The 57,671-nt window shown below is 43.1% G+C and carries 57 protein-coding genes and 1 pseudogene (2 of these 58 cut by a window edge); 36 read left to right on the top strand and 22 right to left on the bottom strand.

Annotation, left to right across the window (positions count from 1 at the left end; translation table 11 throughout):
• Positions 1-374: the 5' portion of a TetR/AcrR family transcriptional regulator gene (locus B3V56_RS01245; protein ID WP_289282220.1), read on the bottom strand. It extends 238 nt beyond the left edge of the window; the window shows 374 of its 612 coding nt (coding positions 1-374); its start codon is at positions 372-374; its stop codon lies off the left edge, out of view.
• 213 nt (positions 375-587) lie between these two features.
• On the opposite strand from B3V56_RS01245, the gene doeB2 reads away from it, so the two are divergent.
• From doeB2 to B3V56_RS01225, 4 genes are read left to right on the top strand one after another with little or no spacing between them, the layout of a single operon-like run.
• Positions 588-1,751 carry a N(2)-acetyl-L-2,4-diaminobutanoate deacetylase DoeB2 gene (gene doeB2, locus B3V56_RS01240; protein ID WP_289282219.1) on the top strand — a complete coding sequence of 388 codons (1,164 nt, stop codon included), beginning with the start codon at positions 588-590 and terminating at the stop codon, positions 1,749-1,751.
• Positions 1,752-1,805: 54 nt separating this feature from the next.
• Positions 1,806-3,080 (top strand): aspartate aminotransferase family protein, encoded by a 1,275-nt coding sequence (locus B3V56_RS01235; RefSeq protein WP_289244839.1) that lies wholly within the window; start codon positions 1,806-1,808, stop codon positions 3,078-3,080.
• A complete protein-coding gene (gene doeA / locus B3V56_RS01230) occupies positions 3,077-4,330 on the top strand; it encodes an ectoine hydrolase (RefSeq protein WP_286304871.1) in 1,254 nt (417 codons plus the stop codon). Before B3V56_RS01235 ends, doeA begins: the two co-directional genes overlap by 4 nt.
• A 7-nt stretch (positions 4,331-4,337) precedes the next feature.
• On the top strand, positions 4,338-5,699 hold the full coding sequence (locus tag B3V56_RS01225) for an NAD-dependent succinate-semialdehyde dehydrogenase (RefSeq protein WP_289283891.1): 1,362 nt from the start codon (positions 4,338-4,340) through the stop codon (positions 5,697-5,699).
• Here B3V56_RS01225 and B3V56_RS01220 read toward each other — a convergent pair.
• The 5 genes from B3V56_RS01220 to B3V56_RS01200 form a co-directional block, all read right to left on the bottom strand.
• Positions 5,692-6,801, bottom strand: coding sequence for a PepSY-associated TM helix domain-containing protein (locus B3V56_RS01220; RefSeq protein WP_289282212.1), 1,110 nt, complete (start codon positions 6,799-6,801; stop codon positions 5,692-5,694). The genes B3V56_RS01225 and B3V56_RS01220 overlap by 8 nt on opposite strands.
• 149 nt (positions 6,802-6,950) lie before the next feature.
• On the bottom strand, positions 6,951-7,142 hold the full coding sequence (locus B3V56_RS01215) for a CPXCG motif-containing cysteine-rich protein (protein ID WP_286304869.1): 192 nt from the start codon (positions 7,140-7,142) through the stop codon (positions 6,951-6,953).
• Positions 7,143-7,194: 52 nt separating this feature from the next.
• The gene (locus tag B3V56_RS01210; RefSeq protein ID WP_289283890.1) at positions 7,195-7,698 is read right to left on the bottom strand and encodes a GNAT family N-acetyltransferase; all 504 of its coding nucleotides are present in this window, start codon (positions 7,696-7,698) and stop codon (positions 7,195-7,197) included.
• Positions 7,695-8,873, bottom strand: a complete 1,179-nt coding sequence (gene chrA, locus B3V56_RS01205; RefSeq protein ID WP_289282210.1) for a chromate efflux transporter — start codon at positions 8,871-8,873, stop codon at positions 7,695-7,697. Before chrA ends, B3V56_RS01210 begins: the two co-directional genes overlap by 4 nt.
• A gap of 10 nt (positions 8,874-8,883) precedes the next feature.
• Entirely contained in the window at positions 8,884-9,126 is a 243-nt protein-coding gene (locus B3V56_RS01200; protein ID WP_289244843.1) for a DUF2061 domain-containing protein, read from the bottom strand.
• Between the two features lie 244 nt (positions 9,127-9,370).
• Here B3V56_RS01200 and B3V56_RS01195 point away from each other — a divergent pair, with 244 nt between their 5' ends.
• A complete protein-coding gene (locus B3V56_RS01195) occupies positions 9,371-9,841 on the top strand; it encodes a Dps family protein (RefSeq protein ID WP_286304865.1) in 471 nt (156 codons plus the stop codon).
• A gap of 41 nt (positions 9,842-9,882) precedes the next feature.
• Here B3V56_RS01195 and B3V56_RS01190 read toward each other — a convergent pair whose 3' ends face one another.
• On the bottom strand, positions 9,883-10,695 hold the full coding sequence (locus B3V56_RS01190; protein WP_289281718.1) for an ion transporter: 813 nt from the start codon (positions 10,693-10,695) through the stop codon (positions 9,883-9,885).
• A gap of 132 nt (positions 10,696-10,827) precedes the next feature.
• On the opposite strand from B3V56_RS01190, the gene B3V56_RS01185 reads away from it, so the two are divergent.
• Positions 10,828-11,433, top strand: a complete 606-nt coding sequence (locus B3V56_RS01185; RefSeq protein ID WP_289281719.1) for a cysteine hydrolase family protein — start codon at positions 10,828-10,830, stop codon at positions 11,431-11,433.
• Positions 11,434-11,436: 3 nt separating this feature from the next.
• Here B3V56_RS01185 and B3V56_RS01180 read toward each other — a convergent pair whose 3' ends face one another.
• Entirely contained in the window at positions 11,437-11,982 is a 546-nt protein-coding gene (locus B3V56_RS01180; protein ID WP_289283889.1) for a lipocalin family protein, read from the bottom strand.
• A 314-nt stretch (positions 11,983-12,296) separates the two neighbouring features.
• Here B3V56_RS01180 and B3V56_RS01175 point away from each other — a divergent pair, with 314 nt between their 5' ends.
• From B3V56_RS01175 to B3V56_RS01160, 4 genes are all read left to right on the top strand, one after another.
• Positions 12,297-12,737, top strand: coding sequence for an RrF2 family transcriptional regulator (locus B3V56_RS01175; protein ID WP_289244847.1), 441 nt, complete (start codon positions 12,297-12,299; stop codon positions 12,735-12,737).
• Positions 12,738-12,824: 87 nt separating this feature from the next.
• Positions 12,825-13,139: a hypothetical protein gene (locus tag B3V56_RS01170; RefSeq protein ID WP_289281722.1), complete on the top strand. Its 315-nt coding sequence runs from the start codon at positions 12,825-12,827 to the stop codon at positions 13,137-13,139.
• 61 nt (positions 13,140-13,200) lie between these two features.
• Positions 13,201-14,634: a sensor domain-containing diguanylate cyclase gene (locus B3V56_RS01165; RefSeq protein ID WP_289281723.1), complete on the top strand. Its 1,434-nt coding sequence runs from the start codon at positions 13,201-13,203 to the stop codon at positions 14,632-14,634.
• A 14-nt stretch (positions 14,635-14,648) separates the two neighbouring features.
• A complete protein-coding gene (locus B3V56_RS01160; RefSeq protein WP_289281724.1) occupies positions 14,649-15,440 on the top strand; it encodes a hypothetical protein in 792 nt (263 codons plus the stop codon).
• Here B3V56_RS01160 and B3V56_RS01155 read toward each other — a convergent pair.
• The 3 genes from B3V56_RS01155 to B3V56_RS01145 all read right to left on the bottom strand — a co-directional run bounded on the left by B3V56_RS01155 (position 15,437) and on the right by B3V56_RS01145 (position 17,903).
• Positions 15,437-15,898, bottom strand: a complete 462-nt coding sequence (locus tag B3V56_RS01155) for a MarR family winged helix-turn-helix transcriptional regulator (RefSeq protein ID WP_286304857.1) — start codon at positions 15,896-15,898, stop codon at positions 15,437-15,439. The genes B3V56_RS01160 and B3V56_RS01155 overlap by 4 nt on opposite strands.
• A gap of 208 nt (positions 15,899-16,106) precedes the next feature.
• On the bottom strand, positions 16,107-16,499 hold the full coding sequence (locus B3V56_RS01150) for a hypothetical protein (protein WP_289281725.1): 393 nt from the start codon (positions 16,497-16,499) through the stop codon (positions 16,107-16,109).
• Between the two features lie 105 nt (positions 16,500-16,604).
• Entirely contained in the window at positions 16,605-17,903 is a 1,299-nt protein-coding gene (locus B3V56_RS01145; protein ID WP_286304855.1) for a mechanosensitive ion channel family protein, read from the bottom strand.
• A 125-nt stretch (positions 17,904-18,028) separates the two neighbouring features.
• Between B3V56_RS01145 and B3V56_RS01140 the strand changes: the two genes are divergently transcribed.
• A complete protein-coding gene (locus tag B3V56_RS01140; protein WP_289283888.1) occupies positions 18,029-18,757 on the top strand; it encodes an SDR family oxidoreductase in 729 nt (242 codons plus the stop codon).
• Positions 18,758-18,819: 62 nt separating this feature from the next.
• Here B3V56_RS01140 and B3V56_RS01135 read toward each other — a convergent pair whose 3' ends face one another.
• Positions 18,820-19,026 carry a cold-shock protein gene (locus tag B3V56_RS01135; protein ID WP_007145321.1) on the bottom strand — a complete coding sequence of 69 codons (207 nt, stop codon included), beginning with the start codon at positions 19,024-19,026 and terminating at the stop codon, positions 18,820-18,822.
• A 461-nt stretch (positions 19,027-19,487) separates the two neighbouring features.
• On the opposite strand from B3V56_RS01135, the gene B3V56_RS01130 reads away from it, so the two are divergent.
• On the top strand, positions 19,488-21,305 hold the full coding sequence (locus B3V56_RS01130; RefSeq protein ID WP_289283887.1) for a CHASE domain-containing protein: 1,818 nt from the start codon (positions 19,488-19,490) through the stop codon (positions 21,303-21,305).
• A gap of 78 nt (positions 21,306-21,383) precedes the next feature.
• Positions 21,384-22,436: a DUF3080 domain-containing protein gene (locus B3V56_RS01125; RefSeq protein WP_289281902.1), complete on the top strand. Its 1,053-nt coding sequence runs from the start codon at positions 21,384-21,386 to the stop codon at positions 22,434-22,436.
• On the opposite strand, the gene B3V56_RS01120 is transcribed toward B3V56_RS01125, so the two are convergent.
• The gene (locus B3V56_RS01120) at positions 22,428-23,432 is read right to left on the bottom strand and encodes a sensor domain-containing diguanylate cyclase (protein WP_289281903.1); all 1,005 of its coding nucleotides are present in this window, start codon (positions 23,430-23,432) and stop codon (positions 22,428-22,430) included. The two genes, B3V56_RS01125 and B3V56_RS01120, sit on opposite strands and share 9 nt — an antisense overlap.
• A gap of 163 nt (positions 23,433-23,595) precedes the next feature.
• Between B3V56_RS01120 and B3V56_RS01115 the strand changes: the two genes are divergently transcribed.
• The 3 genes from B3V56_RS01115 (at position 23,596) to B3V56_RS01105 (ending at position 29,651) form a co-directional block, all read left to right on the top strand.
• Positions 23,596-25,809, top strand: coding sequence for a TonB-dependent receptor (locus B3V56_RS01115; protein ID WP_289281904.1), 2,214 nt, complete (start codon positions 23,596-23,598; stop codon positions 25,807-25,809).
• 217 nt (positions 25,810-26,026) lie between these two features.
• On the top strand, positions 26,027-28,423 hold the full coding sequence (locus B3V56_RS01110; protein ID WP_289281905.1) for a phosphoketolase family protein: 2,397 nt from the start codon (positions 26,027-26,029) through the stop codon (positions 28,421-28,423).
• Positions 28,424-28,427: 4 nt separating this feature from the next.
• Positions 28,428-29,651 carry an acetate/propionate family kinase gene (locus B3V56_RS01105; RefSeq protein WP_289281906.1) on the top strand — a complete coding sequence of 408 codons (1,224 nt, stop codon included), beginning with the start codon at positions 28,428-28,430 and terminating at the stop codon, positions 29,649-29,651.
• Positions 29,652-29,684: 33 nt separating this feature from the next.
• Here the strand turns inward: B3V56_RS01105 and B3V56_RS01100 are convergent, their stop codons facing one another.
• Positions 29,685-29,960 (bottom strand): cupin domain-containing protein, encoded by a 276-nt coding sequence (locus B3V56_RS01100; protein ID WP_007145314.1) that lies wholly within the window; start codon positions 29,958-29,960, stop codon positions 29,685-29,687.
• 177 nt (positions 29,961-30,137) lie between these two features.
• Between B3V56_RS01100 and B3V56_RS01095 the strand changes: the two genes are divergently transcribed.
• A complete protein-coding gene (locus B3V56_RS01095) occupies positions 30,138-31,259 on the top strand; it encodes an HD-GYP domain-containing protein (protein ID WP_289283886.1) in 1,122 nt (373 codons plus the stop codon).
• Between the two features lie 39 nt (positions 31,260-31,298).
• On the opposite strand, the gene B3V56_RS01090 is transcribed toward B3V56_RS01095, so the two are convergent.
• Together B3V56_RS01090 and B3V56_RS01085 are read right to left on the bottom strand one after the other, a co-directional pair.
• Positions 31,299-31,622 (bottom strand): hypothetical protein, encoded by a 324-nt coding sequence (locus B3V56_RS01090; protein ID WP_289281908.1) that lies wholly within the window; start codon positions 31,620-31,622, stop codon positions 31,299-31,301.
• Positions 31,623-31,689: 67 nt separating this feature from the next.
• Entirely contained in the window at positions 31,690-32,658 is a 969-nt protein-coding gene (locus B3V56_RS01085) for an AEC family transporter (protein WP_289283885.1), read from the bottom strand.
• 69 nt (positions 32,659-32,727) lie between these two features.
• On the opposite strand from B3V56_RS01085, the gene mtgA reads away from it, so the two are divergent.
• Positions 32,728-33,426 carry a monofunctional biosynthetic peptidoglycan transglycosylase gene (gene mtgA, locus B3V56_RS01080; protein ID WP_289281911.1) on the top strand — a complete coding sequence of 233 codons (699 nt, stop codon included), beginning with the start codon at positions 32,728-32,730 and terminating at the stop codon, positions 33,424-33,426.
• A 51-nt stretch (positions 33,427-33,477) separates the two neighbouring features.
• Here mtgA and B3V56_RS01075 read toward each other — a convergent pair whose 3' ends face one another.
• Entirely contained in the window at positions 33,478-34,029 is a 552-nt protein-coding gene (locus tag B3V56_RS01075; RefSeq protein WP_289283884.1) for a hypothetical protein, read from the bottom strand.
• A 175-nt stretch (positions 34,030-34,204) separates the two neighbouring features.
• On the opposite strand from B3V56_RS01075, the gene B3V56_RS01070 reads away from it, so the two are divergent.
• The 3 genes from B3V56_RS01070 (at position 34,205) to B3V56_RS01060 (ending at position 37,339) form a co-directional block, all read left to right on the top strand.
• Complete coding sequence (locus B3V56_RS01070; RefSeq protein ID WP_289281913.1) at positions 34,205-35,092, top strand: porin; 888 nt, start codon at positions 34,205-34,207, stop codon at positions 35,090-35,092.
• A gap of 305 nt (positions 35,093-35,397) precedes the next feature.
• Positions 35,398-36,474, top strand: coding sequence for an NAD(P)-dependent alcohol dehydrogenase (locus B3V56_RS01065; protein ID WP_289283883.1), 1,077 nt, complete (start codon positions 35,398-35,400; stop codon positions 36,472-36,474).
• An 85-nt stretch (positions 36,475-36,559) separates the two neighbouring features.
• Positions 36,560-37,339 (top strand): RMD1 family protein, encoded by a 780-nt coding sequence (locus B3V56_RS01060; RefSeq protein WP_289283882.1) that lies wholly within the window; start codon positions 36,560-36,562, stop codon positions 37,337-37,339.
• A 38-nt stretch (positions 37,340-37,377) separates the two neighbouring features.
• On the opposite strand, the gene B3V56_RS01055 is transcribed toward B3V56_RS01060, so the two are convergent.
• Positions 37,378-38,994 carry a methyl-accepting chemotaxis protein gene (locus B3V56_RS01055; protein ID WP_289283881.1) on the bottom strand — a complete coding sequence of 539 codons (1,617 nt, stop codon included), beginning with the start codon at positions 38,992-38,994 and terminating at the stop codon, positions 37,378-37,380.
• Between the two features lie 181 nt (positions 38,995-39,175).
• Here B3V56_RS01055 and ahr point away from each other — a divergent pair, with 181 nt between their 5' ends.
• The 3 genes and pseudogenes from ahr (at position 39,176) to fae (ending at position 40,883) form a co-directional block, all read left to right on the top strand.
• Positions 39,176-40,174 (top strand): NADPH-dependent aldehyde reductase Ahr, encoded by a 999-nt coding sequence (gene ahr, locus B3V56_RS01050; RefSeq protein WP_289281920.1) that lies wholly within the window; start codon positions 39,176-39,178, stop codon positions 40,172-40,174.
• A 71-nt stretch (positions 40,175-40,245) separates the two neighbouring features.
• Positions 40,246-40,299, top strand: a pseudogene (locus B3V56_RS14710) (AgrD family cyclic lactone autoinducer peptide); the annotation flags it as partial.
• Between the two features lie 32 nt (positions 40,300-40,331).
• A complete protein-coding gene (fae, locus tag B3V56_RS01045) occupies positions 40,332-40,883 on the top strand; it encodes a formaldehyde-activating enzyme (RefSeq protein ID WP_091714631.1) in 552 nt (183 codons plus the stop codon).
• A gap of 66 nt (positions 40,884-40,949) precedes the next feature.
• Here the strand turns inward: fae and B3V56_RS01040 are convergent, their stop codons facing one another.
• Positions 40,950-41,963, bottom strand: a complete 1,014-nt coding sequence (locus B3V56_RS01040) for a catalase family peroxidase (RefSeq protein ID WP_289281921.1) — start codon at positions 41,961-41,963, stop codon at positions 40,950-40,952.
• A gap of 146 nt (positions 41,964-42,109) precedes the next feature.
• Between B3V56_RS01040 and B3V56_RS01035 the strand changes: the two genes are divergently transcribed.
• Together B3V56_RS01035 and B3V56_RS01030 are read left to right on the top strand one after the other, a co-directional pair.
• Complete coding sequence (locus tag B3V56_RS01035) at positions 42,110-43,423, top strand: PAS domain S-box protein (RefSeq protein ID WP_289283880.1); 1,314 nt, start codon at positions 42,110-42,112, stop codon at positions 43,421-43,423.
• Positions 43,424-43,562: 139 nt separating this feature from the next.
• Positions 43,563-44,525, top strand: coding sequence for a hypothetical protein (locus B3V56_RS01030; RefSeq protein ID WP_289281925.1), 963 nt, complete (start codon positions 43,563-43,565; stop codon positions 44,523-44,525).
• A gap of 31 nt (positions 44,526-44,556) precedes the next feature.
• On the opposite strand, the gene B3V56_RS01025 is transcribed toward B3V56_RS01030, so the two are convergent.
• Positions 44,557-45,435, bottom strand: coding sequence for an alpha/beta hydrolase (locus tag B3V56_RS01025; RefSeq protein WP_289283879.1), 879 nt, complete (start codon positions 45,433-45,435; stop codon positions 44,557-44,559).
• A 70-nt stretch (positions 45,436-45,505) separates the two neighbouring features.
• Between B3V56_RS01025 and B3V56_RS01020 the strand changes: the two genes are divergently transcribed.
• From B3V56_RS01020 to B3V56_RS00980, 9 genes are all read left to right on the top strand, one after another.
• Positions 45,506-45,832, top strand: a complete 327-nt coding sequence (locus B3V56_RS01020) for a hypothetical protein (RefSeq protein ID WP_289281927.1) — start codon at positions 45,506-45,508, stop codon at positions 45,830-45,832.
• A 67-nt stretch (positions 45,833-45,899) separates the two neighbouring features.
• Positions 45,900-46,508: a TolC family protein gene (locus B3V56_RS01015; protein ID WP_289281928.1), complete on the top strand. Its 609-nt coding sequence runs from the start codon at positions 45,900-45,902 to the stop codon at positions 46,506-46,508.
• Positions 46,509-46,523: 15 nt separating this feature from the next.
• On the top strand, positions 46,524-47,207 hold the full coding sequence (locus tag B3V56_RS01010) for a TolC family protein (RefSeq protein WP_289283878.1): 684 nt from the start codon (positions 46,524-46,526) through the stop codon (positions 47,205-47,207).
• On the top strand, positions 47,200-48,138 hold the full coding sequence (locus B3V56_RS01005) for an efflux RND transporter periplasmic adaptor subunit (RefSeq protein ID WP_289283877.1): 939 nt from the start codon (positions 47,200-47,202) through the stop codon (positions 48,136-48,138). The genes B3V56_RS01010 and B3V56_RS01005 overlap by 8 nt, the downstream gene beginning before the upstream one ends.
• 15 nt (positions 48,139-48,153) lie before the next feature.
• Positions 48,154-51,261 carry an efflux RND transporter permease subunit gene (locus B3V56_RS01000; RefSeq protein WP_289283876.1) on the top strand — a complete coding sequence of 1,036 codons (3,108 nt, stop codon included), beginning with the start codon at positions 48,154-48,156 and terminating at the stop codon, positions 51,259-51,261.
• Between the two features lie 151 nt (positions 51,262-51,412).
• A complete protein-coding gene (locus B3V56_RS00995) occupies positions 51,413-51,859 on the top strand; it encodes a cupin domain-containing protein (protein ID WP_289283875.1) in 447 nt (148 codons plus the stop codon).
• A gap of 105 nt (positions 51,860-51,964) precedes the next feature.
• Positions 51,965-52,747: a hypothetical protein gene (locus B3V56_RS00990; RefSeq protein WP_289281697.1), complete on the top strand. Its 783-nt coding sequence runs from the start codon at positions 51,965-51,967 to the stop codon at positions 52,745-52,747.
• 104 nt (positions 52,748-52,851) lie between these two features.
• Positions 52,852-53,367: a flavodoxin FldB gene (gene fldB / locus B3V56_RS00985; protein ID WP_286304807.1), complete on the top strand. Its 516-nt coding sequence runs from the start codon at positions 52,852-52,854 to the stop codon at positions 53,365-53,367.
• 336 nt (positions 53,368-53,703) lie between these two features.
• The gene (locus B3V56_RS00980; RefSeq protein WP_289281699.1) at positions 53,704-54,075 is read left to right on the top strand and encodes a hypothetical protein; all 372 of its coding nucleotides are present in this window, start codon (positions 53,704-53,706) and stop codon (positions 54,073-54,075) included.
• A 1-nt stretch (position 54,076) separates the two neighbouring features.
• Here B3V56_RS00980 and B3V56_RS00975 read toward each other — a convergent pair whose 3' ends face one another.
• On the bottom strand, positions 54,077-54,352 hold the full coding sequence (locus B3V56_RS00975; RefSeq protein ID WP_289281700.1) for an Lrp/AsnC family transcriptional regulator: 276 nt from the start codon (positions 54,350-54,352) through the stop codon (positions 54,077-54,079).
• A gap of 33 nt (positions 54,353-54,385) precedes the next feature.
• Positions 54,386-55,795, bottom strand: a complete 1,410-nt coding sequence (locus B3V56_RS00970; RefSeq protein WP_286304803.1) for a phospholipase D-like domain-containing protein — start codon at positions 55,793-55,795, stop codon at positions 54,386-54,388.
• 207 nt (positions 55,796-56,002) lie between these two features.
• Here B3V56_RS00970 and B3V56_RS00965 point away from each other — a divergent pair, with 207 nt between their 5' ends.
• Positions 56,003-57,671, top strand: the 5' portion of a protein-coding gene (locus B3V56_RS00965; RefSeq protein WP_289283874.1) for a GAF domain-containing hybrid sensor histidine kinase/response regulator. 14 nt of this gene lie beyond the right edge of the window; only the first 1,669 of its 1,683 coding nucleotides appear in the window; the start codon lies at positions 56,003-56,005; its stop codon lies off the right edge, out of view.

Genomic DNA, 57,671 nt, shown 5'->3' with positions numbered 1-57,671 from the left:
ATACTCTCAGATAAGTCAGTTACCTCCCCACTTAATTTCACTACAAGGCATCTGTCCATGCTGGTGTCATCACATTGATTGGATTTCCACTGCTCGAAGTAGGCAATGAGACGTTCAACAGCAGGGCGTTTATCAGCCTTTAATTGGCTATCCAGTCCAGCGATGTATTGTTCAAAATAATGCTCAAGTAAGGCCGTTCCAAAGTGTTCCTTTGACTCAAAGTAGTGATAAAAAGACCCCTTGGGCACATTGGCTGCTTTTAATATTTCATTCAAGCCTACAGCAGCAAAGCCTTTACCAAGAATGATTTGCTGAGCAGTACTTAAGATCTGATGTCTGGTATCCGTTGAGCGTGATTTGTTTATCTGTGTCATATGGTTATCATTTCATAGATTAGACCAGTCGTCTAGTTTTTGTTTTGTCTGCTACATGGACTGGAAAATAAATAATGGAACAAGCCTTGCTTTAGCTTTGTCAGAGTTGAAAGTGGTCATGTTTAACACGTAAATTACCTAATCAGGTGCTTAACCACTCTCGTTTCATCAAAGCATGCACTGTTTTGAGTCAACAAAACGCAAAGGAGCAAGATGGTGTCCATCTGGCAACAAGCGATCATTCATGCGCAGCAATTGCGCCGACAAATACACAGCCAACCTGAGCTAGGTTGGCATGAGGTAGAAACAGCACGCTTAATTAGGGAGCAGCTGGATTTGCTTCGTATACCCTGGGAACCTTGTGCAGAATTTGGCACCTTGGCCAGACTGAACCCACATAGCAAAAATAAACCACATATCGCTCTTCGCGCGGACATGGATGCACTTCCCATTGTTGAGAGAACGCAACATGCCTGGGTTTCCCAACATGAAGGTTTTATGCATGCATGTGGGCATGATGGTCATACTGCGACGCTATTGGCGAGTGCGGCTTGGTTAAAGTCAGTTGAAGATCAACTTCCAGCTCCAGTCACCCTTTTGTTTCAACCTGCGGAAGAGGGTGGTCATGGTGCCAAGAGGATGATTGAAGATGGCGCCTTAAATGGCATAGATGAAATATATGGCTGGCATAATTGGCCAGCAATGCCTTTTGGTAAGCTCATTTGTCCAGACGGTATCGTGATGTGTGGTAATGGAACGTTTGACATTACTCTGACTGGTCAGGGAGGACATGCGAGTCAGCCAGAATTATGTTGTGATCCAGTGCTGGCTGCCAGTGCCGTTACCATGGCGTTACAACAAATTGTTAGCCGTCATTTATCTCCACAAAAAGCTGCTGTGGTGAACGTTTCCTCTATAGAAGCACCCAGTGCAGCAACGGTGATACCCGACAAAGCTGTATTAGGTGGAAGTATCCGTGTACCTGATCAAAAAACTCGCGATGTCATCAATCGTTTAATTGTCGAGATAAGTCAACAAACTGCTGCCAGTTATGGTGTGAGTTGTGAGGTGAATATTTATCCCCGTTATGAAGCGACTATCAATCATGGCTTGCAAGCTCAGAATGTGCGAGAGCACTGGCTGGCTGAATACGGCCAGGCCGGAATGGAAACGGAGACACTTGTGCCCATCATGGCGTCTGAAGACTTCAGTTATTACTTAAACGAAATCCCCGGTGCCTTTGCTCTTGTGGGGGCGGATGATGGTCCAGCACATCAATCAGTCTGTCATAGCCCTTTTTATGATTTCAATGACCAGCTCATTCCTTTGGTCACTCGTCTGTATGCGCGTTTGGTCGGTGCGCCCTTGCCAGAATAACTGACTACATCGTTCGCTGATTATCAGTGGATATCACAAACCAGGAGGTAGTAAATGAGTATATTTGAACAACGTGAGTCCAATATCCGTGCATATTGTCGTGTCTATCCTGTTGTTTTTGATAAAGCCAGTAATGCAAGGCAAATCGATGAAGAGGGTAAGGAATACATTGATTTTTTTGCTGGTGCCGGTGTACTGAATTTTGGCCATAACAATGAGCGTATGACCTCTGCCGTGGTGGACTATATTCAGTCTGGTGGTGTGACTCACGCACTAGATATGCAGACCACCGCGAAGCGAGAGTTCATGGAAAAGTTTGAAGACACGATTCTCAAACCGAGAGGCATGACGCACAAAATGCAGTTTGTGGGTCCCACGGGAACAAATGCGGTTGAAGCGGCTATGAAGCTCGCTAGACGCGTGACCTCAAGACAGGAAATAGTGGCCTTCACCCGTGGATTTCATGGTATGACTCTCGGTTCTTTAGCGGCTACCGCGAACCGTTATTTTCGCGGTGCTGCGGGTGTGCCCTTAAATCACGTTTCCCACTATCCATTTGGCTGTGAAAAAACATGTCAGGGTTGTGAGTCAGGTTGCGGTATGTCGGTCTTGGATCATTTACGTTCGCTGTATCTCGATACTTCGAGTGGTGTGACGCCACCGGCAGCATTTTTACTTGAAACGATTCAGGCTGAAGGTGGTGTTAATGTGGCCTCGGAAGAGTGGCTACTGGCATTAGCTAAACTGGCGCGAGAAGTCGGATCGTTACTCATTATTGATGACATACAGGTAGGTATGGGCCGAACTGGCTCCTTTTTCAGTTTTGATGGTATCGATATTGACCCCGATATTATCTGTATGGCGAAAGGGCTCGGTGGGATGGGAACACCGATGGCAATGAATCTGATTAAGCCAGAAGTCGATGAGTACTGGGCGCCGGGTGAACATACTGGGACATTCCGTGGACAGAGTTTGTCTTTTGTAGCCGGTAAAGAAGCTCTGACCTATTTTGATAACGATGATCTGATGCAGCAAGTCAGGCAAAAAGCCGAAACAATGTATCAGACACTGGCACCGTTAGAAGAGAGGTTTGAACAGATACAGGTTCGCGGTAAAGGCATGATTATCGGTTTAGATGTGACAACTGGTGAGCGTGCAAAAGCGATTGTAGATGAATGCTTTAAAGCTGGTTTGCTGATTGCCAGTTGTGGTACAGGTGGACGTGTGGTTAAGCTGATTCCACCCTTGACGATTCCTGAAGATGATCTTCAAGCCGGATTAGAAGTGCTGGTGAATACGACACAAAAAGTCATGGAGGAGGCAGCATGAGACAACGCGATGATATGACCTTTCCCTTTGAGGAATATGAACGCCGTCTGAGTGAGCTACGGGTCAGAATTGCTCAACGTCATTTAGATGCAGTGGTGATTACCGATCCGGAAAACATCATGTACATGACGGATTATCAGACCACAGGGTACTCTTTCTTTCAAGCTCTGGTCGTTCCTTTAGAGCAGGAGCCCTTCATGATCACCCGGGCGATGGAGGAGTCGAATATTATTGCCAGAACCTGGGTGGAACGAACACGACCTTACCCTGATACGGGTGATGCCATTCAGATGCTGGTGGATGCCTTACGCGAATTTGGGTTATCAGATAAACGCATTGGATATGAGCGTAATAGTTACTTTTTCCCTGCTTATCAACAAGACTTTATTCACACCACGCTGACCGAAGGCAAACTACTGGATTGTTTTGGCATTGTGGAGCAAGGTCGCATTCGAAAATCAGCCGCTGAAATTGAATTGATGCATCGTGCCGCCAAAGCGACAGAAGCAGGTATGAAAGCTGGTCTTGAAGCTGCCCGGGCTGGTGTCACTGAAAATGACATTGGTGCTGCCATTAGTTCTGCCATGTTCAAAGCAGGTGGAGAACCACCGGCAGTGATGCCCTACGTCACATCAGGGCCTAGGACCATGATAGGACATGCAACCTGGGAGGGGAGAACGGTCAAACCTGGAGAGCATGTGTTTCTGGAAGTCGGCGGCTGTTACCGCCGTTATCATACGGCCATGATGCGCACCGCGGTATTGGGCGAGTTATCTGACTCTATGTACAAAGCTCAGGAAACCATGAAAAAAGCCTTGAGTGCAGTACATGAAACGGTTCAGCCGGGGATGACCGTGTCGGATGTCGACAATATGGTCCGTAATATTATTTCTGATAATGATATTGGTGCTCGTCTAGTGACACGTTCAGGTTATTCGATTGGTATTGCTTTTCCTCCTAGCTGGGATGAAGGCTATATCTGTAGTCTGAAACAAGGTGAGTCAGCCATTTTGGAAGAAGGAATGACTTTCCATATCATCCCCTGGATGTGGGGTGTCGATGGCGATAAAACCTGCGGTATTTCAGACACCATTTATGTGACTGAAGATGGCTGTAAATCCTTTTTTACCATGGATCGTGATTTCACGGTAAAGCCTGATCAAGCAGATAAAAAGTTAGTAGATATCAATGAGGCCCGTCAGACTGAGTCTGATGACAAGTCAAAACCGAAAGCTAAACAATCGAAATGAGGTGGAGATGTTAACAGCAACGAATCCATACACTGGACAAGACATTCATAACTACGATTCGCTGAATGAAGAAGGCGTCAATATCGCCATTGCTAAAGCCGTCAATGCATTTGATTCGTGGCGAACCATGCCTATCAAACAACGAGCAGAAGTATTGAGATCGGTCGCCGCATCACTGAGACAAAATAAGCCATTACTCAGTAAACTCATGGCGGAAGAAATGGGTAAGCCTGTCAAAGAAGGCGGTCCAGAAGTAGAAAAAGCCGCATGGTGTGCAGAATTTTATGCAGAGCATGCAGAAGCCTACCTGAGTGATGAAGTGTTACCCTCTGATGCGACTGAGAGTTATGTCTGTTACCAGCCGCTAGGTACCTTGCTGGGTATCCTGCCGTGGAACGCACCACTTTGGTTGGCCTTTCGTTATCTCGCCCCGGCTTTAATGGCGGGTAATACCTGTGTCATGAAACATGACCCGAATGTACCTGGCTGTGCTCAGGCGATCGAGCAGGTATTTAAAGAAGCCGGTGCGCCTGTAGGGATTATGGTCAACTTACCGGTGGAGACAGCATTGGTCGAAAAAGCGATTCGTCACCCAGATATTGCGGCGGTTTCGTTTACCGGATCAGCTGGAGCTGGTGCCAAGGTCGCCTCCATGGCAGCATCAGAAATCAAACCTTCAGTGCTCGAGTTGGGGGGGAGCGATCCGCTGATCGTGCTGGCGGATGCGAACCTGGATGAGGCTGCCGACGTGGCAACGCTTTCTCGTATTATTAACGCTGGGCAGTCATGTATTGCAGCAAAGCGCATTATTATTGAAGCCCCTGTTTACGACGACTTTATTGATAAATTAAAAACACGTCTGGAAAAATTAAGTATGGGCGACCCATTGGAAGAAACTACCGATATTGGGCCGATAGCACGTGCTGATTTAAGGGATAACCTGCATCGCCAGGTCACTGAGACTATTCAGGCGGGGGCGCGTTGTCTATTAGGAGGTGAGCTGCCCGAAGGCAAAGGTTTCGCATATCCGGTGACTTTTTTAGCTGATGTCACGGCAGATATGACCGCATTTAAGGAGGAGACATTTGGCCCCGTGATGTGTGCCATTAAGGCTGAATCAGCTGAACAAGCGCTTGTCTTAGCAAATGATACTGAGTTTGGACTGGGGGCGGGTGTCTGGACCAATAATGCTGAAATGGCGAAGGACTTTGCGATGAAAATCAATGCCGGTCAAGTGGCTATCAATGGGATTGTGAAGACAGATCCTCGCTTGCCTAGTGGTGGTATTAAAAAGTCAGGTTATGGTCGCGAGTTAGGACCGCATGGCATAAAAGAGTTCGTGAATGCTAAACAAGTGTGGATTAAGTAGTTCGTTTTTGGTGCTGACGCTTGAATTTGCGTCGGTACCATAACCACCCTCCTGCAATACTCAAAATAGCCGTAAATAAGCCACTAGCAAACACCAAAATTCGTCCAGTGAGCCCGAAGGCCTCACCACTGTGTAAAGGGAATAACCAAAAAGCGCTTTTCTGTCTGACCGTCATGTCATTATAGTTTTGTTCTGCTAACACTTCATTGGTTTGTGGATTCAGCCATAACACAAAACTACCAGATGTTTGGCGAGGGTCATTCTCTGCGTTTAAGCGGATTTCAACGCTTGGATTCTGCTCCGTTGGCGGAATAATCCGTTGCCATTGTTTATCAGGCCAGTGTTGTTTTGCACTGATCAGCCACTTTTCAGCTTGGACAGGTTCATCTGCGAGCCAGGCTACATTTGGTGATGCTTTGTCAGGACGGTTTAAAAGCCACTTTGTTTGATCAGGAAATATCAGGCTGAAACCGCTCACGATGAGGGTAATAAAAATCGGTAGAGACATTAGCCCTAGCGCAATATGAGTTCGTCGAAAGCGCCCAACAGTTGAGGTGGCCTTTTGGGTGCGGGCCAGCAACCAGTTCCAGGCTTTTTTACTACGAGGCCAGCCATAATAAACACCAACAATGACGTTGATTAACATCAATATGGCTAAAAAGCCCAGCACCAGCTCCATCGATTCACCCAATAAAAAGGTGAAGTGGAAAAGGTAAATCATTGATGTGAAATAACTGCCCCATTCACGCACTGATACCACATCTGCTGTGTAGGGATGAATCATCACTTCGATAGTTTTGCCATGCAGTGGTGACTGCGATTTCATTTCCACAAAGGCGGTATACATGGCCTTATCGCTACGTGGTGCTCGCAGTGAGTTGATATGCGCGATATCGGGCACGGCATGGAGGGCTGCATACAAAATGTCTGAGAGTGGTGCAGGAGGAGCATTGAGCTGGCCGGAAAGGACGAGTTGCGGATTTAACCATTCATCAATAGCATGATCGAAAACAATGATAGACCCACTAATACTCTGTAGTAAAAGTGGAATAATAAGAATTAAACCACTGATTCGGTGAAACTCGATCCAGAATTTTCGCATGGAGAGGTTGAGGTCTTTGGTTTGTTATCGGCTAGGTATAAAAAGAATGGATGCGTGATTGCCATCAAGAGCGAATCAGCATGTTAGTGTAATTGATATTGAATATCAAATAGGATTTATTATTGTCTATTGTGGGCTAAAGTCACATCTTAGTCATTTTCATGTGATGTCTGGACATGAATGCCTTCATGATCAACTTCCACGCTAAAAGTGATAGGGCGACAACATACCTCACAGTCTTCGATATATTCCTGTGAGTCGACAGAGCCATCGATGATGACTGAAATCATTTCACCACAGTAAGGGCATGACACAGTGTGTTCTTGTAACGCGTAAACCATATTTATCTCCATCATCATTTAAATGAGTGACTGAGATTTCGACTGGGAGTTCCTAATCAGGAAATGCGTTAATTGGGTAGGCAAACAAGTGACGTTTATCACCTAAACCTATTCCTGTTGCAATAATACGAAACCCCAGATCCTTATAAAACTTAAGTAAAGCCGGGTAATGATCGACGGCATCTAATTGCACCGAATTATCACCGGCTTTATCGAGACAAAATTGCATGAGTTGCTTGCCATAGCCAGACCCTTGAACCAAAGGAGAAACAGCTAATTGCGTGATATAAATATCTGCCGCAGGGGCTTTGGGCCAACATGCATCATAGTAACTGGCTTTTTCTGTGCCCATCGCGATACAACCAACAATCTGTTCATCTTTTTCCAATACATAGACCTGCTTGGTCATCATATTCTCTTTGACTGAATCTGCATCGTAGACACCAAGCCAGTGTGCCATACCCTGTTGATGCATATGTTCAGCACAGCGATTTAATAAATCGGTGATGCTAATGATGTCTGCTTGTTGTGCTTGCCTGATACATGCGGAATTCATAAAAAACTCGTGAGAATGCTGCCAGCGAGACACCATACAACAATAACAACAGGTGATAAACGATAGATATGTAACAAGATAAAGCCAGTTGCCGCAATCATGATGTCTGCAAAAGAGAGAACAACATGTTGCCAGATTGGCTGATAGAGCGCAGCCGCTAATAACCCGACCATCGCCGCGTTTATCCCGGCCAGTGCTTTTTGTATCACGCTATTATTTTGCAATGACTGCCATAAGGGTAGAAGTGCTAACAGCAATAAAAAGCCTGGCAGAAATAAGGCACATAAAGACAGCAGAGCGCCAAATATTCCACCACTCCCACCTGGTAACAGTGCCCCCAAGTAAGCGGAAAGTGTGAATAATGGGCCCGGTATGGCCTGAGCAGCACCGTATCCAGATAAAAATTGTTCAGAAGTTATTAAGTTGGTATCGACAATTCTGTTTTCCAGTAGCGGAAGCACAACATGTCCTCCACCAAAAACAGTGGCACCCGTCTGGTAAAAAATCGTCATGACGTGAAACAAGGGATTATCGATAGCAAGAACGGGCGCTAAAAAGAGTAGAGCAAAAACGACTAACATTACGACAGACGTTGTTTTGCCATAAGACAAATTGAATGAAAATGTCTGCTTATGTTCAGTCGAAGAAAGGAGAAAAATACCAGCTATGCCACCAATTAGCATCACAAAAAACTGACTGTAGCTAGAGGGTAGGGTCAATAAAAAGATCAGACTGAGTAGGGCGATGAGTTTGGTGTTAAGGTCAGGGCAGAGCTGGCGAGTCATTTTCCATACCGCATCAGCCACAACCGGCAATGCAACGAGCTGCAAGCCATGTAGTGCCGCTTCTCTATACGGAAATGATGCTGATGATATCGACAAAGCAAACAGCACAAGAAGCAGGGCTGATGGCAAAGTGAAAGCAATAAATGCAATCACCGCGCCCAACATACCACCACGATATAAACCAATAGCAAATCCCAGCTGGCTACTTGCCGGGCCAGGCAAAGCCTGGCTTATGGCGAGCAACTGTGAGAACTCTGGGTCAGATAACCACTGTCTTTTCTCGACAAACTGTGTTCTGAAATAGGCAATATGAGCAACAGGACCGCCAAATGCAGTCAAACCCAATATAAAAAAAGCCTTAAAAATAGTTAACTGGTTGGCTAGCTGCACTACTGTTATCTCATACTTCCATTGGGCCAGACTTTACCAAATTTTTTGTACTAAAATCCGCTGATGATTTGTTATCAGAGTGTGAGCGTGTCATTTTAGTCCATACTTTCTCATGGGCGTAGAAGGCAAACGTATTGATAGCCGGTTCAATTAAGGCCATCGTGCCTCCGACCAAGACACTACCTGTCATCACGTAACCAACAGTAAATGCCACAGTGAAATGTACAACAGCAAAACTCATTGTTTTTTTCATCACTACTCTCCTTTGTTGAGAATAATTATTATTTACGTTTTGACGAATGTACAATGATTTAAATCAATCAAGTGAATAGATAAAATCGATGATTAACTCATCGGTATTTCCGATTATTTATATGGAAATAAACTGTTTCACATTTTCTATACAGTCATTATGATGTAGTTATATGTAATTCATATGAACGAATCAGCGTTCGTAGTGACTATATATGTCCATTTAATAATAAGGAGGCTCATTAATGAGTAAAATTGATATCGGTATCAATAAGCAGGATAGACAAGATATTGCCGATGGCTTAAAAAGCTTACTGGCAGACTCTTACACTCTTTATTTACAAACCCACAACTTTCATTGGAATGTAACCGGTCCTCAATTCCGGGAATTACATTTGATGTTTGAAGAACACTACATCGAACTGGCGGCAGCGGTGGATGACATTGCTGAACGCATTCGTACATTAGATGTGGCAGCGCCTGGTACATACAAATCATTTGCTGAACTAAGCTCGATCAAAGAAGTTGAAGGTGTACCAGAAGCAAAAGAAATGGTTAATATACTGACCCATGGTCATGAACAAGTGGTTAAAACTTGTCGTAAAGCACTTAAACTTGCGCAAGAAGCGGATGACGAGTCCTCTGCAGCATTAGTCTCTGATCGTATGCGAGTCCATGAAAAAACGGCTTGGATGTTACGTGCGTTAGGTCAATAAATAGCCTCAAGATGAAGAAAAGGGAGCCTAGGCTCCCTTTTTTATTGCTTACTTTTGATGAGTTGTTTCAACTCATCTAACTGTCTAGATAAATCCTGAATAGTGGGTTCACCAGCATGCTCTTGTTGCCATTGTTCAGCATTTTCTTTCTCCATCACATTCACAACAATGCCAATTAACATGTTCAAAAAAGCAAAAGCATTTAAAAAGATAAAGCTGATATAGAAGGCCCAGCTAAATGGATAGAACTCCATTGTTTCATACATGACATCTGTCCAGTCTTCAAAGGTCATCACTCGAAATAATGTCAGCATCGAAACAGCAATATCCCCCCATAAGGTTTCATTCACACTGGCAAAGAAAGTAGTGCCAACTGCAGCGTAGATATATACGATAATAAACATCAGCAGCGCGACATAACCAAGCTGAGGCAAGGCCCTCAGTAATGAGTTTAAGAGAGTTCGCAACTCTGGAATGACCGAGACCATCCGCAAAACACGGAAGATCCTTACCAAACGGCCCACCAGAGCCAGTTCACTATCCTCTATGGGAATTAAGCTGACTACAACAATAATGGTGTCGAATATATTCCAGCCACTTTTGAAAAAATTCAGCTTGTTGGTTTCAGCAAAAAAGCGAATGCTGATTTCAATAAGAAAGAAGATGGTAATGCCATAATCCAGCCAGACAATGACGGTGAGCAGTTGACTGGGGATATTATAAGTTTTTGCCCCTATCATTAATGCTGAAAAAAGAATGACAGCAACAACAATCGTTTCAAATATCTTGTTCTGTTTAATGTTAAGAAAAATAGCCGCAAAACGATGGGTTCTTTGGGTAAGGGCTGAGGCCATTTTTACTCCTGTTTAAATATAAATCTTGGCTAGCTGCGGAATAATAGCGATTGGAAAAATTTATGCAAGTTAGCATGTTATGTGTGCGGTAGATATGCTATGTTCAGTTGACGCTATCCATGGAGAATGCATATGAAGACTTTACGAGATATCATTGGGATAAGCCATGAACCTTCAGCATTAAGTGAGTCTGCGCTCATACTGATTGATTGTCAGAATACCTACAGGGAAGGGGTATTGAAGTTGGATAATGTTGAACCAGCGCTTCAGCAAGTAAAAAAATTACTCGAGCTTGCACGTGAACATGGTGTTCCTGTTTTTCATATCCAGCATGATGGTGGAAAAGGTTCACCGTATGATTTGAATAGCCGCTTGGGTGCTATTGCCGATGAAGTGGCGCCGATTGATGGCGAATATGTCATTGAAAAAAGTTTTCCCAATGCATTTATTCAGACATCATTGGATGAAGCACTCAGAAAACGAAGCATAGAAAAAATTATCCTTGCTGGCTTCATGACACATATGTGTGTGAACTCGACTGCTCATGGCGGTTTTAATCGTGGTTACAATGTGACGATTGTGGCAGATGCCACAGCCACGCGTCCTCTATGTTTAAACAATGGAAAGCAGCTTTCTGCTGAGCAGGTCCAGGAAGTCACTATTGCTGCTACTCGTGATTTATATGCAGCAATTGTCGATACGGTTGACGATTTGGCCATTGAAGCTCGGCCCGACTAAGATTTACTTGTCACCCGGATTCTCTGACCACTGCTGTGGAACGCGTTGGATTTGACTAATATCGTAACCGACGTTCTCGATCAGTTTTAGCATGTGCTGATAATCTGCCTCTGGGATGGTCGGCGTTCTGGCCATAATCCAAACATAATCACGCTTATTGCGTGCGACGATAGTCTGAGAGTAATCTTCGGTCAGGTACATGATTCGGTAATCTGCTTTTATAGGCCAGATAAACTGCATTCCCCAGATAGCGTTAGTTTGTTCATCCGTGATGAATCCTTTGGGGTGATAGGTTTTTAATTCACCGTCAAAACTGTCTTCGTGAAACGTGAATGTGGTCTGAATTGTGCCGTCATCATTCAACTCATAAGATTCGATGGCATTATGTGCCCCTTTTTCAATAAAGGTGGGGATATTGGCGATTACGTACCAATCACCCATAAACCGGTCTATGTCGACATAAGAGACGGGTTCGATAGGTGGATGACTTTTTTGGCAACCGCTCAATAACATCATCATGACAATAATTCCTGTAATACTTAGACGCATATTTTCACCTTTTTTAGCGAACATCATTGATTGTGTATCGTGAATTTGCCGTGAAGCACGTATTTGATTCAAATGCACTTTTTAAGTGCGTATTTGTGAACCAAAAGTTTGGTGAATGGCAAACCGATGCTGGTACAAACACTAACTACTTAACCTGCTAAGCTCGGTATAATGGAATGGTATGAGAAGATCACTTGCAATGTTTTACGATTAATGCGCCGATGGCTGAAAAATTGCTTATGTCTGTGATTTACTGATGACTTCTACAGAAGGAAGAACGGAATGACACATAAAATAACTCAAGGTACGGTTCTGTGCAGCTAACTTCTCATTCAGATTATGCGCTGAGACTTTTGATGTATTTAGCGATTCACAGTCAGGAAAAACCGGCTACGGTCAAAGATGCATCTGAACGGTATGGTATTTCTACAAATCATCTGGCAAAAGTGGCGCAACGATTGGTGCAAGAAAAACTTATTATCAGCCAGCGTGGCAGGGGCGGTGGTCTGAAATTAGCTTTGCCAGCAGAAGAAATAAATATTGGATTGCTTCTGCGAAAGATTGAAAATCCGGAATTATTGGAATGCTTTGGTACCAACTGTCAGTGTCCAATTGAGTCGGTTTGTGTACTTTTTAGTGCGCTAAGAAAAGCTCAAAAAGCATTTTTTGCAGTTTTGGATGAGTATACACTGGCCGATGTGGTAAAGAATAAACATAAACTGCAACAAAGCCTATCATTGCCAACGGCAGTGTAAACGCACCACTAATGCGTATATAGTGAGAGAGTCATAGGGAGTGGTTTACTCAGTTCCTTTGTCGTTTCAATAGTCAGCAGGTAGTGTATGTCGCATGTAAATACTATTGGTATGGTGCTTTATCTTTTTTTGGCAATCTTTGGCGGTTTTTTATCCGGGCTTTTCAGCCGTTATGTATACCTTGCTGCACGTAGGGATTTACCTATGTGGGCTGCTGTTCTCTCCAGCGTTGTTTTTTATATTCCTGTTTTCTGGGCCATCATCAGTTTATTCAAACAAGATGACCTAGACGTCTTTTATATTCTTTTGCTAATCAGTTTTGCTCTGGGTGTCAGACATCATAGAAAAATGAGTACTGCGAATGACAAGGATGAACGTGATTATCCTTTCGACCTAGACTAAAAAATTGGAAATAATGTGAAAGCTTGAATACTATTGACCATTTATTTTTGGTGTCTTCTCTTTGAAAAATCGTAAGCGTCTTTACACACTCATTATAAGCATCATCGTTTTAATGGGCTTTTTAGCAACAAGTTTAATTGGTTACTTTGTTGCCAGAAGTTCGATCTCACAACGCCTGCAACAAGAGATGCTTCCGCTGACCAGTGATAATATCTATTCAGAAATTCAGCGAGATCTGCTTCATCCACTGGTGATTTCTTCTTTGATGGCCAATGATGTTTTTGTATTCGATTGGGTCAATGAAGGTGAGCTTGAACCAGAAAAAATGCAAAGTTACCTTAGCCAGATTCAAGAGAAATACAACACTATTACGGCATTTTTTGTGTCCAGTAAAACGCAGAATTATTACCATCCAACTGGCATCTTGAAGAAAGTATCTGAAGACGTTGAGGCTGATGCCTGGTATTACAAAGCAAAAAACGCCAATCAACCTTACCTCATCAATATTGACCGAGATACGGCTGAGCCAAACCGTCTGAGTATCTTTGTCAATTATCGCGTTCTTGATAAGAAAGGAAAGTTTATTGGGGTGATAGGTGTTGGATTATCTTTACTGGTTGTAGAAGAGCTGATTGAAAATTATCAACAGCGTTACGGTCGAGAAATCTATTTTATAGACCGACAAGGTCAAGTTATGCTGCAAAGCAGCAAGTACAGTAAGGAACTTCATATTCAGAATAAAGAAGGTCTGGATAAGGTATTTACACGTATTCTCACGACGCCCAGTTCATCATTTTCTTTTAACACGGTCAATGGCAGTACCATTTATCTCAATAGCCGTTTAGTGCCCGAATTTGACTGGTATCTGATTGTCGAGCAGGTTAACGACCCGAGTACAGAAAAAGTCGAAAACGCCTTGATTCTAAACCTTATGGTGTCATTTGCCATAAGTCTTATTGTGCTTTTTATTTTGCATTTAGCGTCAAGAGGATATCAGGGTCGTCTTGAAACCATGGCCACCAAGGATAAGCTTACAGGTGCAATCAATAGGCAAGTATTTGATTCATTCTTTACACAGGCTGTTGCCAGGGGTAAAAGACACCAGGAAGCTTTATCACTCGTACTGATTGACATTGACCACTTCAAACAAGTTAATGACAATCATGGTCACCAGTATGGTGACTATGTACTTACCACAGTGGCTGGCATTATGCGCCAACAGGTTCGTGAAGAAGATGTGGTATGTCGTTGGGGTGGCGAAGAATTCGTTTTAATGTTGCAAGATTGTAATCAAAATCAAGCCATTAAACTCGCAAACAACATTCGCGAAGCGATTGCCCAGCATGTATTTGAATACAATGGTAAAAAACGTCAAATTACAGTGAGTGCTGGGGTGGCTGAGTATCAACAGCAAGAAACAATGAGTCAGTTAATTGCTCGGGCTGATGTTTCACTTTACCAAGCGAAAAATAATGGTCGAAATTGTGTTCGCTGAGAGATGAGTTGAATATGTTAAACAAACATCGATTGTCATTATCAGTGCTTTGTGTTTGTTTAATTTTGGCTTGCTTTCCTGTTGCAACGTCGACTGATCATCAGCTTAAACAAATGATGACGGTCACCTTGTCAGTCTATGCTTTGGCGAGAGGCTTAAATGGTGTCATCTCTGTTGCTCAGGGAACTGAAGTTTCTATAGAACCCATGGGCGTCGGGCTGACATTAGCACCGGGACAAATACTCGATCCTTTAAATGACCTAATAGAACAATTCTCAAGTGTGTTATTAGCTGCCTCAGCTTCACTCGGCATTCAGCAAATTATCTTATTTTTATCTGATCAAGCATTTTTGAGAATAGCGATTGCAACATTAGCACTGATAGCGGCGGCGAGTTATTTTTTAGCTAAAACATCACAGCAACTCACACCTGTTTTTCTTAAAACAGTATTGTTTTTATCTATTCTAAGGTTATTGATACCTGTATCAGTGATGGCTAGTGCAACGGTGCATGAGTTATTGGCATCTCAGAGGGAAGAAGCTGTTATTGTCTTGGAACAGACCCAGAATGAAGTGGAAACATTGAGTGAGCAACAACAGAAAAAATCAAAAGGCTGGTTTAACAGTCTGAAAGGCCAGTTAGATATAGAAGCAAAACTTCAGCAAGTCAGGGAGCAGGCAGATCGTGCAGTTAAAGCAGCTGTCTATCTACTTGCTGAGTTTGTTTTATTAATGTTATTTATTCCTTTATTAACGCTGTGGCTTTTATTCAAATTCACTGTCCATGTATATCAAATAAAGCTTTAGGTCATTTTCTCAGTAGTTTCTTCACGTTGGTTGAGATCATTGGTGAGTTGATTCAGGGTGCTTAATAAGTCAAAAAACTCTGTTGATGACAAATTAGTTTTACATGCCACTTTATTTTGAACTTCAGCGATATGGGGCTCCAATTGTCTCGCTTTGTTCGTTAGGAAAAGGCGAACAACCCTTTCATCTTCATCTGTGCGAACTTTCTCAACCAGCTCAGCAGCCTGAAGCCGTTTAATGATGGGAGATAATGTACCTGAGTCTAACTTCAGTTGTTTCATCACATCTTTAATGGCGACACCATCTTTTTCCCACAAAACAACTAAAACCAGATATTGGGGGTAGGTGAGATCATATTCATTTAACAGACTGCGATAAAATCGTGTGATGCTGTTCGTAGCACTATATAAAGCAAAGCACAGTTGATTATCGAGTCTCAAGTTATCAAAGTTTGACATGCGTTGATTCCTTAAAAAATTTGCTTATTAACATTGCCACGATGCAATAAGGCTTAGTCGCCGTTGATTGATTCGCTTAAGTCTATAACAACTCAAGATTGCTCATTATAGAGAGTAATCAAAGCAACGCAAATCGGATTTATTCTCAGTTATTTATATGAAATGACAATTTTCTGGATAAAAAAAGATATACCATATCTCAGACTCATTATATCAGTCTGAGTTTCGGTAAATTGAGACGAATTTGTGATTTTATTGCATCGACATTTGGACGAAAAACCAGTTGAAAGACTTCTTGCTGTGAATCAGCTGCGATAAAGGGCTTTATTTCATACCCCTCAAAGAAGAGTTCAGCCCTAGCCTGACAGATATTTCTCACACCCTCATTAAAAGCGAGATTGTCTCTTGCTAGCATTTCTGCATTTGCCAGTGTCCAGTCGAGAGTTAACCATTGTCGATAGCAACTTTCTGCCAGTCTTTGAGCAGGGGACGATGTTTTTGTATTACTTTTACAGGATAACTGGCTATCACAAGCGAAAGTCTGATTTAGAGCGATAACGGCGGTGACAAGAATGGGAGCAATGAACGGTGTATATTTCATAAAAAACTCCCAATAATAAAGTGAGACTGGTATTGACCAAGTGACTAAATAATAACATTAAAATGCTTGCGCACAAGCATTTTAATGTTAAGGATATCCTGGCAATTATTGATTAATAATTTTAACTTCTCGTTGTGGGAAGGGAATTTCGATATCGTTTTGTTTCAGAATATCCCAAATCATCAACAGTAGGTCAGCACCAACCCTGTTGGGACCATCATCAATGCCTTGCATCCAGAATTCGACCAGAATATCTATGCCAGAGTCAGCAAAGCCTTTTATTTCGGCGTCTGGTCTTTCTTCAATAGGTATATCCTCACCACTCATCACTTGTGGATGACTTCCCACTGTTTCTCGAACCAGTTCAAAGAGCTGGTGTAAATCTGTTTTATAGGCAACCTGAAACTCCAATGAGTAGCGTTGTTTGGTATTTTTGTGTGTCCAATTGGTGAAGCTGGTCGTAATAAATTGTTCGTTGGGCACCATGATGTCTTTGCCGTCATAGGTTTCTAAGGTCGTTGAACGCATATTGAGTTCACGTATGGTGCCACAGCGACCATCTTCCATCTCAACAAAGTCACCCACGCTCAGGGAGCGGTCCAATAGAAGAATGATACCGGAGATAAAATTGGATGCGATGGCCTGAAGTCCAAACCCTAGACCAACACCAAGCGCACCGCCGAACACGGCCAATGCGGTCAAATTAATGCCCATGATTTGAAGTAACAGTAAAAAGACGACAAAGAAGAGTCCTACTTGAAATAACTTTGCAAACACCTCCCTTGTACCAATATCCAAATCATGCTGATTGCGAATGATTTGCTGACCGGCACTGTTGGAAAGTCGACCTAACCAAAATAAAACCGAACCAAAGATGAGAACTCTGGCTACGCCATAAGCAGAGATTTTAAAGTTGCCGATCTGCAGTGAGATTGTTTCAAGGTAAGCGACAACTTCATCCAGCCAGCCAAATACGTGCAAAACAGCAATAGGCAAAATGAACCATAAAGCGAGTTTTCTAAAAAGCTGTTTCTCAACGAACCGGGTGATAATGGTGTAAAGCATAAAAATGACGGCAAGGCTCAAGCTGAGTTTAACCAGCCAGGCTTGACCAATCACAGCTTGACTGATGTCAGCGGCTACAGACATTGATAACACCAGCATAAGTGGCAGAATGAGTTCTCTCAGTCTGAATATACCTTGACGAATTTGAAGAATAGGCCCTTCCGTTGGCCTTTCTCTGAGAAGAGGGGACAGATTGCGAAGGAAACGATTCACTGACAAGCCAATGAGCAGAGCCAGTATGATTAATCCAATTTGTGAATAAAATTTTGGACTACTTAACCAATGCATTAATTGACTCAGAAATTGTTCGATCAGACTTTGGTAGTGTTCGATATCCATGGTGTACCTTTCTATTTATCTCGGACACAATGTATTTGACTGATTTTCATATGGCAACTATTTAGACCCTGAACTTTATTGGATTCCGTCAGTCAGCAAGTGGAAACCATCAACAGGGATAAAATATGAACGCAGGATTTGGTTTAAAACATCGGGTTGTGTTTATCACTGGCGCTAATAGAGGAATAGGTAGAGTTATCGCAGAGACGCTACTCGATTATGGTGTTGAAAAAGTCTACCTTGCGGTAAGAGATTTGAGTTCGGTAGATGATTTTGAAATGCGTTATGCTGATCGCGTCACACCTATATTTCTCGATCTTAATCAACCTAATTCAATTTATGCTGCAGCAGCAAACGCACAGGATGTGGATGTTGTTATCAATAATGCAGGTATTTTAAATAAAGCCGCTATTTTAGACCCAGCCGCCATTGAGTCCTTACAGAATGAATTTGATATCAATGTATTTGGCTTGTTGAGAATGGCACAAGCATTTGCTCCGTTATTAAAGAACAACGGTGGTGGTGCATTTGTTCAACTCAACTCAATTGCATCACTAAGAAGTGTGCCAGCTTTTGCGACATACGCGGCATCTAAAGCCGCCGCATACTCTCTAACTCAAGCCATCAGGCACGAGCTGGGTCAGCAAGGAACGGTTGTTTTGAGTGTTCATCCGGGACCTGTCGATACGGATATGGCGAAATCGATAGGGGTGAGTGACGCAGACCCCCCCAGTGTTGTCGCACAGGCGATTATTAAGGCATTAGAGCTGGGCGAGCCCCATGTATTTCCTGATAGCCGAGCCCAACAGATTGGTCGTGAATATAAACATTTTGCCAAACAGGTTGTGGAGTAGAACAGCAGGCAAAAAAAAGCCCCGAATAACGGGGCTTTTTTTCTTTTCTGTAAACAAATGTCTTACAGAGCAGTAATGTTTTCTGCTTGAGGGCCTTTAGCACCTTGAGTTACTGTGAACTCAACACGTTGACCTTCATTCAGGGTTCTGAAACCGTCACCTTTGATTTGGCTGAAGTGAGCAAAAACGTCTGGGCCAGACTCTTGTTCAATAAAACCAAAACCTTTAGCTTCGTTAAACCATTTAACAGTACCAGTAGTTGTAGACATAAATAATCCTAATTTCTTAATAAATAATTGAAGTCCCAAATTGAGACTTTTTGGTATAGCTGGAAGTGTGCAGAGTACTTATTAACAAACAGGACGAGCTACTGATGGTAATGCTTCGAAATGAAAAATAAATATTCAGATCAACTTTCAAGCTATGTTCAATGTATAGACAATACAGAGCCGTGTCAAAAATATTTTTGCCTGTCAAGATAAGAAGCCTCAACAACTGATCTCGACCTATCTCAGAAAACACGAATCCCTGCTGGTCACTGATAGTTTATGCCGTTTTATTGTGACAAAATGATGAAATGATCGATGTCATTTTTGCAGAAGGATTTTTCTGTAAAAAAAAGTGCTCTTAGTTTGGGTAGCTAGCTTCATCATCAACTCATCGTCATACTGAGTAAAACGGCTATTTGTAGATATGACTTATCTCTTTATTGGGTGGTAACTCAAAAGTAATGGAAACGTTTTTTTCCAGGCACATCAAAAAGCATCCACCATCAGCATGGCTGGCACTATCACTATGGCTGTTGATCAGTACATGGCTGTGTTATCTGTTATTCACTACTGTTCATAACAAGGTGAATCAGCGGTTTAATTATGAAGCTAGTTACGTTGCTCAGGCCATATCAGAACGGATGCGTGATTATGAGTTGGCACTTCGCAGTGGCAAAGGATTATTTGATGCCAGTACTCAAGTGACCCGCACAGATTGGCGTCATTTTGTCGATACGATTCAATTGCAGAGAGACTTTCCTGGCATACAGGCGATTGGTTACGCCGAGATGATTCCTTCTCAATCCCTTACTCAACATATCCAATCCATCCGGGAAGAAGGGTTTCCTGATTACACTCTCGAGCCCACAGGTAAACGCGAACAGTATAGTTCGATTGTGTTCATAGAACCTTTTGATTGGCGTAACCAACGTGCTTTTGGGGTTGATATGTTTTCAGAGCCTGTTCGAAGGCAGGCGATGATTTTAGCCAGAGATACTAAACAAGCAGTAGCGACTGGCCCGGTTATCCTTGAACAGGAGACAAATGAAGAAAAGCAGCATGGGTTCTTAATGTATGTGCCTGTGTATCAACATAATAAGGCCACCGGTTCTGTTGTTGAACGTAGAGATGCAATCCAGGGCTTTGTTTATGCCGCGTTCAGGATGAAGGATTTCATGCAGGGTATTTTAGGCCGAGGACAACAAACGTTAAATTTTGAGATTTATGATTTCAGTGATGACGCATACACGTTGTTATACAAAAATGCTGACACTGAACACGCTTTTTATCATGTAAAAGAAAATGAAAAAGCGTTCTCACACATGTTTGAGCTGAATGTTGGAGAGAGAAACTGGCGCTTGTTCGTTTATAGTCATGATGAGCTCATGACCTTATCAGAACGCTATCAACCTATATTGATAGCGATCATCTGTACGCTTGTTGGTGTAGCTATATTTAGTTTCATTTCATTTTTGGCAAGGCAAGGGGCTGGGGCGACAAAACAAGCCTCAGAAGCTCATGCCAGCCGTAACCTATCAGAACAGCGGCTACTCATGGCCACACGTATCGCCAAGATAGGCGTCATGGAGTGGGACCTTTATTCAGACAAAGTTTATATGGATCAGCAGCTACTCTCCATTTATAAAATCAAAAACAACACATTTGATGGCTCATACAAGCAATGGTTGCTAATGGTTCATGAATTGGATCGTGACCGCATATCTATGGACTTGGAACAAGCATCCCAATTTGAGGAGCGTTTTGAGCTGACATTTCGCATTTTTACTCAGCATGGCATACGTTATCTGCACGGCAGTTTTTATGTGGAGCGTGACGCGATTGATAATCCATCAAAAATCATTGGTTTTATAGTCGATAAGACCGTTGGACAAGAGGCACATACACAGTTACGTCAAGAAGCCGAACGATTGGAAACAGTGCTATCGAGTGCGAAATTGGGGAGCTGGCAGTGGAATATCGAAACGGGAGAGGCCGTCTATAACCAGAATTGGGCAGAAATGATAGGCTATGATTTAACTGAGCTATTGCCGATGACAATGGACACCTGGAAGGAGCATTGTCATCCTGATGATGTACTCAACGTCGAAAAACAATTAGAAAGGCATTTGAAAGGTGAGACAGACTTTTTTGAATGTACGATAAGGATGTTGCATCGAAACGGAAAAGTAGTACATGTGCTGACTAAAGGTCGGAGCATCACCCACACCCAAGCAGGGCAGCCATTGCTGATGTTTGGCATACATCAGCAAATTTCCTGACCTGTCCGATAACATGATTTTAGTTCATTACAAGCTATATCTAACCTGCTTAAGCCCAACTTTGTCATAGTGAACCTATTGAATAAAAAGGTCATTTCTCTTCTTAGCCTGGTTTTGTTGATGACGGCATGTGATAAGTTCAACGAGCCAGATTCTATGATGGATGAATACTTAGTCCGTCTGGCCAGAGTGTTAGATCAACCTGTCTCAACTTCTAAGTTACCTGCCTTAACAAAACTGCCTGATAAAAAGCAACGAATGCTCGACGTGCCCCAGATAGACGTGAATATGCTGGAGTTTTTATCTTTATATGGTTGTGAATTACAGGTTGTGGTTGCTGAGCGAAATTCTATTTTGGGGCGTGTCATGCTACCCATAAATCGACTTCGCTATGAAATGAAGTTTATTCATTCGGCCAAGCTTTGTTTAAATACACTTGATGATGAGCAAACTCGAGATATTCTCAAACAGGCCATAGCACAGAAAAGTGTAACGCTTCCTCTGGTTTTTTGGAACGCAGTTTGGTCGACAGAAGAAATAACGGAATTGATGACATATTCAAAAGGATATTTACCGACTGACACTAGCTCAAACCACTCAACGACAACAGGGTTACAAAAACTTCTGAAGATAAAACAACAGATAGATAATCAGCATCTCGATACAGATTTACAACAATTAGGCAAAATACAGCAACAATGGCTATACAGCCATCATGCTGGCAAATTGTTAAAAAGTGCTCAGTTGTTAACAGCGAGATTAAATGATGCAACTCAGATCATAGAAGCAAGACTTGCCGGGAAAGCGCTGTGCTATCAACAGCGCGTGACACCTCAAGCTGAAATCGTGCGTCATTTTTTCTTCAATATTTATATCGGGAAAGTACAACCTTATATGGCGGCAGTCACTCAGCAGAGCGATGAGATTTTTCCGCTATTGAACAGACTTGCACAGGTAAAAGGGCACAACACAGTATCGGATGAGTTCAATGCTTACCGACAAAAAAATTTACATACTGATTCAGCTACCGGCATCTGGCAGCAGTTACATCAAGCCGTAGAGCGTCACACTCAGTCTTGGCAACGTTTGTTAGAGCAATGTGGAATGCGACCTGGGGTTGAGTCAAAGTGACGTTGCCATCACAGTATTTTTTCCTGAATGTTTAGCGGCGTAGAGTAGTTTATCCGCTTGATTCAATGCCACCAGAATATTTGTTTCTTTATCATCAACTTGATGAACACCAATACTGACAGTGATCTTTATGGACTGGCCTTGGGTGAAATAAAAAATCTCTGACACTTTTTTGCGAATGCGTTCTGCTAGATGAGTCGCCTGTTTTAAGCCCGTTTCAGGAAGCAATATGGCAAATTCTTCTCCACCAATACGACCAAAAATGTCATAGGGGCGTTTCGTTGCCTGAATGCAATGGCTGAATAGTTTGAGTACCTCATCGCCCACTTCATGACCGAAAGCATCATTGATGTCTTTAAAATCATCAATGTCCATCATAAGCAGACAAACAATGTGACCGCTTCTGTGACTGCGTTTCAGTTCTTTATTACTCTCATTGATGAAGGCGCGACGATTCCAGCTCTCTGTTAAATCGTCAGTATAGGCGAGATATTGAAGGTTATTTGATTGGGCTTGTAATTGTTGATTTTGCCAAACCAGTTCAAGGTGGGACTCAACAATTTTTTTGATTTGTAATATGACTTGCTTTTGCTTTGTTGTATAGGCTTCAGCATCTGTTTTCATTACGCAGATGATTCCGAATTTGGCACCATCAGGCCAGTGTAGTGGGAAACCCAGATAGTTGATGAGACCGTACTGAAGTTCATTCGATTTGGCCCATTCTTTACTTTGGCTGGCATCCAGCACGCTAAGTTGCTGATTTGTTTCAATGACTTTTTTATGAAATAGACTCGAGCCCGAAGGTAGATTTTGCTTTAGTCTGAATGGGTTACGTTTACTTTGATTTCTCGCATAGACATTAACTTGCTGGTTATCAGCTTGGAGGATCAGTGCAACAGGCACCTGCATAAATTCTGCAAGAATGTCGAGAATGGCTTGCCAGTCTTCTGTTAAGTCCTTTTCAAGCCTAGTGTGCAGCGCTAGTTTATCTGTCACGGTAAGTCCCTGAGTTGATATATAAATACTACAACAGTCTTTAGCCTTTCGGAAATAAAATCATGACTTAGCTTGAATATTTTTAAATATAAATGACAATCAATATCGTTTACAGTTTAGTTGTGTAAGAGTAATATGCCGTCATTATTTATGAGGATGGGGCATGAAACTTAAATTAATTTGTACATCAATGTTAATGGCGATCGGAAGTATGAACGCTGCTTACTCAGCAGACTCAACAGAAAATTCCGATATTCCGATTGAACTGGATACACTCTCAGTGACAGCAAGTGCAGATGCCAGTGCCGAAGGGCTTGCACCAGCTTTTGCTGGAGGCCAGGTGGCTGAAGGAGGACGAGCCGGCATTTTGGGTACAAAAGATAACTTAGATACCCCATTCAGTATTACCAGTTACACCAATGAATTTATACAGGACAGGCAAGCGCAGAGTGTTGGGGATGTATTACGAAATGATCCGACGGTCAGAGTTGCAAGAGGGTTCGGAAACTTTCAGGAATCTTATTTCATACGCGGATTCATTTTAAACTCCGATGATGTGGCATATAACGGTTTATATTCATTATTACCACGTCAGTATATTGCTACAGAGCTATTTGAGCGCGTAGAAGTTCTTCGTGGCGCAACAGCTTTCCTAACTGGCGCTAATCCAAACGGAGGTGGCATAGGGGGAGCGATTAACCTTTTGCCTAAACGAGCTCCAAACTATGACTTAAATCGAATCACGCTGGGCGCATCAGTAAATGATGAGCGTAATGGAGCAGCTGATATTGCTCGTCGTTTTGGTGAAAATGATGAGTTTGGGATCAGGGTCAATGCTGCACATCATAATGGCGGTACATCTATTGATGACGAACAAGCTGAACTGAACTTATTTAATATCGGTTTGGATTACCAAGGTGAGCGATTAAGACTCTCTGCTGATATGGGGTATCAAAATCATCAGTTGGCACAAACAAGAACAAATTTACGTTTGATGAACGCAGTTAGTAACGTTCCATCGACGCCCAATGCAAGTGAGAATTGGGCTCAACCATGGTCTTACTCAAATGAAAAAGATTACTTTGGTACATTCAGAGGTGAATATGATTTTACTGAAAATATAACTGCTTGGGCTGCTTATGGGATGAGACATGGGGAAGAAGAAAATTCTCTCAGTAATCTAAATATTACAAACGGTATTACCGGAAATGGCACATTGAGCAGATTTGATAATGGCCGCATAGATCGTATTCAAACGGGTGAAGTCGGTATTAAAGGCAAGCTCAATACTCGGGGTATCAAACATGAATTGGTTGCAGCCTATTCATACTTCGAGTCAGAGAAAAAGAATGCTTACCGGTTTGTGTCTATTCCTGGTGGCAGCAATTTATACAATCCAACATTCTATTCTAAGCCTGCGTTAGCTGATTTATATAGTCCGAGATTAGGTAGTCGAGTGAGGCTGAACAGCTTTGCACTTGGGGACACATTATCTTTTATGGATGATAGGTTACTGCTCACTCTAGGTGCCCGTCATCAAACCTTAAAAACAGAAGATTATGATTATAACGGTCAGACGGGACTGATTGGAAAGTATGATGATAGTGAAGTTACACCTGCAATAGGTGCTGTATATAAACTAACTGATGAATTCTCTATATATGCTAACTATATTGAAAGCTTGACTAAAGGGGATACGGCTGATATCAAAACTAACAATGGAGCTGGCGTTACGGTTGACGTGGTTAATGGAGGAGAATCTTTTGCCCCTTACGTTTCAGAGCAAAAAGAAATTGGCCTGAAATATGAAACAAGTAGCTTTGGGGCTGGGCTGGCATATTTCACAACATCAAAACCACGTTCTTTTATGGATAGAAGCGATCCAAATAGACCCGTTTTCAGACAATCAGGCGAAGATGAGCATCAAGGGGTGGAGCTGACACTCTATGGAAAAGCGACAGATGATTTGAAGTTACTCGGTGGTCTGACATGGCTTGATGCAAAACAAAAAGATACCGGAAATAGTGATATTGATGGTAACAGAGTAATTGGTGTTGCAAATTGGCAAGCGACTGTTGGAGCAGAGTGGAATGTTCCGACATTAGATGGTTTGGCATTTGATGGCCGTGTTAACTATACGGGCTCTCGTTATGCAGATGATGCTAATACGCTTAAAGTTGATGGCTGGACAACAATCGATATTGGGGCGAAATATCTAATTCAACTGGATAATCAAGATCTGACTCTGAGAGCACGTGTTGATAATCTATTTGATAGAGACTATTGGGCTTCAGTTGGCGGCTATCCAGGTAATGGATATCTTGTACTCGGCGCACCAAGAACCGTTTCAATCAGTGCCACAGTTGATTTTTATTAATTGAATCTAACCTGAGCGCCTGCAGAACAACAGGCGCTCAGGTTAATCTCGCTTCCCTGATCTTCGTCAATTTATTCGTTATTCCTCTTTATGGTAGTCAGCAATAAGAGTACGCTGATTGAAACTATCATTTTTATCAAATGTCAGCTTGAGTAAGTCAAACCATTGTCATCTTACTTAGCTAGTCTGCACTGATACATAAAGCAAGGAGTACTCTATGAACAGCACTTTGTCTGCTACACCTCTTGATGCCAACGATCTGTCAAACATTGATGCTTACTGGCGAGCCTGTAACTACCTTGCCGCAGGCATGATTTATCTGCAAGACAACCCTCTACTGCGTGAACCTCTCAAAGCTGAACATATTAAGAATCGACTATTGGGACACTGGGGTGCCAGTCCGGCTTTGAGCTTTTCTTATATCCATTTGAACAGATTGATTAATAAATACGATCTGGATGCGATTTTTCTAGCAGGCCCTGGTCATGGGGCGCCTGGTGTATTAGCGCCCGTGTATTTGGAAGGCACTTACTCAGAGATTTATCCGAATAAAAGTGAAGACATTGACGGTCTGAAACACTTTTTTAAATCCTTCTCTTTTCCGGGTGGGATTGGTAGTCACTGTACACCCGAAACACCGGGCTCTATTCATGAAGGTGGAGAACTGGGATACAGTGTTTCACATGCCTTTGGTGCGGCTTATGACAATCCTGATTTAGTTGTGGCCGTTATGGTCGGTGACGGCGAATCAGAAACGGGTCCACTGGCAACCTCTTGGCATTCAAATAAATTTCTTAATCCTAAAACGGATGGCGCTGTTTTACCCATCCTGAATTTAAATGGTTATAAAATAAATAATCCCACGATTTTGTCTCGTATTTCACATGAGGAAATTGAGCAGTTATTCCGTGGTTATGGTTGGACGCCACATTTTGTCGAAGGCGATGACCCTGAGCTTATGCATCAAACCATGGCAAAAGTGATGGAAGAGTGCATTGTGGACATTCGTGAAACACAGCAACGTATCAGAGAGTCTGGCAGCGATGAAAGGCCGCGTTGGCCGATGATCATTCTGCGCACCCCCAAAGGCTGGACAGGGCCAAAAGAAGTGGATGGTCATAAGGTCGAAGGTTTCTGGCGCGCGCATCAGGTGCCATTAGGTGGGGTTAAAGATAATCCGGAACACCTTGCTCAATTAGAAAACTGGCTCAAAAGTTACAGACCAGAGCAACTATTTAATGAAGATGGTCAGCTTCTGCCAGAGTTAAAAGCACTGGCACCAAAAGGTAACAAAAGAATGAGTGCCAGCCTACATGCCAATGGTGGATTGCTTAGAAAAGCACTGAAAATGCCTGATTTTCGTGATTATGCGGTATCTATCGATAAGCCAGGTCAGAGTCTGGTAGAAAACACCCGACCATTAGGTCAGTTTCTGCGTGACATCATGAAGAAAAATAACAGCAACTTCAGAGTCTTTGGTCCCGATGAAAACAGCTCTAATAAGCTCGATAATATTTATGAAGTCAGTAAAAAAACATGGATGGGTGAGTTATTACCCGAAGATCAGGATGGTGGCGAACTGGCACGAGATGGTCGCGTTATGGAAATGTTATCCGAACACACGCTGGAAGGTTGGCTGGAAGGGTATTTATTAACGGGTAGACACGGTTTTTTTGCCAGTTATGAAGCGTTTATTCATGTGATTGACTCCATGTTTAACCAACATGCTAAATGGTTGGATATCTGTAATAACATCGCATGGCGTGCACCGATATCCTCGCTTAACTTACTGATTACATCCACAGTCTGGCGTCAAGATCACAATGGTTTTACCCACCAGGATCCGGGCTTTTTAGATCTGGTCCTCAATAAGAGTCCAAAAGTGTGCCGTATTTACCTGCCACCAGATGCGAATACCTTGTTATCTGTTGCCGACCACTGTTTGAAGGCCAAAAATTATGTGAATGTGATTGTGGCCGACAAACAAAAACATTTCCAATATCTTGATGCGGATGAAGCAGTTAAACACTGCACAAAAGGTGTGGGTATCTGGGAGTGGGCAAGTTCAGATGAAGGTTTTGAACCAGATGTGATTGTGGTGGGGTGTGGCGATATACCAACCCAGGAAGCACTGGCCGCAATAGATCTGATTCATCAGTATTTTGATGATTTGAAGATTCGTTTTATTAATGTTGTCGACTTATTCAAACTCATCTCGGACAGTGAACATCCTCATGGTTTGAGTGATAAAGACTTTGACAGCCTGTTTACAAAAGATAAACCGGTGATCTTTAATTTCCATGGTTATCCATGGTTAATTCATCGCTTGATTTACCGTCGGACCAATCATACCAATTTTCATGTTCATGGTTATAACGAAAAGGGCAATATCAATACGCCACTGGAGTTAGCGATCCGTAATCAGATTGATCGATTTACTATCGCTATGGACATCATTGATAGAGTGGATCGTTTACAAGGTATTGGTGCTCATGCAAAACAACAATTACGTGATCATCAAATAAGCTGTAGTTTATATGCCTATGAATACGGTATCGATAAGCCTGAGTTTGGTGATTGGAAGTGGGGCGATATCTCAACCATAAAAGAGTAATCTCATGACAACGCAATCTGTCATATTAGTACTTAACAGTGGTAGTTCGTCTGTTAAATATAAATTACTTCAGCTCAAGGATGAGGCTGTTTTATTAGAAGGCAGCATCCAGGGGATTGGTGAGTCATCCGCAAAACATCATGTTTGCGTGGATGAACGCTTTACAGATAATTTCAAACAGCCAGAGGCTACTGTTGCAATAAAAAATCATCAGGCTGCTTTTCACGTGATTGCAGATGATATGCAGTGTTTCTTTAACGGGGCATCGGGGATACAGTTAGATGTGATAGGCCATAGGGTTGTTCATGGTGGTGCTCGATTCTTTGCTCCAGTTGAGTTGAACAAAGATGTCCTCACGACTATTGAGTCATACCAACATCTGGCACCACAGCATTTACCGGGTAATATTGCAGGCATAAAAACCTGCCAGGAATTATTTTCTCAGGTCAGACAATTTGCCGTTTTTGATACCGACTTTCACCAGACTATTCCGGAGCATGTCTATCGATATGCAGTGCCTGATGACTGGTATCAAAACCATGATGTCCGTCGCTATGGGTTTCATGGCTTATCTCATCAATATGTAGCTCAGCAGGCCGCTGTTTATCTGGACAAACCTCTGAATGAACTCAATTTAATTACCTTGCACCTGGGCAATGGTGCAAGCGCTTGTGCGATTAAAAACGGCCAGAGTTTCGATACTTCGATGGGCTTTACGCCATTACAGGGCCTTATGATGGGAAATCGCAGTGGCGACTTGGATGCTGCTGTACCTCTATATATACAAGAGCAGACAGGTATCTCAGCAGAACAGCTGGAGCATCAGCTTAATTTTGAATCCGGTTTGGTGGCGATTACCGGCACACATAATATGGCTGAAATTCAGCATCGAGCTGAGCAGGGTGATAAAGAAGCGAGCTTAGCGATTCAAATGTATGTGCACCAGCTTCGACGTTATATTGGCGCCTACATGATTAGTCTGGGACGAGTCGACGCCATCATATTTACTGGCGGCATTGGTGAAAATGCAGCCATGATTCGTGCTTTGGCCTGTGATGAATTAGGCCGATATGGCGTTGTTATCAATGCTGAAAACAATCAGAAGTTAAAAGAGACAGTATCAGCCGTTCATCATCTGAGGAGTGATGTACCTATCTTGGTGATAAAAACGGATGAAGAAAAACAGATCGCACGGAATATTGCCATACAGCTAAATCTAAACAAATAAAAAGGCACCCGGTGGATGCCTTTTTCAGAAAAACTAGTCGTAACTATAGTGCTTACGTAATGTTTTTGTGACTTTCCAGAAGCTTTTTAATCCCGCTGGAAATTCAACATAATCACCAGCAACAACGGTAACAGGTGCTTCACCATCTGGTGTCACAACGATTTCGCCTTCTAAGATATAGGCTTTTTCAGTTTCGTCGAAGTCCAATCTGAATTCAGTCACAGGACAGTCCCAGATTTCCCAACCCGCAACACCTAACTCTTGCAAACGTGCTTCACTTGGGTTTTTTTCAATTATAATTTCAGGCATAGTGATCTCTAAAATATCAATGTAGATAGCTCAATCTCACAATTGAGTAAGCCGTTATTGCCATGATGGCAGGCGAATAATAACAGAAAGCAACTAACAAGAAGGATTCTTGTCGCACTCATTAATAGATTGATACAACTGTTCTTAATGAAGAGAGCAGTGTTAAGGAGGCGTGAAATGGATGCAAAAGTGATATCACTCCTAGCGAATAAGCCAGATACGCTGAATGGGCGATTAGAAGTGTTGCATGAGTGTTTGCGACAGAGTTTACCTCAGATAACGCAGTCATCCTGTCTGCTTTATGATGAGAAAACAGATTCACTGAAAAAATTTCTGAGTAGTCATCATTTTGCTAGCCACGGCAAGGATGAAAGTCTCTATCTCAAATCTAACCAAGCCTTGTTTACCTTATGCCAACAAGAAGAAGGTAAGCTTGTCTCATTCGCCACGGATGATCCCATCTGGCAACATTTTCAACAAGATCCACAAAGTTTAGCCGCGTTTATTATTCCCATTAAACAAGCACAACGCTTTATTGGGTTTGTTTGTTTTGAGATTGAACATCTACCTCAACATTTGAGCGACGCAGAAAAAATTACGTTAAGTTTGTATGCTCAATTCATATCCATGATGATTAATGAAGAATTATCACTGGTTAATACCTTGTTAGCGACAGTCAGAGCAGCTAGAGATTTCACTGATTTCAGAGATTTTGAAACCGGATTACATCTTGATCGTATGGCATGTTACGCCAGAATTATTGCTACTGATTTGGCAAAAAAACATCGCTTGAGTGATGAGTTTATTGAACATGTGTACATATTTGCCCGACTGCATGATATTGGCAAGATCGGTATTTCTGACACCATACTCAATAAACCAGGTCGATTGGATGATGCAGAGCGCAGCATTATGAAAACCCATGTGGAAAAGGGGATTGTGATGCTCGAGCAAGTGCTGAATGACTATAACCTGGTAGATATGCGGGATACAGATATGATGCGAAATATCGTAGCCTGTCATCATGAATACATTGACGGCTCAGGTTACCCCAAAGGTTTAAAAGGGGAGCAGATTCCACTTGAGGCCAGAATTGCAACGGTAGCAGACATCTTTGATGCTTTGACTTGCCAACGCCCCTACAAAAAACCGTGGCCTTTAGATGATGCCCTTGCTGAACTGGAAAAAATGCAACAGGCGAATAAACTGGATGCTGAGTGTGTGGCTGCTGTCAGGCGCAACAAAGCAGAATTTGAAAAGGTAATGAAAGCACTGTCTGATGATAAAAAGCCGTTATAACTTGAGCAAACACGCTCAGGTTATAACGACTAACTGGATTTAAAATGTCAGCGTAGCGGCCATTTCGTTATTAATTTTAACCAGGCAAATCAAATCTTTTTTCATTTTCCATTTACAGTCCGAAGTTACGCTCATACCGTCATACTCACCACTGAAATGACCTTCGTCATAGTTATATGATAACTGACCATTTATCACGACATTGTTATTAATTAACACTTGGTGTTCAAAGCTGATTTGATCAAAACGACCATACACCTCAACTTGTTGCTCTGCGCCAGCTGGACGATAATATTGTTTAGGTGATGCGGACGTGCAGCCAAGTAATGTGGCAACAAGTGCAGCGATGATAATTTTTTTCATAAGTGGTCCCAGTAAAAAGTGAATAAGCTCATTAATAGTACAAAAAACCGGTTTGAACGCCTACCTTTCACATCAAGTTTAATAAGATCGTCAATGTGACTAATGAAATAAGCGTAGAGAGCATAATAGTCTGAGCCGTAATAAATGCATCACGCTGGTAATATTCGGCCAGCATAAAAGGCCCAGTACCTGTCGGTAGCGCAGCCAATAATATTGCCATCATGGCTAAGGTATTATTCATATCAAACACCCATAAAGCCAATACAGCGACAAGCAGTGGTTGAGCGATAAGCTTGGTAAACGTTAATACCCAAGCAATCTGTTTTGCTCGCATATCCACACTATCAGCTTGGTTTACATTACTGGCTAAAAATAACCCTAAACTCACTAATGCACATGGGCTGGCGGAGTCTGAGAGCAGATGAAGAAAGGTTTCAATGCTGTTGGGCAGCGTCAACCCAGAAGCCGCGACCAACACGCCGGCAATCGGAGAGACAACTAATGGATTACGGAAGACCGCAGAAAAAACATGTTTCATTCTATGGTGGAGCGCTTTTTCAGCTTGCAACCCCGTTTCTATTAACATGATGGCAATAGAAAATAAGATACACACCACAATAATGGATGCGATAGTCGTGGGCACTTGACTGGATGAACCAAATACTAAAAATAACAATGGAAAACCGACGTAACCCGTATTGGAGTAAGCCGCTGCCACACCATCAACACTGGCGTCAGCTAAATGACTACCCTGATTTAACCGCCACAACAGAATAAAAACAAAAATAACCCCAGTGCCAAGCAGATAAACATAAATAAAAGCAGGCTTAAATAAAGCTTGCCAATGGCTATGTGCCATAATGTCGAACAATAAGGCAGGCAGGGCTAGCCAGACGACGTAACGGTTTAATTCACTAGCCGCTGTGGGTCCGAGCACGCCGGTTTTTCTAGCGATAAAACCGGCCGCAATCAACCCGAAAATCGGTAACAAAATTGAAAAAGTAGTAAGCATCAGATAGATGAGTTTTTGTTGCAATATTAAATGATATCAGGATGATCGTTAGGTGCCTAACCACTATGGGTCAGAAACAATAAAAAGGCAGATATGCTGAATAAAATCAAACGCATTTTTATCAAATGGCTTCTTTATGCCATGCTGGGATGGTTAGTGTTGAGCCTGCTTATTGTCCTGCCGTTTCGCTGGTTGAACCCACCCGTCAGTATGGTGATGCTGGAACGTTGGCTGACGCATGATGATTACAGTATTCAACAAACCTGGTTAAGCTGGGATGAGATGCTCAAAAAAGCTGCTTTAGCGGTCATTACCTCTGAGGATCAGCGTTTCCCGATACATCAAGGCTTTGACGTCGATGCCATTATGAAAGCTTTGAATGAAGCTGAAGAAGGTGGCCGCTTACGTGGAGCCAGTACCATTAGCCAGCAAGTCGCTAAAAACATGTTCTTATGGACGGGCAGAAGTTGGCTGAGGAAAGGCCTTGAGGTCTGGTTTACGTCATTGATCGAAGTAACCTGGGGCAAACAACGCATTCTTGAAGTGTATATGAATATTGCAGAGTGGGGACCCGGCGTCTTTGGTATTGAGGCCGCCAGTCAGTATCACTTTGGCAAACGCGCCTCGCAACTGACGGATATGCAGGCGGCTTTATTAGCCTCTACCTTACCAAGTCCGTTGAAATATGATCCGGCAAGACCTGCACAACATCTCATTGATAGAGCCCGTTGGAATTTAGCCCAACAACGTAAATTAGGTGGGACTAACTGGTTAGCGCCAATATCAGAATAAAAAAAACCGCCAGTACTAGAAGGGGTACTGGCGGTACCGAGGACGAGAGAGTTATTTAAGCCAGACTTTCCAGCCTTTCTCTGCCATACACTCAATAAAGCCAACGGTAACTTGGCTAAAATTACCGTTGATTGGGTGCTCTTTACTCAAGCCATTTTGACAGGCTTGACCATCATTAAGTAGTTGCTCTGGCCCTGCACCCGCTTTCCACCAGGAGCTGACACCAACAGGCTGCAGTGGATCAGCTGGAAGTGGTGCAGGTTCAATTTCAGCTTGTGTTGTTTTCTCAGCAATAAACTGATCAGGTGAACTCTTTGTGTAACTACCATGGATGACAGCCTTGTTTGCTGGACTGCCTGTTTTGGCTACCTGCTCATTGGCCTTGTTATCCAGATCTAACACTATCCAACCGTTTTCTTTTAAGCATTTTTTTGTTTGCGCTTCAGTATTTGTTTCAGCAGCACAGACGTTTTTTTCTTGCTGAAAATCACGTGCAGATGCACCACGTTTATAACTGAATTCACCACAGCCAGTGAGAGTCAGACTCATTATGCCGAGTGATGTGACGGCTAGCACCTTATTAAATTTTCGCTTTTGAAACATCCGTCTTTCCTTGATGACTCTTGAACATGGCTACAGGTTACATGAACAAGCTGGATCTGTTTCTACGCAATTTCACGTATTCAAGCTTCTGACCCAGCTCACTAGTATTGCTCCTGACGCGAACACAAGGTTTGCGACTTTTTCTTTTCTCGGATGGCTAACAGGGGCAATTAGAATGAAAATGAAACTCAACTCTCTCACCTACGCAGTGGCGCTTGCCAGTTCTGCATTGATGGCACCAAGCGTGTCACAGGCAGCTGGCACCATCACGTTTGGTGAAGATCAATATGTCAGCGTCGGTTTTGGCATGCGTGGCAGTTACACCAGTGCTGAAGACGGTGCAGCTGATGGTGGACGTTCAAATGACTTCAACTTGGACAGTGCCAGACTTTATGTTTCGGGTTCGCTTAACAAATACATCAAAGGCATGTTCAACACTGAAATGAACAGCGATGAATCAATGAAAATCATTGATGCTGCCGGTATTTTCCAATTGACACCTGATGTAGCCATCTGGGCTGGTCGTTTCTTATCACCAAGTAGCCGTGCCAACATGGCTGGCCCTTACTACACCTCGGGTGATGGTTATTGGCAAAACATCGCAGCACGTTACGGCTGGAATGGCGGCACTATCGGCCGTGATGAAGGTGTTGCAGTTGTAGGAACAGCTTTTGACCAACGTCTAGCTTATTCATTTGGTGCTTTCGAAGCAGACAAGATTTTCTACTACAGCTTAGGTGAAGAAGCGTCCTCTGGAACTCAAACTGCTTTCAATGAAGGTGATGCTGGAGCAGCAGCCGGTGCTAGCGATGATTTGATGTATGCCGGTCGTTTGCAATATAGCTTCTGGGATAAAGAGCCGGGTTATTACGGAACAGGTAACTATCTAGGTCAAAAAGATATTTTCACAATAGGTATCTTCGGCCGCTCTAAAGGGGATGGTGCTATTTCTGCGACTGATATTGGTGACTACAGCCAATACGGTGCTGATTTATTAATTGAGAAAAAACTCGGGGTGGGTGCCATCTCATTCGAAGCAGCTTATTACGACTATGACAATTAAGCACAATACTAAAGAAGATAAAGCCAATGATCTGCCACTTGTTCATGTGGTTCAATCCTTTTTATTCATGACTTTAAGAACAGTAACCTATTTATTGCTTAGCGTCACTATTGAGTCTTGTCTATGTAGACCTATTCTAAAATAGGATAGATATGCACATTGATGTAGGTCAGTCAGGTGCTTTATCGAGACGGGTTTACGCGAACATTCATTAGCTTGATCCAGGTCATAACACGCTGTTGATGATAGTGATACTGTCATAACTCATAGCTATGTTTAGAACAACTTATGTAAGGAGCGTCGATATGTCTGGCAACATGAAAGCAGCCGCCTTTATTGAAAAAGGCCGAATTGAAATCGTTGAAAAGCCGATACCAGATATTGGTGATAACGATGCTTTGATACGTATAACCACCACGACAATTTGTGGTACGGATGTCCATATCCTTAAAGGTGAATATCCAGTTGAACAAGGCTTAACGATTGGCCATGAACCGGTCGGCACAATCGAAAAGCTGGGCAAAAATGTACAAGGTTATGAAGAAGGGCAGCGCGTAATTGCAGGGGCAATATGCCCAAGCTTTTATTCCTATGCCTGTCAAGATGGCCTGCCAGCACAGGACGGTGGATGTCATCATCATGGTTATAAGCCCATGGGCGGCTGGCGTTTTGGCAATACGATAGATGGTGCACAGGCTGAATTTTTAGTCGTACCGGATGCTCAAGCCAATCTAGCTCCCGTACCGGATGGCTTGAGTGACGAACAGGTATTAATGTGTCCTGACATTATGTCTACCGGTTTTGCCGGTGCTGAGTCAGCCAATATTAAGATTGGTGATATTGTGGCCATATTTGCTCAAGGGCCGATTGGCTTATGTGCGACAGCTGGCGCCAGATTAAAAGGGGCCAGTCTAATTATTGCCATTGATGGTATTGATGAGCGTCTGGCCTATGCCAGACAGTTAGGTGCAGATATCACACTCGATTACCGTCAAGTGGATGTTATCCAGGAAATCATGAAAATCACGGGTGGTCGTGGTGTGGATGCGGTGATTGAAGCATTGGGAACACAGCAAACCTTTGAGTCCGCGTTAAGGGTTTTAAAACCGGGGGGCACACTATCTAGCTTAGGTGTGTATTCAAGCGACTTAACTATTCCACTTGATGCCTTTAGTGCCGGTCTTGGGGATCACAAAATCATCACCAGTTTATGTCCGGGTGGCAAAGAACGTATGCGGCGCTTAATGAGTGTCATTGACTCCAGTCGAGTCAATCTGCAGGACATGGTGACACACCGTTATAAACTGGATGATATCGTTGAGGCTTATGACTTATTTTCACATCAACGTGATGGGGTGTTAAAGGTCGCTATCACTATGTAAATCTTTATGTCTTTGAACACAGTTTTTACTACCCAAATCAATCGTTTCGGCGTAGAGTACGCCAACACTTTTTGAGGGGTACAAGATGACACAATTTGCCACAGCATCGATTGAATCGTTAGCGATTGGACGTTCATTTGTATTGCCCGATTTAGAGCATTTTCTCAAAGAGAATTATCGCTTCATACGCATGCACGATGCCATGCAACTGGAACTCGACTCCGGCGAGGCTTTTTTGTTTGATTATGGCGTTGTCGTTTTCTGGGGCGTAACTGAAAATACCAAACAATCCTTGCTGACTAAAATTCAAACATTTGTTTTAGATAGCAAAACAGTGCCAGATTTTGAGCAGTATGCGTTTGATAACCATACCGATACCATCAAAATGCATGCTGATAAAATCAGCTTTGCCAATCAGGACAGCATGGAGAGGTTAGCGGTGTCTCATGCCTTAGCACAATCTGTGAAGCTGGCCGAATTTGAACGACTGGCACAGGAAGTGATTCAGGCTCATGCCCATATTCCCGTCTCATTAGCCAAAACAGGAAAAGTGGCCATGAGCAGAAAAGCTATAGCGAAATCGCGGGGTGTGTTGTTTGGTGCGCGTGGTGATATTTTGCTGAACTATAGTCTGCTGGATACGCCAGAGTTTTTCTGGGATTATCCTGAGCTTGAACCTTTGTATACCATCGTTTCACGCTATCTGGATGTGGTGGCACGGATTAATGTATTAAATAAAAAGCTGGAAAGTATTCATGAGTTACTGGATATGCTGGCTAATGAACAAAATCACAAACATTCATCTACCTTAGAATGGATAATCATTATCCTGATCGCATTAGAAATCGTATTGTTTTTGCATTAAAAAAACCAGGCCTACAGGCCTGGTTCTTGAAGGGAAACTTAAACTTTAAACCGCCCCATCAGACTCATCATGTTTTCTGAGAAATTGGTGATTTTTTTCGAAATCTCATCACCTGTTTTAGACACTTGTTGAGCTGACTCAGTCTGCTGGTTCAAACCATGCAGGTTTTTACTGATATCTTCAGCTACAGCCGTTTGCTCTTCTGTAGCGGCTGCTGTTTGAATCGCCATATCGTTTACGCGCCGTGATGATGCTCTTATCTCATCAAACACGGAAGAGGCTTCCTGGAACGTATTGGCTGTTTTATCGACGTCGGTTTTACCCTGAGTAATCGCCGTTGAGGATTGACTGACAGAGCTTTGCAGTTGACTGATAATCTGGCTGATATCGTCTGTGCTCTGCTGTGTTCTGGTAGCTAATGAACGAACTTCATCAGCAACGACGGCAAAACCGCGACCATGATCTCCTGCACGAGCAGCTTCAATAGCGGCATTCAGTGCCAATAGATTGGTCTGTTCTGCCACTGAACTGATGACTTCCAGCACCGAGAGAATACTAGTGGAGTTTTGCTCCAGTTGCTGAGAACAGTTGAGAACGGTATCCATATCTTTAATCAGTTCTGAAATACATTTATTGGATTCTTCAACAACATGTATGCCTTTTACAGCGAGTTGTGACGTTTGATCGGCTTCTGAGGCTGAGTTGGTGGCCACATTCGACATTTCTTTATTCGCCAATGTCATTTCATGTACGGCACTGACAATCGACTCAGTTGATAAATTTAAGGTTTCATTGATACTTTTTGTTTTATTTGACGAATCAGCTAATTGTACTGTCAGAGAGCTGAGCCCTTGAACATTATCTAAGGTCGATTTAATTAAGTCCTGTAACTTCTCAACAAATCGGTTGAATGACTTGGCGAGTTCACCAAACTCATCTTTGGAACTGACATCAAGTCTGGCTGTGAGGTCACCATCACCTGAGGCAATCATATCAATGCGTTTGATAAGATCGTTGATATCCGAAGTGAGTCTTTTCGGCACGGTGTAACTGAAATAGAGCGCGACAATAATAATCGCTAACACAACGATGATGGTTATGCTCATACTGCGTTTTAACTCGCTTTTCAGCTGAGCATCTAAAGCGTCAAATTTATTAAGTAAGACCTCACCCTTATTATCTAAAATGGAGCGTAGGCTTTGGAATGTTTCTTCTTCTTGCTGAGCGAGCTGACGTTCGTTAGATGAATTGGTGTCATTCACCATTTTTTCAGCCGCTGTCATCCATTGATTGTAGGCTGCTTCAAATGCGTCTCTACCTGCCGCCACATCAGGATAAATTTGCACATAGCTCAGAAACTGTTCGTAGCGTTCATACGCCTGTTTGGCATTTTCCTGCCATACCGCGACTTCTTCATCACGATTACCACGATTGGCCATCACATTTATCGCAGCGATTTTAGCCTGATGTAAGTCTCTATCTGCATTTAATATCTTTTCATTGGCAGGCATGAATAATTCAGTTTGTAGTTCAATGGCGTGGTTTTGTTTCGCCATCATCCATAAAAATAGGGCAATCACGACAATAATCGTGAGCCCCATGACCACCACGGGTATGGAGCTTTTTGTTCTGATGCTTTGCAGGTTTATATTCATTGTTTTTTTACCTAATTTCTGTCCGAGCTATAAAGACTATCGGCTTAATTTTGTGTAGGTTTAATCTAAGTTAACGAAAATTTAATAGTCCACTAAATATTGCCATTCTGAGATAAGTTTTGCCCTATAAGCTTTTAGAATATAACGGTGTTTTATGACATTTTGAGTAAAGGAACCATTGATGATTAATGCTTATGCTGCCATGAGTCCGGGCGAGAAGCTCACTCCATATACCTTCGAGCCAGGTGCATTAGGCGAGAACGAAGTTGAAATTACGGTGAAGTATTGTGGTATTTGTCACAGCGATATCAGCATGATTGATAATGATTGGGGTATGTCTTCCTATCCATTAGTAGCGGGACATGAAGTGGTGGGGGTTATTAATCAAATCGGTAAAGAGGTTACCCAGTTTCACGTTGGTCAAGTCGTGGGCTTAGGTTGGTATGCGGATTACTGTGAGTCTTGTGAGCAGTGTCATAACGGCGATGAAAACCTGTGTTCTGACCTCACTGGCACCATTGTCAGCCATCATGGTGGCTTTGCAGATAAAGTCAGAGCTAATGCGAATAGTGTCATTGCATTACCTGAAAACATAGATCTGGAATCAGTCGGACCATTATTGTGTGGTGGTGTTACCGTCTTTAATCCACTGGTTCAATTTGATATCAAACCGACAGATAAAGTGGCTGTTATAGGGATCGGCGGGCTGGGTCATATTGCCTTGCAGTTTCTCAATGCCTGGGGTTGTGAAGTTACCGCGATCACCAGCAAGAATAAATTGCAGGAAGCACTGGATATGGGGGCACATTTCAGTGTGGATTCACGTGATGACACAGCCATGGCTTTACTACCTAGAAAATTCGATATGATTTTATCGACAGTGAATGTGAAATTAGACTGGAATTTATATCTCAGTAAATTAAAACCCAAAGGTCGGCTGCATTTTGTGGGTGCCACACTCGAACCATTGGATTTGAGAGTGTTTAATCTCACTGAAGCGCAGCGTAGTGTCTCTGGCTCGGATACTGGCAGTATGCAAACCAGCAATATGATGATGGAATTTGCCCAACGACATGGTGTGAAACCGGTCATTGAGCGTTATCCGTTTGAACAAATCAATGAAGCCATCGACAAGCTTCGGAAAGGCGATGTGCGTTATCGGATTGTATTGGAATATTAACTTAGTCGCATGATTCATCGCTGTTCTAACAAGCCTGTTCAGCATGTTTCTGAACAGGCTTATTATATTAAGTGACTCAAGCCGTAAAAAACGCTTGTGGCTTGTTCTGGCATCAGCCTAAAATGGCGCACAAATTATCATCAACGGAGTTAACAACATGTCAGAACCAGTATGGTTTAAAACCGCAGAAGCCACTGTTTTCGCTAGTGAAGACCAAGGTACCGATGCGATGCCTGAAATTTTGATTGGTAGCGTCAAAGGACCAGCAGGTCATGCCTTTGCTAATTTAATGGGGCAAACAGAAGGGCACACGCGCATGTTTGCGATTCGTGCGACCAATCAACAAGTTAAACCAGCGACCATGATTGTGCCGAAAGTCACCATCAAATCCAGTGCATATGTTGAGTTGTTTGGTGGCCCGGTTCAATCAGCGGTGGCCGATGCGGTGTTAGATAGCGTGATTGAAGGTGTGATTCCTAAAGAGCATGCAGAAGAGTTATGTATTGTCGCCATGATCTGGATTGCCCCTGATGCTGCAGCCAATCCAGATGTGGATCGTAAAGATTTATACCGCACCAACTATGAAGCGATGAAGTTAGCGATTAAACGTGCGATGTCAGGCTCACCGACAATTGATGAATTGATTGCTAATCGCAACAGCATTCATCATGAGATGTATGACCCAGAAACGGGTGAGTCTCAGTGGTAAGAACCCGAGCGCAAAATAAGAAAGCCAGACTTATGTCTGGTTTTTTGTTTTCATCACCGCTCCTTTTTATTGACCAGAAATTCGACGACCAAAGCTAATCGCATAGGCCGACGGTCGGGCAAGCAAAATAGGGTCATCGCTGGCTTCAATACCATCAGTCAGAGCGAGCGGATTAAACATGGTTTGTTTAGCAAATTGCTCACCATTGGCATCAACCGTGTCCAGGCTTATGGTCCCTAACTTAATGATTTGGCGAGTTTCCGGCCAGACGACAGTCGGATCATTCAATGCGTCGTCTTTATCCGCTATCTGTAGTCCCAGCGCGAATTCAACCTGACTTTGTTCTAGACGTTTGGGGAGTTCTTCAAACAGGTAATCTTTGCCAGCCGCAGCGCGTTGTTCATCAGTTAAATACTCTGGGCCATTCAGAGGAATTATTTGATAACGACCATAGCTAACCTCACCGTCTTTATTGGTAAATTTAAAGGCGTTTACGCCATAAAACGGTTGCGTTGCAAAACTGACTGGGGCGGGCTTTGGTGTTTCTACAAATGTTTTAGCGGCAGGGTGGTTGGCAAGAAATTGTGTGATGGGTTTAGGTGTGGCGGCATCAGGTCCTGAAGTAGCTACTGCATTTAATAGACCTAAAAAATCTTCGGGGGTGGCAGCCGGGAAACGATTGACGGAGATACTGACGATGTCGGTATATGTCTCATCTGGAAGGTGAAAGCGTATGGCGATCCCTTTTGGAAATGAGCTGGGATTATTATCAGCAATATCGGGAATGCCAGTCGTATTAGAAAAACGGACTGTCACAGGCGTGGCAGGGGACTCAAAATGGACTGCGTTAGACACTGTTGCGGCATCGGGGCTGGGAGTGAATTCACCTGAGACAACAATGCCTTTCGCATGATTTTTTCGAATACCTGGATGTGGTCCCGCAATGGTGCTTAAGGTATCGACCAACTGTTCAACGACAGGTTTATTAGTGTGGTCGTCAGCCATCGCTGAGGACAAAGAAAACAAAGCCAAACTAGATAACAAGGCACACTGTTTTATAACGTTTGATGATAATGCCATGACGTGATCCCCTGAATTTGATAAGTGAAAAAATAGATAAAGTGAACATTCCTTGATTGGCGTATTCAAGAAAAATTCGAATAAGCGTAGATATCGCGTACGTATAAGTCATAGAATAGACCACAGACAACCATGGATTTACGCCTGTGACACAGAAACGTCAAGATCTCAATATCAGTTTATTTAAAGAAAATATTTATCAATCGATTGTTAATTCAAGTTTTGATGCCATTGTTTGTAAAACCTTAGATGGCATTGTATTGAATTGGAATCCGGCAGCGGAAAAGATTTTCGGTTATAGCGCTGATGAAATGGTCGGTGAAAGTATGCTCAAAATTTTTCCAGACAATAAAAAACAGGAAGAGGCGGATATTCTGGAAAAAATACGTCGAGGCGAAGTGGTTAACCATTTTCAGACGGTTCGTAAACATAAGTCTGGTCGACTGATCGATGTATCAGTGACTATCTCACCTGTTTATGATGCCGATGGTCGTATCGTTGCGGCATCAAAAATTGCCCGTGATATTACAGAGCAAGTTAAAGCTATTCGCTTAAGTCACGAATACCAAGCGATTGTCGAGTCTTCTGAAGATGCCATTTACAGTTTGTCGCTGGATGGTACGGTAACAAGCTGGAATGCCGGCGCTGAGCATATTTTCGGTTTTAGTACAGACGAAATTCTTGGACAGTCTGTATCAGCACTCTATGATGAAGAGAATCCTCAATCTGATGATATTCTCAAAGCTATCAATAGCGGTGAAAGCCTGGAGCACTATAAAACGACCAGAAAAAATAAAGATGGCTTCGTCATGAATATGTCGGAAACCGTTTCACCCTTACAAGATCAGAATGGAAAGGTCATCGGCGGTTCCATTATTGCCAGAAATATCACACATGATATTGCAGAACAGCAGCTTATATGGAAACAAGCTAATTACGATAACCTCACGGGGCTGGCTAACAGAGATTTATTTTTAAAATCACTCACACATGAAATGGAAATGGTTCAAGACTCCATCTCACGTGACAACCTGGTGTTGTTGTTTCTCGACTTGGATAATTTCAAAGACTTCAATGATAATTATGGCCATGATTTTGGTGACGAAGTGTTGCGCCATGCTGCGGATGTACTGACAAAAACATGCCGTAATGCGGATCTTATTGCTCGCTACGCAGGCGATGAGTTTATTATTCTGCTGTCTGGTGAGTTTCCCAAAAAAGAATTAAAACGCTTTGTTGATAGGTTAATCAGTAAACTCAATGTGCCTTATCCTATTAATGGTATTGATTGCCGGTTGTCTGCCAGCATTGGCATTGTGCAGTATCCTTCTGATGCTTTGACTGCATCAGACTTACTCAAAAAAGCAGATCAGGCCATGTACGCAGCTAAAGCGGCTGGAAGGAACCAGTATTGTTACTATGAAGACGATGCTTCTGCAAAAGCATTGATTGACCATTAAATTAAACGCAGACTTTATGCGTGCTTAAGCGCAGATTTTCGTCATGAGTCTATATGTGTCTATAGACTATAAAAAGGCGCAATGTCTCTGTCATGCTGTCTAGCGCTATCACCATTCACATTTCATCTTAAGGACTTTAATGAAACAAAAACATCTTATCCTTGGCAGCCTGGTCGGGCTGGCTGTTGTGTCAGGTTATTTTTATGCGGATTATAAAAAACATGAAGTAATCAAAGAACGCATTGATATGGAACTGATGCAGTTTGATGGCACAAGCACCATTAAATACGGCACGCTGGACACATCACTTTTCTCTAATGCGGTGACATTAAAGAATGTGAGTATCGATACATCGGGTCTTTCAGGTATGACTCAAACACCCACACCTAAAATGATCAGTATTGAGTCGGTGACGGTGGATAGCAAAGCAGGGTTAAGCTCGCTGAACAATTCTCAGTTACCTCCTCATCTTGAAGTTACCTTACACCGCATAGCCACAGAAGTTGATTTTAAACAGCTAGCTCAGCAAAGTTACAAACCCGTTGAAAAAGCATTTTATCAAGTGGTGGACCAGGTTACTGAAGGTAAACCCACCACGGATTTTTACCTAGAATATGATTATGAACCAGCCAAAGAGAATACGCTTTCATTTATCGATATCACGCTGAAATCGGAACTGAATAAAGTGGCAAAGCTGGAAGTCAAAGCGGAAATAGAGAATATGCCACTGGATCCCGTGGTATTGATGTTGGGTGGTATGCAACGAGCACTTATTCATCATTTCCAGCTTGAGATTAAAGAAGAAGACAATACCTTTGATCTGATGATGGAAAACATCGCCAAGCAGATGAATGTCACTGAAAAGGCCTATCAAGCTCAGCTGACTGATCAACTTAAGAAAAAAGCTGAGACCTCACGCCAACCTGCAGAGCAAATGTTTTATGAGGCTATGGAAGACTTTGTGGAGGATCTTCATAAGTTCAAGATAGACATAACGCCTAAACAACCTATGACTTTAATCGATATCCAAAAGCTTGCCGCCTTTGCTAAAGATAGCGATGAGCTTGAAGAGCAACTCGAGCTGAAAATTAAAGGCAAATAAACGTTCTCCACCAACACCGCAGTGAGTAGGGCTAAGGTGTTGGTGGATTTTTCTTATCTGAGTGAATCAATCTATTTTTGATCTGAGGGTGGAGAGCAGACATATAGTTTTCTATCGTTTGAGTGTAGATATTATTTAAACCAATGTCTTCAAGTGTCTCATCATGTGTCAGATCTAATTGCAGCAGTTCAGCTTGACTACCGACCTGATGAAGTGTGTTTACAAAACGGGCGGAACTGTCACAGGCGTATTCACGTTGAAGAGAACAGACAACAAACATCGGGATTTCATCACCGTCCACATGATTAATCGGGGATGCCTGCTGCCAGTAATGTTCTTGTTTACCAAAGGCCTCATCATAGAATTCCACATGTTTTTGCTGCATTAAAGCGACTAAATCCAATACCTGGCTATCAATAACAAAACTGGCTAACCAAGGTCGTATATTGGCCTCTTGCATCAGTGTTTCATGGCTGGTCAATAACGCGAGCAAATGTGCACCTGCTGAGTGACCCAAAACCATCATTTTGTCAGCATCACCGTGCCACTGCTCGGCCTGGGTTTGTATGGTGTGAATGGCAGCGGCAATATCTTTAGCCTGAGTGATGGGATCGACTTCTGGGACCAAACGGTAATTAGTCGAAACGAGAATAAAGCCTTTCTTTACCCAGCGATTCACTTTGTTTTTGATTAATCCTGTGCTGCGTTTATCACCAAATTGCCAGGCACCACCGTGGATTAATAATAGAATAGGGGCATCTTTTGCATTTGCGGGTAGATAGACATCCATGGTCTGTAAAGGCGAATTACCATAGGCCAGATCACGTATCATTTTGATATCATCTTCAGCAGCCAGCACCGGCTTTATTAACAAAAACAAGCAAACAGTCAGTACTATCTTGAATGTCATCTTTTCATCCTTTGATTAGGTGTCAGCTAGCTATTTCATCTGAACGTAAGTTTACGTTATGCTATCAGACATGATGAACATCAAATCCTTTCTATACAGCTTGATTATGATGATGGTGCTGCAAACAGTCATTGTCGCGGCTGATGTACATCATATTATTTTTGATGAGCAGGATAATCACAGTCTCATCGATCCTATCGCCGATGATAGTCCGGATTCAGTCCATATGGATGCCGACCAACATCAGTGTGGTCACAGTCATTGTGTGCATTTTGTGGCTGTGCCGCATGTGGTGAACTTACCGCTGTCTTTATTTAAAGACACTTTTTTCAGTCCGTACCAATACATACATGCATCGGGTTCCGTCAGCTCTATGTACCGCCCTCCGAAAGCCTGATTCTGATTTAACACTTCCGCTCATCACCTATGCGTGATGAAAGAGTATTTATTTCAGGATTCCTATCATGAAACTCATTTATTTAGATGGGCAAACGCCATTTTTGCGTCTGTGCCTGTATGTTGCTTTCAGTCTGTTTATTGTGTCGTTTCAGGCCCATGCTGCAACAAACACGACATTGACATTAGTGCAAGCCATTAAAAAAACCTTAAATCAGAATCCCTCACTCAATATCTTTCCGGTTCGTGAACAAGGCCTGCAAGCTGAGCGTGAAACAGCCCAGCTATCACCGTCTTATCGCATAGGTGCTGAACTGGAGAACGTGGCTGGTACAGGTCAGCTAAGTGGCACGAAATCGGCTGAGCTCACGGTGTCTTTATCTTCTGTGCTGGAGCTAGGTGGAAAAAAACAAGCTAGGGTTGATGTGGTTGATCAAAAGCTGGCATTAACGCAAATAAAAAAACAGATTGCTTCGCTTGATTTACTCAGTACGGTTACCAAAAATTATATTCAGTTATTGATTGATAAACAGCGAATACAGCTTACTAAAGAAGAAGTCTCTCTTGCTCAAGCCACGGCTGATGAAGTCAATAAACGTGTCAGGGCTGCGATTGCGCCTAAAGCTGATTATGCCCGTGCAGTGGCCGCCGTTGAGCAGGCCAGATTAAATGTCTGACGTGTCGAACAGCGAATGCATGCCCATAAAATGGCTTTGGCTAATCTATGGGGAGAGATGCAGCCACAATTCAATAACGTAGCTGGATCACTGTTTGATTACGGCAGCAGTAGATCGTTTGAGTCACTATTCGAACGGGTCAAAAATAATCCGTCGCTGGCATTTTTTGCTGCTGAAACACGTTTAAAAGAATCTGAAATTCGTCTGGCAAAAACCCAACAGCAGGCCGATATCGATTGGTCTGTGGGTATTAGGCGAAGTGCTGATATTGATGAATCTGCGTTGGTAGCAGGGTTTTCTGTGCCGTTATTTGCAGAAAAACGTGCTGAGTCAGCAGTGAAATCAGCATTGGCAGCAAGAAATGAAATAATGTTTCGCCAACAAGACTTTCTGCTGCGTATACATACACAACTATATCAGGCATATACAGCACGGGAGCAGGCCATTACCTCGGCCACAACCTTGCGTCAATCCATCATCCCACAGTTGACCGACGCCTTAACTCAAACCAAAACAGCTTATCAGCGGGGCTTGTATAGCTACCTTGATTTCCTGACAGCTAGACAAGAGCTGCTGAATGCCAAGCGAGATCTTATTGAGGCATCAGCTGATGCCTTACTGCTGGCGGCGGAAATTGAACAGCTGACAGCTGAGCCGTTGTTAATCGATCAAAAAACTGAGGGGACAAGTTATGAATAAGCGAGATATAACCTTTCCTTACTGTTTAATGTTCATCGTGTTTTCTATCTGGGCGCTGTTATCTGTAAAGACCGCTTTTGCCGATGAAGATAAGCATGAACATGAACACGCTGGTCATCATGATGAAGAAGTCAGTCATATTGACGAGGACATGGCTTCATTAAATGCCATCTCGACAGCCATTGTCAGTGGTGGTGATATTAGCAAAACACTCACCCTATACGGTATCGTGACCCTGTCTCCTGAACATACCAGCCATGTGACGGCCCGATTCGCCGGACGAATAACGCGTGTGTATGTTGAGTATGGTGATACGGTCAAAAAAGGTCAGGTATTAGCCAGCGTAGAGTCGAATAGCAGCTTGCAGACCTACAATGTCACCGCGCCATTGTCAGGCAGTGTGATAGCCAAACATGCCAATGCCGGTGAAGTCGTCTCTGAGCAGACTTTGTTTACGATTACCGATACATCGACCTTATGGGCCGAGCTCAAGGTGTTTCCTTCTCAGGCGAGTCAGGTTAAAGCAAAGCAAACAGTGATTTTACAGAGCGATGATATGCAAACCCATTCTGTTATTTCCCAGCTTCTGCCAAATACTGATGGTGAGCCATTTAGAATCGCCAGAGTGAAATTCAAAAATCCTGATGATGACTGGTTTCCTGGTTTGCTGGTGGGGGGGCAGGTCCTTATTGATAAGCGCGAAGTTAAAGTCCGTGTCCCATTATCTGCCTTGCAGCAATATGAAAACAAAACAGTCGCTTTTATCAAGGAGGGGGACGTTTATAAACCTCAGCCAGTTGCGCTGGGTATTCAGGACGCACAGTACGCAGAAGTGCTGTCAGGCCTCAATGCCGGTCAGCAAATAGTGACTGAAAACAGTTATCTGATAAAAGCAGATCTTGAAAAAGACGGCGCTGAGCACAGCCACTAAACTCAAGGAGACGTTATGATTACTTCACTATTACGTTTCTCCATTGAGCGACGTGGTTTTATATTGTCACTAATCATCGTACTGATAGCCGCCGGTGCCTGGAGCTATCAGCATTTACCGATTGATGCGGTACCGGATATCACTAATGTACAGGTACAGATTAATACCAAAGCAGAGGGATATTCACCGCTAGAAACCGAACAACGTATTACTTATCCCGTCGAACGTGCGTTGGCAGGTATTCCTCAACTGTCGTATACACGATCGATTTCTCGTTATGGTTTATCGCAGGTCACCGTGGTATTCAAAGAGGGCACAGATTTATATTTTGCCCGAAATCTGCTGAATAACCGCCTGGCTAGCATCAAGAATGAACTACCTGATGGTCTGGAACCGGAAATGGGGCCGATTGCATCCGGACTGGGTGAGATTTTTGTTTATACCGTTTCGGCCCATCCAGAAGCCCGACAGGAAAATGGACAGCCGTATGATCTGACCGCATTACGTGAAATACAAGACTGGATTATTCAGCCTCGTCTAACACGTGTGCCAGGTATTACCGAGGTGAATACGGTAGGCGGCTATGCCAAGCAGTATCACATTCAGCCTGATCCACAAAAAATGCTGGAGTTCGGTATCAGTTTTGGCGACATCCATCAGGCATTAAAAGCAAACAATAGTAATCGTGGTGCTGGTTATATCGAGCGTTACGGACAGCAACTATTAGTGCGTTCACCGGGCCAGTTAAAAACCATCGATGATATTCAACAAGTGGTGGTAAAGCAGATGTCAGGCACACCCATCAAGATCATGGATATCGCTGATGTTGCCATTGGTAAAACCCTCAGAACCGGTGCCGCCACTCAGAATGGTCAGGAAACGGTAATGGGTACGGCAATGATGCTGATAGGGGAGAACTCACGTGAGGTTGCCAAACGGGTTGCTACGGAGTTAAGTAAGATTCAGGCGACCTTACCTGACGGCGTTATTGCTGAAGCGGTCTATGACAGAACCACCTTGGTGGATAAAGCCATTGCTACTGTGCAGAAAAACTTGCTGGAAGGCGCATTATTAGTCGTTGTAGTGTTGTTTTTATTACTGGGTAATATTCGCGCTGCACTAATCACTGCTGCTGTGATACCACTTGCCATGTTGGCAACCATCACCGGCATGGTTCAGGCCGGAATCTCAGCGAACCTAATGAGTCTTGGCGCACTGGATTTTGGCCTGATTGTCGATGGTGCCGTGATTATTGTGGAAAACAGCGTACGGCGTTTATCACTGGCTCAGTCTGGCCGCGCTACAGCATTACCATTGAATGAACGGCTGGCTGTGGTATTTGATGCTACCAATGAGGTGATTCGACCTAGCTTGTTTGGGGTATTGATTATCACCTTGGTGTATATCCCCTTATTCACCTTGACTGGGGTGGAGGGCAAGATGTTTGAACCGATGGCGGCGACAGTGGTGCTGGCCTTACTGGCAGCAATGGTAATGTCACTGACTATCGTACCTGCAGCCGTGGCTGTGTTCATGAAAGGCAAAGTCAAGGAGAGCGAAAGTCTGATTATTACTGCCACTAAGTCGATTTATAGACCAGTATTGATATGGAGTCTGAAGTTACGTTGGCTGGTGATGTTTGCTGCGCTCGTTTTGGTGCTCTTTTCACTGACACTAGCATCGAAAATGGGCACAGAGTTTATTCCTCAGCTCAATGAAGGGGATATTGCCTTACATGCCTTACGCACTACGGGGACCAGTCTGCAGCAATCGATAGATATGCAGGAAGTGCTCGAACAACGGCTGAAACAGTTTCCACAGGTAGACAGCGTCTTTGCCAAAATCGGCACGCCAGAAGTGGCGACCGATCCGATGCCGCCGAATGTGGCTGATACATTTCTGATATTAAAGCCAAGAAAAGACTGGCCCAACCCGGCATTGCCAAAGTCTGAACTCATCAAACAAATCGAGGCAGCTGCAAAGGCCTTACCTGGCAATAACTATGAATTCACCCAACCGATCGAGATGCGCTTTAATGAGCTTATCTCAGGAGTCAGGGCGGATGTGGCCATTAAAGTGTTTGGTGATGATCTGGATAAACTCAAAACATCAGCTCAATCCATTTTAACTATTATCAGAGATATACCCGGCCAAGCGGATGCCAGACTGGAACAAGTCAGTGGTTTACCGATGGTATCAGTGGAACCCAAACGTTTAGCGCTGTCTCGTTATGGACTCAGTGTGGATAGCTTACAGACAATGTTAGCTACAGCTATTGGCGGCCAGGAGGCAGGGTTAATCTATGAAGGTGATCGACGTTTTAAACTAGTAATCAGACTAGATGATGAACAGCGTCAGAATATCGCGTCATTAGGTGAGCTACCGATTGCATTACCATCCAGTAGTTATGTGCCTTTATCTGAGGTAGCGACAGTTAAACTTGTCGATGTGCCGAGCCAGATCTCGCGTGAAAACGCGAAACGCCGTGTTGTCGTCACAGCCAATGTCAGAGAGCGTGATCTGGGATCCTTTGTGCAGGAAGCTCAGCAGAAGCTCGATCAACAGCTGACATTACCTGACGGTTACTGGCTGGAGTTCGGGGGGACCTTTGAACAGTTAGCCTCGGCCAGTCAGCGCTTAGCGATTGTAGTCCCGGTAACGTTATTCGGTATTTTGTTATTACTGGTGACTATGTTGGGGTCAATAAAGGATGCCGCGATTATCTTTACCGGTGTTCCATTGGCATTAACGGGAGGCATGATGGTTTTACAAATCAGGGATATGCCGCTGTCGATTTCAGCGGCTGTTGGTTTTATTGCACTGTCTGGTATTGCTGTATTGAATGGTCTGGTGATGTTGTCATTTATTCGTGATCATTGGCAACAACACGGCGATCTCTATCAAGCGATTGTGGATGGGGCAATGTGCCGTTTGCGTCCAGTCATGATGACCGCGTTAGTAGCCAGCCTTGGTTTTGTGCCAATGGCGTTGAATACAGGCACCGGTGCAGAAATACAACGGCCCTTAGCGACGGTGGTTATCGGCGGTATTGTGTCATCCACCTTACTTACCCTTATTGTACTACCGGCTTTATACCACTTAGTACATCATCGTAACCGTTAGATAAAAATACAATCAGGGCTGAATGGTTAGCCCTGATTGTATTATGGGTAAAAGTCCTGCTTTTACGCAGGCAAATATCGCTGGCGTAGCATGTGTTCTCATCGTTAGAGTTGATGTATGTCACTGACATATAAATAAAAAGGAGAGAGAAATGCAACTACACCAATTTAATGATCAACACATCCACTGGCAACGACTTGAGGTGTTCGACAATTTTCAATATTCGGTGTTGGATGTTGATCGGGACAATAAAGTGGTAGAAGTGCTATTTAAATTCGCAGCCAATGATCCCATCGTGTTACATCGCCACTGTGCGGTTAATCACACCTTTGTTTTTCAGGGGGAGCACTGTCTGTATCATGCTGATGGTACCTTAAAAGAAAAACGTCCAACCGGCTCATATACCATAAGCCAAGCTGATAATGAGCCACATAGAGAATGTGGTGGCGATGAAGATACGGTAGTTTTATTTAGTATTCGCGGTACAGAAGGACCGATGTATGAAATCCTCGATGATGAGCTAAATATCCTGGCTGTTTTTACGATGAATGAATTTGAAGGACTCTATCAGGCACAACAATCTGCCTTATCCGCGTAACGTTTTATGCCTCAATGAGGATTATGATAAAAGGGATATTGTCATTGTCGATAAATTGTTTTATATCGTCAGCCCAGATTTATCCATCCCATTGAGGAACAGAATATGAAAACGTTTATACCCTATTTTGCAGCTATATTGTTTAGCTGTTCTGCATTGGCAGATGATGTGGATATGGCCGGCCTGCAGCTTGGCATGAGCATTGACGAGGCTAAAGGTGCTTTACTGGATTACGGTGTGAATGCCAGTGCGATAGAAGAAGAAAAGCAATATTACACGTACAGTGATGGCGCAAAAAACCATAAAACGCCCAGTTTTATTCATAGCCTTTCAGCCCATATTGAAGAAACCGAGCAAGGTCAGAGCAAGGCAGATAGTTTTAAACTGGTATTCACCCCCTTGCCTAAAGCAGGTCGCTTAGTCGCCATTCATCGCGTCAGACAAAACGATGTTGATCCGCTTAGCGTGGCTGTCTTTCGCCAGTCTTTGATAAACCAATATGGTCAACCCTTTGATAATGCCGGACCTCTGGACTGGATTTTCCCACAAGGCAAAATCAATTGTTTAGGGGCGTCCAGTACACAAATTACGCCACCCCGCACATTAAATGCAGATACGATCATGGGGCTGGTATTCAACAAAGAGGGGAGTCGTTATCAAGTCAATGATTTCCGTAACCCGGAAGTGAAAAGTCTGGATGAGTGTGCGAATTGGATGAGCTTTCAGTTTGGCAGCATGGATGAACAGCCCGCTAGCCATATCACGGCCACCATGGTGGATGTACCCACTTGGGTCAATGCTTATGAAGCGGCAATGGAATGGGTCGGTGAGCTAAAACAAGAAGCCATTGAAGCGCGACAAGCTGGTACAAGAAGCCCGCAATTGTAGTAGGACAATACTCGCTGGTTTATTCCCAGGACGATTGCCTATTGAATTATTAAATAATAATGAATATCATTTGCATATGTTAATTCAATGCAAGTAGGTGAGTAATGATTGCAGTTATTTATGGTTCAACCACTGGTAATACCTCAGATGCAGCCGTGAAAATAGCGAAAATTCTTGGTGAAGATCAGGTTGAGCTATTTGATGTGAAAGACGTCGGGCTGGCGGCGCTGGAGTTTTTTGACCATATCATTTTTGCCATTCCAACCTGGGATTACGGCGAGGTTCAGGCAGATTGGCAGGATGTCTGGGATGAAATTGATGATACTGACTTTTCCAGTAAAACTGTGGCGTTTTTGGGGATGGGCGATCAATTTGCCTATGCCGAATGGTTTCAGGATGCCATGGGCATGTTGCATGACAAAGTGGTGGCCAAAGGCGCCAAAGTTATCGGGCATTGGCCTGTTGAGGGGTATGAGTTTGATGCCTCAAAAGCCTTAACCGCAGATAAGCAGTTTTTTGTCGGTTTGGCTCTGGATGAAGACTGCCAACCCGAGTTGACTGAAGGTAGACTTGAACAATGGTGCGAACAACTCAAATCGAGTTTGTTAAAAGCTGCCTAATCGTTTTCCAGTACGCCCCAGGTTTGGGGCCGATTTTCTTAGAAAACGAAATTCTTATCATCGTAAGCCACTCTGAAGGGCAAATGTCGATACAAAAAATCCAGCCAGAAATGGGGTTCATCCACAACATAGTACCTAGCAAAAAGAGGGGATAAGGTACAGAAGTGCTGTCTAGTGATAGCTTAATCGATTATGCTAAGGCAAAGTAAGATTGGCTCTGACTCTGAGTTCATGATTGGTAGACCAAGTCTATTCCTAAAATAAATAAACTATTTAATACAATAATTTAAAAGTTAAAGTTAATTATGATTATAGGGTTGTTTAAGGTGCGTAAAGATGATGATGACCTTGATCGACAAACATTCTTTCTGGGTATATGGCTACTTTGAAGAGACAAAGCTGACTTTGCTTAAATTAAACGATCCTGTCGATATTGAATTGATGAATGGCCAAATACTGACAGGTCATGTTGAGAGTATTGCCAGAGGCATCTATGACAGCGATAACCCGAAGAGTCGTGATTTAGTGGCGGATGTAAACCCGACTTTTAACTGGGTTCGTCTGGAGCAGCGTATACCTGTGCGAATTGCTTTAGATGAGGTTCCCGAACAGACGCTGCTGGCTGCCGGCATGACTTGCACGGTGATTGTGAAAAAAAATAATGCTAAAAAAGAGCCTGTCGCCACAGGCTCTATGTCGGCGAGTTGACTCAGAGACCGATAGAAAACATCGAATCGAGATCATGTTTGCTATAAACACGAAATGCCAGCATGGTTTCTGTTTTTGTAATCGCTTCGATATCCACAATTTTACTGGTTACCAGGGTAGCCAGTTCATCATTGTCTTTGACGCGGGCAATGGCAACGAGATCATAATTGCCGCTCACAGAATACACTTCACTGATACCGTTGACATCAGCTAAGGTTTCAGCGACGTCAGTGATTTTTGTACGTTCAGTTTGAATCAAAATAAATGAGGTAATCATTTGGTTCTCCGGACAGTTGCACGAGGCTATCTTTTATAAATAAGGGGATAACAAGCTCATAAATGAGTCACGTAGTCTAACAGGCACACTGCGGTTTGCCAGATCCTTATCACTGATGGCTTCACTTTTAGCAATAATCTCATCAAAGTGCTGTGTGAGTTCTTTATTAACTGTATGCGAGAATATCTCAACCCCTAACTCATAATTCAACCTGAGGCTTCGTGGGTCAATATTGGCAGAGCCTACCAATGCGTAATGATCATCAATACACAGTAATTTGCTATGGCAAAAAGGGGCTGGTTGATAAAATATTTCCACATTCCATAACAGTAGCTCGGTCAACATGTTTCGGTTGGCCCAATGGATATAGATAAGATTATTTTTAGCGGGTAAAACAATCCGCACGCGCACTCCACGCATAGATGCTGACTGTAGTGAGGCAATCATTTCCCGACTCGGGATAAAGTAGGGCGTCATGATATCTACGGTGTTTTTCGCTGCAGAAATCACGCTTTGCAGTGTTAACGATAATGCGTCCATTGCTTCATCTGGATCTTCTGGAATAACCCGGCAGTGGTAGCCGTCCGGTTGAGGTTCGGCAGCTGGAAATGGGCAGTCCATTTTGCTTTGACTGGCGATGAGCCAGTCATCATAAAAAATACCGATTAAATCTTTTACTATCGGACCGTTGAAGCTGAAGTGAATATCTGTAATACGGCGCGGCTGCATAGGCATTTGTCGATGGTCATCACTGATATTCATGCCTCCGGCAAAGGCTGTGGTGTTATCTACAATCAACAATTTGCGGTGATTACGCATATTGATATAGATATTAGGTGGCAGAATCCTGGGCGGCGTAAATTTAGCCACTTCTATACCGAGTGCTTTCAGACGTTTAGACGGTTTTTTCCAGGAGTACCACTCACCAATGCCATCAATGATAACTTTGACTTCAATGCCACGATTGACGGCTTCACTCAGGGCATCAATAAATTCATTACCAGTATGGTCTGTTTTAAGAATATAAGTGATTAATAGAATACGTTTTTTTGCTGATTTTATCGCCTCAAGCATGGCAGGGTAAGCTTCATCACCATTATGAAAAATACTGACGTCATTACCGGGAGTGAGTTTGGTTCCTGTAATACGCTCTCCAATACTGTCCAGACCATAACTATTAATGTGCTGTATTGAGCGTTTGGCATAACCAGACTCAAAAGGAATTTTGAATAAACGTCGTTTAATACTGGTAGCGCGGCTTCTTACCCGATTCACACCGAAGAAAAAGTAAGCGATGGGGCCACCATAAGGAATAAACAGACAGGACATAATCCAGCCCAGTGCTGCACGGCTGTCACGTTTGTAAAGTAAGATGTGAAAAACACTATAGGCGGCGGGTCCAGCGTGTAGCAAAATTAACAAAAATATATAGACGATATCCATATTCACAACCTGATTGACAAGCGCCCATAGTAACGAACTCTTGGCGATAAAACGATGTAAGCTTGATATACCTCTCACATCATCATGGAGCAGCCATATCCTATGTTTTATCAGGATGGAATGTGTAAGGATGCAAAGAGATTTTTTCTACTTATTTGATTTTGTTATAGTAAATTTCAGATACATAGACATGGAAGGGTGGTCATAGTGGAAGCACCTGCAATACCAAGCGATGAGCAAGAACGCCTCAATGCTTTGTACAATCTGGAAATTCTAGACTCGGAGCCCGAGGCTGTTTTTGATAATTTGACAGAACTGGTCGCGGATATTTTTTCTGTGCCTATTGTGGCCATTTCCTTGATTGACGAATCACGACAGTGGTTCAAGTCAATCCAGGGCTTAGACGTTTGCGAAACCGGCAGAGATATTTCTTTTTGTGGTCATGCTATCTTTCATCAACAAGCGTTTATTGTAGAATATGCACATGAGGATGACCGCTTTAAGGATAACCCTCTAGTGACAGGACCACCGCATATTGTCTTTTATGCAGGTATTCCGCTCCGATACAAACATAATCAACATCATCATCTATTAGGCACGCTGTGCATTATTGACCGTCAGCCACGAACACTGAGCGAACAGCAAAAACAACAACTTCAGCTATTCGCTCATCAGGTGGAATCATTAATTGAGATGCGTTTAACAGGCCAACGTCTGCAGCAGGCGAACCAGGCAAAATCAGCATTTATGGCAAATATGACACATGAACTGCGTAGTCCAATCGCGGGCGTGATCGGTATGCTGGATATTCTGCAAGGGAGTGAATTAACGACCGAACAACAGCGACATATGGATTTGGCCAGCAAAAGTGCCAGACTGCTACTCAATATTATCAATGACATTCTCGACTTTTCTAAACTGGAAGCCAATAAAGTTCATATCCGTCATGATGCCTTTAACCTGACCAAACTATTCGAAGACGTATTTGAAAGTTTTCGTCTACGGGGCAAGAAAACCGATAAAAGTTACCATCTATCTGTCGACTGGAATGATGATTTATTCGTCGATGGTGATGCCACACGACTAGAACAAATCTTATTAAACTTGCTTAGCAATGCTGATAAGTTCACTCAGCATGGCCATATTCAGCTAAAAGCCAGTCTCATTGAGCAGTCTGATGACGATATCACCTTGTCATGTCATGTTATCGATAGTGGTATCGGCATCAGTTCTACACAACAGTCCCGTTTATTTGAACCTTTTGAGCAGTTAGATAACAGCTCATCAAAAAGCTTCGGTGGCACCGGTTTAGGTTTAGTGATTTCAAAAAAACTATGCGAATTAATGGGTGGAAGTATTACCGTTGAAAGTGAGGTCGGTAAAGGTTCTTGCTTTAGTTTCACTATAAAGCTTAAACGCATCAGCAAATCAGAGTCTAAACAAACTCACACCGATGCAAATAAACAACCAACCTACCAACCCAGTCTGTCTGACATACATGTCTTAATTGTGGATGATGACCTAACTAACCGCTCGGTTTTAGAGTTTTTCCTGACACGTTTAAATGTCCATTTCACGACTGCTGAGAATGGCGTGCAGGCCAGTCAACTGTTAACGGAGCTCGATAGTTATGAGCCAATAAAAATGATTCTGATGGATTGCCAGATGCCCGTCATGGACGGCTACACCACCACTCAACATATCCGAGATGGTAAGTTGGGTGAACAATATCAGGATATTCCCATCATCGCCTTAACAGCGAATGCCATGAAAGGTGATGAAGAAAAATGCTTATTAGCGGGAATGAGTGACTATATGGCTAAGCCTATTAAACTCGACTTGTTGCTGGAAAAAATGGTGTATTGGTCAACGCGTA

This window comes from Methylophaga sp. UBA2513, assembly GCF_002341285.1.
Classification (GTDB): domain Bacteria; phylum Pseudomonadota; class Gammaproteobacteria; order Nitrosococcales; family Methylophagaceae; genus Methylophaga; species Methylophaga marina.
This window is presented reverse-complemented; position numbering and strand designations above follow the sequence as displayed.

Bases quoted from the DNA above. Each gene is read 5' to 3' on its own strand.
- B3V56_RS01055 (WP_289283881.1), bottom strand. From the start codon at position 38,994: ATGAATATAAACCTGCAAAGCATCAGAACAAAAAGCTCCATACCCGTG.
- B3V56_RS01225 (WP_289283891.1), top strand. From the start codon at position 4,338: ATGTTAACAGCAACGAATCCATACACTGGACAAGACATTCATAACTAC.
- B3V56_RS01210 (WP_289283890.1), bottom strand. From the start codon at position 7,698: ATGAATTCCGCATGTATCAGGCAAGCACAACAAGCAGACATCATTAGC.
- B3V56_RS01190 (WP_289281718.1), bottom strand. From the start codon at position 10,695: ATGGCCTCAGCCCTTACCCAAAGAACCCATCGTTTTGCGGCTATTTTT.
- B3V56_RS01095 (WP_289283886.1), top strand. From the start codon at position 30,138: ATGGATGCAAAAGTGATATCACTCCTAGCGAATAAGCCAGATACGCTG.
- B3V56_RS01025 (WP_289283879.1), bottom strand. From the start codon at position 45,435: ATGACATTCAAGATAGTACTGACTGTTTGCTTGTTTTTGTTAATAAAG.
- B3V56_RS01075 (WP_289283884.1), bottom strand. From the start codon at position 34,029: ATGTTTCAAAAGCGAAAATTTAATAAGGTGCTAGCCGTCACATCACTC.
- fae (WP_091714631.1), top strand. From the start codon at position 40,332: ATGTCAGAACCAGTATGGTTTAAAACCGCAGAAGCCACTGTTTTCGCT.
- B3V56_RS01110 (WP_289281905.1), top strand. From the start codon at position 26,027: ATGAACAGCACTTTGTCTGCTACACCTCTTGATGCCAACGATCTGTCA.
- B3V56_RS01015 (WP_289281928.1), top strand. From the start codon at position 45,900: ATGAAACTCATTTATTTAGATGGGCAAACGCCATTTTTGCGTCTGTGC.
- B3V56_RS00970 (WP_286304803.1), bottom strand. From the start codon at position 55,795: ATGGATATCGTCTATATATTTTTGTTAATTTTGCTACACGCTGGACCC.
- B3V56_RS01105 (WP_289281906.1), top strand. From the start codon at position 28,428: ATGACAACGCAATCTGTCATATTAGTACTTAACAGTGGTAGTTCGTCT.
- B3V56_RS01200 (WP_289244843.1), bottom strand. From the start codon at position 9,126: ATGAAAAAAACAATGAGTTTTGCTGTTGTACATTTCACTGTGGCATTT.
- doeA (WP_286304871.1), top strand. From the start codon at position 3,077: ATGAGACAACGCGATGATATGACCTTTCCCTTTGAGGAATATGAACGC.
- B3V56_RS01010 (WP_289283878.1), top strand. From the start codon at position 46,524: ATGCATGCCCATAAAATGGCTTTGGCTAATCTATGGGGAGAGATGCAG.
- B3V56_RS01180 (WP_289283889.1), bottom strand. From the start codon at position 11,982: ATGCGTCTAAGTATTACAGGAATTATTGTCATGATGATGTTATTGAGC.
- fldB (WP_286304807.1), top strand. From the start codon at position 52,852: ATGATTGCAGTTATTTATGGTTCAACCACTGGTAATACCTCAGATGCA.
- B3V56_RS01000 (WP_289283876.1), top strand. From the start codon at position 48,154: ATGATTACTTCACTATTACGTTTCTCCATTGAGCGACGTGGTTTTATA.
- B3V56_RS00990 (WP_289281697.1), top strand. From the start codon at position 51,965: ATGAAAACGTTTATACCCTATTTTGCAGCTATATTGTTTAGCTGTTCT.
- B3V56_RS00995 (WP_289283875.1), top strand. From the start codon at position 51,413: ATGCAACTACACCAATTTAATGATCAACACATCCACTGGCAACGACTT.
- B3V56_RS00975 (WP_289281700.1), bottom strand. From the start codon at position 54,352: ATGATTACCTCATTTATTTTGATTCAAACTGAACGTACAAAAATCACT.
- mtgA (WP_289281911.1), top strand. From the start codon at position 32,728: ATGCTGAATAAAATCAAACGCATTTTTATCAAATGGCTTCTTTATGCC.
- B3V56_RS01145 (WP_286304855.1), bottom strand. From the start codon at position 17,903: ATGGATATCGAACACTACCAAAGTCTGATCGAACAATTTCTGAGTCAA.
- B3V56_RS01140 (WP_289283888.1), top strand. From the start codon at position 18,029: ATGAACGCAGGATTTGGTTTAAAACATCGGGTTGTGTTTATCACTGGC.
- B3V56_RS01065 (WP_289283883.1), top strand. From the start codon at position 35,398: ATGTCTGGCAACATGAAAGCAGCCGCCTTTATTGAAAAAGGCCGAATT.
- B3V56_RS01040 (WP_289281921.1), bottom strand. From the start codon at position 41,963: ATGGCATTATCATCAAACGTTATAAAACAGTGTGCCTTGTTATCTAGT.
- B3V56_RS01030 (WP_289281925.1), top strand. From the start codon at position 43,563: ATGAAACAAAAACATCTTATCCTTGGCAGCCTGGTCGGGCTGGCTGTT.
- B3V56_RS01185 (WP_289281719.1), top strand. From the start codon at position 10,828: ATGAAGACTTTACGAGATATCATTGGGATAAGCCATGAACCTTCAGCA.
- B3V56_RS01135 (WP_007145321.1), bottom strand. From the start codon at position 19,026: ATGTCTACAACTACTGGTACTGTTAAATGGTTTAACGAAGCTAAAGGT.
- B3V56_RS01160 (WP_289281724.1), top strand. From the start codon at position 14,649: ATGTTAAACAAACATCGATTGTCATTATCAGTGCTTTGTGTTTGTTTA.
- B3V56_RS01170 (WP_289281722.1), top strand. From the start codon at position 12,825: ATGTCGCATGTAAATACTATTGGTATGGTGCTTTATCTTTTTTTGGCA.
- B3V56_RS01130 (WP_289283887.1), top strand. From the start codon at position 19,488: ATGGAAACGTTTTTTTCCAGGCACATCAAAAAGCATCCACCATCAGCA.
- B3V56_RS01155 (WP_286304857.1), bottom strand. From the start codon at position 15,898: ATGTCAAACTTTGATAACTTGAGACTCGATAATCAACTGTGCTTTGCT.
- B3V56_RS01150 (WP_289281725.1), bottom strand. From the start codon at position 16,499: ATGAAATATACACCGTTCATTGCTCCCATTCTTGTCACCGCCGTTATC.
- B3V56_RS01215 (WP_286304869.1), bottom strand. From the start codon at position 7,142: ATGGTTTACGCGTTACAAGAACACACTGTGTCATGCCCTTACTGTGGT.
- B3V56_RS01070 (WP_289281913.1), top strand. From the start codon at position 34,205: ATGAAAATGAAACTCAACTCTCTCACCTACGCAGTGGCGCTTGCCAGT.
- B3V56_RS00980 (WP_289281699.1), top strand. From the start codon at position 53,704: ATGATGATGACCTTGATCGACAAACATTCTTTCTGGGTATATGGCTAC.
- B3V56_RS01060 (WP_289283882.1), top strand. From the start codon at position 36,560: ATGACACAATTTGCCACAGCATCGATTGAATCGTTAGCGATTGGACGT.
- B3V56_RS01020 (WP_289281927.1), top strand. From the start codon at position 45,506: ATGATGAACATCAAATCCTTTCTATACAGCTTGATTATGATGATGGTG.
- doeB2 (WP_289282219.1), top strand. From the start codon at position 588: ATGGTGTCCATCTGGCAACAAGCGATCATTCATGCGCAGCAATTGCGC.
- B3V56_RS01005 (WP_289283877.1), top strand. From the start codon at position 47,200: ATGAATAAGCGAGATATAACCTTTCCTTACTGTTTAATGTTCATCGTG.
- B3V56_RS01235 (WP_289244839.1), top strand. From the start codon at position 1,806: ATGAGTATATTTGAACAACGTGAGTCCAATATCCGTGCATATTGTCGT.
- B3V56_RS01220 (WP_289282212.1), bottom strand. From the start codon at position 6,801: ATGCGAAAATTCTGGATCGAGTTTCACCGAATCAGTGGTTTAATTCTT.
- ahr (WP_289281920.1), top strand. From the start codon at position 39,176: ATGATTAATGCTTATGCTGCCATGAGTCCGGGCGAGAAGCTCACTCCA.
- B3V56_RS01115 (WP_289281904.1), top strand. From the start codon at position 23,596: ATGAAACTTAAATTAATTTGTACATCAATGTTAATGGCGATCGGAAGT.
- B3V56_RS01090 (WP_289281908.1), bottom strand. From the start codon at position 31,622: ATGAAAAAAATTATCATCGCTGCACTTGTTGCCACATTACTTGGCTGC.
- B3V56_RS01100 (WP_007145314.1), bottom strand. From the start codon at position 29,960: ATGCCTGAAATTATAATTGAAAAAAACCCAAGTGAAGCACGTTTGCAA.
- B3V56_RS01195 (WP_286304865.1), top strand. From the start codon at position 9,371: ATGAGTAAAATTGATATCGGTATCAATAAGCAGGATAGACAAGATATT.